The following is a 56,308-nucleotide window of genomic DNA, read 5'->3' on the forward strand; positions in this document are numbered from 1 at the left end:
AGGCCATTGACTGGTTCAGGACCCGACTGCAGGCAGCGGGGGAGTCCAGCCCATGGTGACCCTCGCCTGTGCCGTGCTCCTGCTGGGGGCCGCAACCTGGCTATGGCCGGCCCCCGGACATCGCCGCAGCGGGCCGATTGGCGCTATCGCCCGCCCTGAAAGAAAGCGTCGGCGGCGGGCCAACCTCGCCACCGACGCCGAGGGCTATGCCAAGCTGGTCCGCCAGCTCGCTGCCATGCTGCGCGCCGGCACCAGCCCCGCCTCCGCCTTCGGGCTGCTGCAAACCATCTGGGTCGTGGACTCCACCCGGACCGCCACCGACATCCACGCCGGCTGCACCCGGGCCCTGGCCCAATGGCACACCGGCGGGACCCTTCAAGACGGACTGGCGGCCCACGCGGCGGCATACCCCGGCCACGGACGGCTCTGGACACGTCTGGCCTGGTGCTTTGCCATCAGCGAGGAATCGGGGGCGGCGCTCGCCGACCTCCTTGACACCCTGGCCGAGGAAGCGGAGACCGCCGCTGACATGCACCGCGCCCTCGAGGCGGCTCTCGCCGGACCACGGGCCACTAGCCGGCTGCTGACCTACCTGCCCGGGATCGGGCTGGGACTGGGACAACTGCTCGGCATCAACCCGCTGGCGGTGCTCACGACCCATTCGGTGGGCCGGGTGGCGCTGGTCTGTGGTGCGGCATTGTGGCTGGGCAACCGGATCTGGTGCGCACGGATGCTGCGCTCCATCACCAACAAGGTGCCCTCGTGATCGGGTCCCTGGCCGCCGTGCTCCTGGCCGGGGCGGCGGTGTGGATGGCGATTTCAGCACCCGGCGGTTTCCGTGTCGCGGGCGGCGGCGGCAAGGCCGCCACTGTCCGCGGCCGGCCGACGCCCCCGTCCGAACCTGTGCCGCTGGTGCTGGAAATGTGTGCCACGCTGCTGGAATCGGGGCTGCCGGTCCGGGCCGTGCTGCGGATCATCGGCGCCAACGTCCCGGGGTACGGGTCCCTGTTGCGGGTCTCGCGCGCGATGGACCTGAACGTCGGATGGGACAGGGCTTGGAGCCAGGGCACCGGACCGGCCGGGGAACTCGAGCAGACGCTGCGCTTCACCCAGCTTTCCGGCGCGCCGGCGGCCGCCCTGCTGCGTTCGTCCGCAGCCGCCGCGCGCAAGCGTGCCGTCAGGGAAGCCGAGGCACGGGGAGCGGAATTCGGCATCAAGCTGGTGATCCCGCTGGGGGTGTGCGCACTGCCGGCCTTCATTGCCCTGGGCGTGGTGCCCGTCGTGATTTCCCTGATGCCGCACTTCTAACGTCAGGTGCTTCCCCGCACCCGGTCCGGACCTGTCCGGGTGCCGAGACCCGGCCGCGGTTATCCCCAGCAAGTGCCCGGCCCGTCCCCGTGCCGTCAGCCAAGGCACAGACTCTAATCGGGAGCCGCCCATCGCCCGCCATCAGGGCCACCGGCCAGCCCCATCCCCTTCCAGGAGCAACCGATCAACAAGCACAAGCAAAGGACAAGACCATGGACAACAACAACAACAACGCCCCGGGCCACATCGACCTGCACGATCGCACCGAGCCGTCCGCCGGCCTGCTGAACGACGAGGAAGGCAGCACCACCGCTGAATTCGCCATCGTCACGCTGGCCGCGGTGGCCTTCGCCGGCCTGCTGGTGAGCATTCTCTCCAGCGGCGACGTACGCGGACTGCTGATGGGCCTGATTCGCCAGGCCCTGTCCTTCTAGGGAAAAGGGAGCAGGCGCCATGGCCAGGCAATCAGAGACCGGCAGCAGCACAGCCGAAGTGGCAGTGCTGCTGCCCGCCGTGGCCATCTTGCTGGCCGTGGTCGCGGGGGCAGGAGCCGTGGGAGGTGAGCAGGTGCGCATCCAGCAGGCCGCCAGTGCCGCGGCCAGGGAACTGGCTCGCGGCTCCGACTCCGGGACGGCCACGGGCACCGCGCACCGCATTGCCGGTGGCCAGATTAACGTGAGCTGTGGCCAATCCGGCGGATACGGCCATGTCGTGGTTCGGTCCGGGGTTCACTTGCCACTGCTTGGCGAGGTCGAACTCCGGGCCGAGGCCAGCGCGCGCACGGAGCAGCAGTCATGAGCCAGGCGACGAACCAAGCGCAACGCGGCAGCGGAACCGTTCTCATGCTGTCCGTGGTGTGCCTGGCCGCGCTCGGGCTGGTGGTGGTGCTGATGTTCACCGCGGTGGCCCAAGCCGGGGCCAAGGCGGGCACAGCGGCCGATCTGGCGGCCCTGGCCGCAGCGGACGCCGCCCGCCGCCTGCTTCCGGGTGATCCGTGCGGGGTCGCCGCCAGCACAGCCGCTGCCAATGCGGCCACCCTGACCAGCTGCAACCGTCAGGGAAAGGGTGGGGAAGTGGTGACGGTGGAAGTCCACGTGTCGGTCTCGCCGGTTGGCTGGCTGCCGCCGGTGACCCGCGCCACCTCGGTGGCACGGGCGGGACCGCCGCCGCAACCCTGGCGCGGTCCCTGACCGCGCGTCGGTGAAACCCCGCGGGCGGTACGGGCCTATCCTTTCGGGACTGGCCCGGCCGCCCGTTGGGCTTCCTGCAGGAGGGCGGTGAGCAGGCGCACGGCACCTGCCTTGTCCAGCGGGTTGTTCTTGTTGCCGCACTTGGGGGATTGCACGCACGAAGGGCATCCGGTGGCGCATTCGCAGGCGGCGATCGCGTCGCGGGTGGCGCGGATCCAGGTGCGCGCCTTGTCGAATCCGCGCTCGGCGAATCCGGCGCCGCCGGGGTGCCCGTCGTACACGAAAATCGTTGGCATGCCGGTGTCCATGTGCAACGCCGTTGACACGCCGCCGATGTCCCACCTGTCGCTCGATGCCACCAGTGGGAGCAACCCGATGGCGGCATGTTCGGCCGCATGCAGGGAGCCGGGGAATTCCTCCGGGCTGATCCCGGCCGCCAACAACCTTTTCTCCGGGATGGTGAACCACACCGACTTGGTGTGCAGGTCCCGCGCCTCCAATTCAAGTGGTTCCTCGGAGAGGATTTCGTTGCTCATGACCGACTTGCGTTGGAAGGAAACCACCTGGGTGGTCACCACCACGTCGCCGAAGTTCGCGGTGATTGGGCCCCACGCCTCGGAACGGTCGGTCTCGATGACCTCGACCGTGGTGATGTCCCGGGCCTGGGTGTAGAAGTCCGGGTTGGCGCGGGTGACCATGACGCAATGGTCGGTTTCGTTGAGCTCGTCAACCACATAGGTGGCTCCCTGGTGCACGTAGATGGCACCGTTGTGCGCCTGGTAGTGGGTCTGCGGCGAGTCCATGGTTCCCAGCAGGGCACCGGTGTCCGACTCGATGATGCTCACCGGCCCGCCGCCATCGGCGCGCAGATTCACCATGGAAGCTGCATGTTCGGGGTGCGTCCAGAACCAGCCGGCCGGGCGACGGCGCAGGAAGCCGCGCTGCACCAGGGATTCGAGCAGGCCCTGCGCGGAGGGCCCGAAGGCGGCAAGGTCCTCGACCCGCAGCGGGAGTTCCTCTGCTGCGGCGCACAGATGTCCGGATAGGACATAGGGATTCTCCGGGTCGAAGACCGTGGCTTCCACGCCGGCCTCAAAAATGGCTTCGGGGTGGTTGACCAAATATGTGTCCAGCGGGTCGTCGCTGGCCACCAGGACAGCAAGCGAATCTTGCCCGGCGCGTCCGGCCCGGCCGATCTGTTGGAAGAACGAGGCCCTGGTCCCTGGCCAGCCGGCCACCAGCACTGCGTCGAGTCCCGCGACGTCGATGCCCAGTTCGAGGGCGGATGTCGAGGCAACGCCGAGCAGGGTCCCGTTGCGGAGCGCGTTTTCGAGCTCCCTGCGCTCGGCGGGCAGGTACCCGGATCGGTAGGCGGCCACCCGGTCCGGAAGGGAAGGATGGACCTGGTCCACCATGGAGCGGGTAATGGTGGCAATGGTTTCCGCGCCGCGTCGGGACTTGATGAACGCCAGTGTCCGCACCTGGGAACAGACAAGGTTGGCCAGCAAGTTTGATGTTTCGGCAATCACCGTGCGGCGGGTTGGTGCTCCGTTTTCCCCATGTAGCTCGGTCAGGGGCGGCTCCCACAGGGCAATGGTGACCGAGCCCTTGGGGGAGAAGTCGTTGGTGACCTCCCTGGCTGGGGCGCCGATGAGCCGGGAGAAGGACTCGGCCGGATCCGCGCTGGTTGCGGAGGCACCGATGAACACGGGGTCGGCCCCGTAGTGCGCGCAGATCCTGCGCAGTCGGCGCAGCAAGTTTGCGATGTTGGAACCGAAGACACCCCGGTAGGAATGTGCCTCGTCGATGACGACGAATTTGAGCCGGCGCAACACCCGTGCCCACCAGGTGTGGTTGGGAAGGATTCCGAAGTGCAGCATGTCGGGGTTGGAGAGAATGAAGTTCGAGTGGTCACGGATCCAGCGACGGGCCGATATTTCGGTGTCTCCGTCATAACCGGCGGCCCGCACCGTGGGCAGCCGGTAGCCCTCGATGGCCTTGAGCTGGTCGGCGGCCAGCGCCTTCGTGGGTGCCAGATAGAGCACGGTGGCATCGTTCGGCACCAGGCTGGCCTGGTTTTCCAAGGACGAGGTGTGGATCGCATTGAGGGCGGGAAGCTGGTAGGCCAACGATTTGCCCGAGGCGGTGCCCGTCGCAACGATAGTGTGATGGCCTTCTTGGGCGAGGGTCGCGGCCTGTACCTGGTGCAGCCATGGGGATGACACGCCGGTGCGTTCAAAGGCGGTCCTGACGTCCGGGTGTACCCACTCCGGCCATGGGCCGGGCAAAGCCTCCCTGGCCTCGATGATTCGGGAATGGAGCAGTGCCTGGGGTGTTGGCCCGTGGCCGAGCTGGGCGATCTGTTCCGAGTAAGCATTCACTGATTCATTGTGGCATCGCTGGGAAGCTCCGGCAGCCAGGCCACAAAAAAGTGGCGGGCCTCGCATCAGCGAGACCCACCACTTCCAGGCACCCGAGCAGGTTAGGCTTCCTGGGTTCCTTCAAAGAGTACGACGTTGCCCAGATCGGTCCAGCCGAGGGACTTGTAGAGCTGCTGCCCGTCGATGCTGGCGATCAGCAGACCCTCCTCGACATCGTGCTCCAGCGCCAGGGAGACCAATGCGCGCATCGTCAGGCTGCCCAGGCCGCGACGGCGGAAATCCGGCGCCGTGATGATGCGGTCAAAGATCGCGTAGCCGTTCACGGCCGACACGTGGCCACTGGCGGCCACCACCTCGGGGTCTTCGTCAGGGTGGATGGAGACGTAGGCGTGGGCCTGGTCGCGTTCGATCTGGAACGAGAAGCCGTCGTAGGGACGGGGCTCCTCGACATCGTGGCCGCCCATTTCCGTGACCATCAGGACCTCATCGGCATTGAGTACCTTGAGTCCGGCCGCCCGGGCAGCGTCAACCAGTGTGGTGGTCTCGTTGGCGAACGCAGTCAGCCGACGCTTGGGGTGCTTGTGCAGCGTCTCGGCAACAGCCACCAATTCCTCATTGGATGGCTCGAAAATGACGTACTCCCAGTCGCCCGAGGTGTCGTGGCGCAGGGCGGCATGGACGCGGCCCTCGTGCCTGCTCTCGTAGCCTCGTGCACCAGCCCAGCCCGTAACCCATGTGCCGATTAATTCATCGCTTGCAGAAGATCCCATATTCAGACCCTACCCCGTGAACTGCCTACATGCCGTGCATTTAGGCGAACTGTTGCAACCTTGAAACACAGCGTTCACCCGGTGATGGTTGCCACTTCACGTGCGCCACGTGGATTCTAGGCCATACCCTTAATAGCGTGTCGCAGAACCGAATTGTCTTGTATTACGCCTTTACCCCGCTAGCCGACCCCGAGGCCGTGCGCCTTTGGCAGCGAGCCCTGCTTGAGAGGTGGGGCCTGCGAGGCCGCATCATCATTTCCAGCCACGGCATCAATGGAACTGTCGGCGGTGAGATCAAGAACGTCAAGGCCTACGTCAAGGCCACCCGGGAGTATCCGGCCTTCAAGAAAATGGACATCAAGTGGTCGGAAGGCTCGGCTGAGGACTTCCCCCGGATTTCCGTAAAGGTCCGCGACGAAGTAGTTTCCTTTGGTGCCCCGGGTGAATTGGAAGTCGACGAAAACGGTGTGGTGGGCGGCGGAATCCACCTGAAGCCCGAGGCCCTGCACGAACTTGTTGAAACCAAGAAGGCCGCGGGCCAGGACGTGCTCTTCTTTGACGGACGCAACGCCTTCGAAGCACAGATCGGCAAGTTCAAGAACGCCATTGTGCCCGACGTCGATACGACCCATGACTTCATTGCCGAGATCGAATCGGGCAAGTACGACGACATGAAGGACCAGCCGATCGTCACCTATTGCACCGGCGGCATCCGCTGCGAGGTGTTGTCCTCGCTCATGGTCAAGCGCGGCTTCACGGAGGTCTACCAGATGCAGGGCGGCATCGTGCGCTACGGGGAGACCTACGGCGACAAGGGCCTATGGGAAGGATCACTGTACGTGTTCGACAAGCGCATGCACATGGAGTTCAGTGAGGACGCAGTGACCATTGGGCAGTGCGTGGGCTGTTCGGCCCCCACGAACAAATTCGAGAACTGCTCCAACTTGTCCTGCCGCAACCTACGGCTGTTCTGCGCCGACTGCGCTGCCGATGAGAAGCTGCGCCAGTGTCCGGAATGTGTCGCGGAAGCCAAGGACCGCATCGAGGTGTAGTAAACGGTTTGCGAATTCCGGGATCACGCGGTGACAGGTCCCGAACTCCTCGGCTCCTCATGGGGCGGCTCGCTTCCAGCCAGTGCTGGGCGAGTCGTCCTTTTTCATGCCCGAATCCCGGCTCTCGGTCCTGCTGAAAACGGCTCCGTCGATGGGCCACAATTCAGGGAACCGAATCCTAGAACAGCGGCGGGGTGGGGCTGTTGCTTCGCCAGTAGTTGTTGCGCCGGGGCTTCTGTTCGGGGTCCATGAACTTGGGCAGGATGACGCTGAAGAGTCCGTCGGTGTCGCGGACGACTGTCATGAGTCCGGTGTGGAAGCCGTGATGGGCCGAGGTGCATGCCGGGACGCCCGAATTGACCTCAGTCTTCCCGCCCGTGGCGAATGGTTGGAAATGGTGGATTTCACAATGCTCGGGAGGCACGGTGCAGCCTGGCACGATGCATCCGCCGTAGATGCCGAGGATGATTTCGCGCATGTAGTCGGGGAAGAAGCGTTGCTCCTGCCCGAGATCCAGGATCTGGCTGTCACCGCCCATGACCGCGGGGATGGCTCCGCCGTTGCATAGGGCCTGGCGCAATTCCGCGGGGGAAAGTTGTTGGCCGTGGTTGGTGAGGCCGTGGGTGTCGGCCAGGCCTTGGAGTTCGGCAAGGGTTGCAATGATGAGGGTCTTGGGTGAGGGCAGACCTGTGGTCTTCTTCCCGTTGCTCGGTTTGCCGGCGGTCTTGATGAGGTTCATCAGGCCTTGAAGATGTCGTTGGGGCGGCGTCAGTCCGTCTGTTCCCAAGGACGTCGAGTTCATGGTGACCGGATCACCGGCCCCCAAGCCGTTTCCCTTGGTTCGGGTGGCTCCATCTGGGTTGCCGGAGAACAGATTGTTCGGGTTGATCTCGAGGGAGTCCAAGGAAAGGGAGTTGACGATCGCCTGGTCGGTCAATGGCTGGCCGGTGGCGGCGTCGACGAGAAAGTCCGGGAACCTCGCACCGGCACCGGCACCGGCGCCAGCGTTCGTCGACTGGTCGGCGGATTCACTGGAAGTGCCGCCATGGCCATTGGCGTCTTCGGCCGTGGCGAGGGCTTGTTGGAGCAGCCCGTCGCGGTCCCCGGCCTTGGTCCGGGGATTGTCGGTTTGTGCGCAGAGGGCCAGAAGGGTAGCGGTGTCGGCCGGGAGGGTACGGAGCAGGAATTCGCCGATACCGCCGGTGGTCCCACGGTAGAAGAGCCCGACCTTGGTGCGCAGGATTTCCGCGGGGACGTCCTTGATGCCGTGTTCGAGCGCGGTCCGGATGCCGGCGAGAAGCTTGGCGGTGGTGCGGGGATCCTCGCGGCGGACGGATTCGGCGACCTGTGCCTCCAGCTGCCCGGACAGCACGGCAGGGTCTGGTTGCTGGTTGATGTGGGGCGTGAGTTTTTCGAGCCTGCGGGCGGCGGCGCCAATTTCCTTCGGGTCGGCGGTGCCGTTGGCGAAGTCTTCCGCCAGGAGCGGGAAGCGGGGTGGCTGCTCAATGCCGTGGATGTCGGTGCCCGGCAGCAGGAGGTCGATGCTGTTGACACGCTCGCGGGCCTGGAAATATCCCACGTTCAGGGTCCCGGCGAGCAGTTCGGCGGTGTCCCGGAAGACGAGGCGCCCGGTGGGTACGGTGGCCGGGTCCGCCGGCAATTCCAGGGTGCCGTCGTTGTATGCTGCCGGGTCGCGGTGGATGGCGGCGATGGCGTCGAAAGTGGCCTCGGGCAGTTCGTGGGCCAGGGTGCGCCTGGCGGTGTCGGCGGCCAGCAGTTGCGCGTGTGCGGCTGCGCGGTGTCCGTCCTCGGCGGCGTGGGCGAAGAGCAACGCGGCGGTGGGGGAGGTGGTGCTGGCGGCAACGCGTCGGGACAGGTCCCGGATGATGCGCTGGGCCTCCAGCAGGGCGCGCAGCTCATCGTCCGGGGCCAAGGAGTGCCCCGGATTGCCACGGGTGCCCGTGGCCAGTGCGATGAACCGGTCGGTGTCCATGTCCACCAGCATGCACCCCGCTGGCGATTGGCGGGCGCGGGATTCAGAAACTGTGGACAACTACGCAGCAGGGATGCAGGTGAGGCGCAGCCCCCCTGGCGCGCCGCTTAAGAGGCCAGTGATTCCCCCGGCCACAGCCCGGCCGCCCCGTCGCCGGGCTCGACCAGCTCGGTTTCCGTGTGGAAGATCCGCAGCCCGCGGGCCTTGTAATTGGCCAGGGCCGCCGGTCCATCCAGCGAACAGGTGTGCACCCAGACCCGGCTCACCGGCGGGAAGCCCCCGACCCGGGCGTCGAGGTCCCAGGCCCGCGATAGACCCTCCGTCAACAGGGCCCCGCCCAGGCCGCGCCCGATGCACTGCGGGAAAAGGCCGAAGTACATGATCTCGACCTCGGTGCCGGAATCCTCGATCCGTCCGCTCAATTCGACGTATCCGCCGGGTGCCCCGTCGATGTAAAGCACGTGGGTCTCGGATCCCGGGGCGCGAAGAAGCGACTCCCAGGCGCTGCGGGTGAGGGAGAGCCTGTCGGACCAATTCCAGCCGCTGCCCACGCCCTGGTACAGGAATTTGCTGAACTCCGGGGTGATCTCCGCGACCCGCTCGATCCGGGCATCGGCCGGGAGGGCACGGGACGAGGGGCGAAGCTCCCCGGCAGAGAGCTGCTGCAGGTGTGTGGTGGTGATCTCGATCATGGATTCCATCATAGGCAGGACGGAGCCCCGTTTTCCCCGGATCGCTAGACTGTGGGACGTGACTTCCACCGAAAACTTTTCCCAGGTTCCCGATGCGCCGCGCAGCGACGACGTCCGTCTTCTTGAACAACTCGCCGCGGATCTGCGGCGGGCGGAATACGCGCACGAAGCCATCACGGAGTTCCTGGGGGACAGCGCCCACGAGGCGCTCATGCGCGACCAGCTCATCCCCGCACTGCGCCGCATCGCGGCCCAGCCCGAGCCAACGGCGCTGGGAACCATCCTCGGGATGTTCATGCTGGGCACCGATGTCGGGGACGACGAGGTCGCCGCCGCCTTCCCCGCCACCGGGATCGCGGGGTTGCGCGCGCTGGGCCTGATCGAGGATGCCGACGGCAGCCGGAACCGCCGGGCCCGGATCGACCTGCGTCCGCACGCCTCGGATGCCGACGCGGAGATCTGGGTGGCCAGCGACCTGGGTGCCCACCAGCGGCCCGGCGTGCTGCGCCACGACCACGTGCTGGGCATCGGGCAGGCCTCCCTGACACTCGCCCAGACCACGGTCCGCCCGCAGGTCGACAGCGCCCTGGACTTGGGCACCGGCTGCGGCATCCAGGCCTTCCACCTGCTTTCCCACGCACGCCGCGTCGTCGCCACCGACATCTCGGTCCGCGCGCTGGGGTTCACGCGCTTCAACCTGCTGCTAAACCACCAGGCCCTGGACATCGACCCCGGGGACCTTTCGGCCCGTGTGGACCTGCGCCTGGGTTCCCTGCTCGAACCGGTGGCGGGGGAGCACTTTGACCTGGTGGTTTCCAACCCGCCCTTCGTCATCACCCCGCGCACCGCCGGCCAGGACGATTCCGAGCGCTTCACCTACCGCGACGGCGGGATGCCGGGGGATTCCCTGGTGGCCACCCTCGTGCGCACCCTGCCCGGGGTCCTGAAACCCGGGGGCTGTGCGCAGATGCTGGCCAACTGGGAAATCACCGCCGCGGAGAACCCCGAGGAGGAACCCGACTGGAGCGCCGGGCCGCGCTCCTGGCTTACCGGCGACACCGAGGCCTGGTTCATCCAGCGCGAGGTCGTCAGCCCCACCGGGTACGCCGAGACCTGGCTGCGCGATGCCTCGCAGGGGCGGGACCCGGAGGCCTTCGCCGCGCAGTACGGTGCCTACCTCGATGACTTCGCCTCCCGGAACGTCACCGCCATCGGCTTCGGCATGGTGTGGCTGCGGCGCCCGGCAGCGGAGCACCCGGGCATCGGCAGGCTCTTCGAATCGATCAGCTACCCCATCGAACAGCCCATCGGCCCGTACCTGTCTCGGGACATCGCCGTGGCCGACGAGCTGGATTCCCGGGATGCGGGCCAGCTGCACCTGGTGGTGGCCGAGGATGTCACCGAGGAACGGCACCAGCGCCCGGGCGCGGAGCACCCCGGGGTGATCTTGTTACGGCAAGGTGCCGGTTTGCGGCGAACCGAAATTCTGGACACCGCGCTCGCCGGTTTCGTCTCCGCCTGCGACGGCGATTTGAGCGTATCGTCCCTAGTCGGTGCCCTCGAATCGCTGGTGGGAGGCGACGATCCTGACTTTTCCAACCGGCTTCACGAGGGGGTTCTCAGGCTTATTAAGCGTGGCTTCCTTTTGGAGATGCGAAACAACCGCTAAAGTTTTTTCATATGAGCCAGAACACTTCCTCGGGACCCGGCGCCAAGAGCGCCGGGCTGTCGCCGATGCCCGTCACTTCGGTGTCGATCAGCGACCCGCAAGCCATTCGCGCGCTCGCCCACGAGGCGCGCCTGACGGTCCTCGAGGAACTCTTCGCCTCGCAGTCCACGCGCACGGCCACCGAGCTCGCCACGCGCTGTGAACTGACGCCCAGCGCCATGAGCTACCACCTGCGCGCCCTGGAAAAATACGGCTACGTGGTCCGCGCCGCCAGCGAGGGCGACGGGCGCGAGCGTCGCTGGAAGGCCGCCGGCGGACAGCTCGTCCTGGGCTCGCTCTCGGATTCGACCAGCGCGAAGAATGCCTACCTCAACGTCCAGCTCAATGCCTTCCGCGATCGGCTCTCGGCTGAAATCGCGCGCCGTGACAAAGAACGCAAGGCCGGCAAGGAACCGGAACCCGACAGGGCCCCGGTGCTGACCACGGGCGTGGTGTTCCTCTCCGAGTCCCAGCGCAAGGAGTTCATCGCCAAGGTCTACGGACTGCTCTACGAATACGAGGCCCTGGCCGAACCCGAGCAGCGCGGCGTCGACGGCGATCGACTGTACTACATGCTTTCCTTCCTGCCCGAAATCCGCGGCGAGCAAGGCCCCTGAGGCCCCGCAGCGGGTAGCGCAAAACGGCGTCTTGGACCCGCTGCTTGCCGCGGCGCGTAAAAATGCGGCTAACCTAGAGCAGGGAATGTGCTGTGCGCCCACTTTGGTGCACCACTGGTTGCTAATAGGAGTGTTGTGCCCGCCAAGGCCAAGGAAAAGACCGGAATGAAGCTCGTGATCGTGGAGTCCCCGGCAAAGAGCAAGTCCATCGCCAAGTACCTGGGCGAGGGTTTTGAAGTCGACGCCTCGGTGGGGCATATCCGCGATTTGGCGCAACCCGCCGATCTTCCGGCGGAAATGAAGAAGGGTCCCTACGGCAAGTTCGCCGTGGACGTCGAGAACGACTTCGACCCCTACTACGTCGTGTACCCGGACAAGAAGAAGCGGGTGGCCGAACTCAAGGCCAAGCTCAAGGGCGCCGATGCGCTCTATCTCGCAACCGATGCGGACCGCGAAGGCGAAGCCATCGCGTGGCACCTGCTCGAGGTGCTCAAGCCCAAGGTCCCGGTCTACCGCATGGCCTTCACCGAGATCACCCAAGAGGGCATCAACCGCGCGATGGAGAACATCCGCGAGCTGGACACCGACTTGGTCAACGCCCAGGAAACCCGCCGGGTGCTGGATCGCCTCTACGGTTACGAGATCTCCCCGGTGCTCTGGCGCAAGGTGGCCCGCGGCCTGTCCGCCGGCCGCGTGCAGTCGGTGGCCACGCGCCTGGTCGTCGAGCGCGAACGCGAACGCATGGCCTTCCGCACCGCCTCCTACTGGGACCTGACCGGAACCTTCGCCACCGCAGCGGGCGAAAGCTTCGGCGCCAAGCTCTCTTCGGTCGACGGGGCACGCGTTGCCACCGGCCGCGACTTCACCGACCGCGGCGAGTTGAAGACCCCGAAGTCCGGTGCAGTGGCGCACCTGGACGAGGCCAAGGCCGCAGCCCTGGCCGATGGCCTGAAGGACGCCGACTTCGCCGTCACCTCGGTCGACGAGAAGCCCTACACCCGCCGCCCGGCCGCGCCGTTCACCACCTCGACGCTGCAGCAGGAAGCTTCCCGCAAGCTGCGCTGGAGCTCGAAGTCCACCATGCAGGTCGCCCAGCGACTGTATGAAAACGGCTACATCACCTACATGCGTACCGACTCGGTGTTCCTCTCCAACGAGGCCGTGAACGCCGCCCGCAAGCAGGCCGCCGAACTCTACGGCGCCGACTCGGTGCCCGCGAAGATGCGCGCCTACAAGGGCAAGAGCGACAACGCGCAGGAGGCCCACGAGGCCATCCGCCCGGCCGGGGACTCCTTCCGCCGCCCGGCCACCGTCCGCGCCCAGCTTTCGGCCGACGAGTTCAAGCTCTACGAGCTGATCTGGAAGCGCACCGTGGCCTCGCAGATGGCCGACGCCAAGGGCTTCACCGCGACCATCAAGCTCGCCGGCGAGTCCGCCACCGGGCAGGTAGCCGAGTTCTCCGCTTCCGGCACCGTGATCACCTTCCGCGGCTTCATGGCCGCCTACGAGGAGGGCCGCGACGCAGCCCGCGAGGCAGAGGCAGCCGAGGCCGCCGAGGAGGCGCGCCTGCCGCAGCTGAAGGTTTCCGACCCGCTGGCAGGCGCCGGCATCGACGCGATTCCGCACACCACCTCCCCGCCGGCACGCTACACCGAGGCCTCGATCGTCGCCGAGCTGGAGGCCCGCGAAATCGGGCGCCCCTCGACCTTCGCACCGACCATCTCCACCATCATGGACCGCGGCTACGTCACCAAGCGCGGAGGCGCCCTGGTGCCCAGCTGGATCGCGTTCTCCGTGGTGCGCCTGCTGGAGGAGCACTTCGGCAAGTACGTGGACTACGACTTCACCGCACGCCTGGAGGACGACCTCGACGAGATCGCCCACGGGCAGAAGGGCCGCACCGCCTGGCTCAAGGACTTCTACTTCGGGTCCAAGGACAGCGGCGAGGCCGGCCTGGAATCGGTGGTCAACAACCTGGGCGACATCGACGCCCGCGCCATCAACTCCATCGACATCGCCCCGGGCATCGTGCTGCGCGTGGGCAAGTTCGGCCCGTACCTGGAAAAGCCGCTGCCTGCAGACGCCCCAGAGGGCACCGACCCGCAGCGCGCCAATGTCCCCGAGGACCTGGCACCGGACGAGCTCACCGCCGAGAAGGCCATCGAGCTCATGGAACACCAGGGCCCGAGCGAGAACGTGCTGGGCGTGGACCCGGAGACCGGACGCACCATCGTGGCCAGGGACGGGCGCTACGGCGCCTACGTCACCGAGGTCATCGTGGAGCCCACTGCCGAGGAACTGGCCGCCATGCCGGTGGAGTACTACAAGAACGGCAAGCCGAAGCCGCCGAAGAAGCCGGTCAAGGCCAAGCCGCGCACCGGTTCGCTGTTCAAGTCGATGACGGTGGAGTCCGTCACGCTGGAAGAGGCCCTGCGGCTGATTTCGCTGCCGCGCGTGCTCGGAGTTGACGCCGAGGGCGTGGAGATCACCGTGCAGAACGGCCGCTTCGGGCCCTACCTGAAGAAGGGCACCGACTCGCGCTCGATCGGCTCCGAGGAGGAGATCTTCACGATCACCCTCGAGCAGGCGCTGGAGATCTACTCGCAGCCCAAGGTCCGCGGCGCCCGCGCAGCGGTGCCGCCGCTGGCCGAATTCGGCCCGGACCCGGTCTCGGAGAAGAACATCGTGGTCAAGGAGGGACGCTTCGGTGCCTACATCACCGACGGGGTCACCAACATCACGATCCCGCGCGACACCACGCTCGAGGAACTGACCCGCGAGAAGGCCATCGAGTTGCTGGCCGACAAGCGGGCCCGCGGCCCGGTCAAGCGCAAGACAGCTGCCAAGGCCCCTGCCAAGAAGGCACCCGCGAAAAAGGCACCTGCCAAGAAGACCGGCAACTAGCCGCACGCGGCAAGAAGGCCACACACATGAGGATGACACCATGAGGCTGGGCGTACTGGATATCGGGTCGAACACTGTTCACCTGTTGCTGGTCGACGCATATCCGGGCGCCCGCCCGGTGCCCTTTGCATCGCACAAGCGGGCGCTCTCGCTCGTCGCATACCTGGACGAGCACGGGGCCATCAACGAAGCCGGGCAGGCGGAGTTGCTGGACTTCGTGCACGAGGCCGCGCAATTCGCCATCAACCACCATGCCGAGGACCTTTTGGCCTTCTGCACCTCGGCGATCCGCGAATCGGCCAACGGCGCCGAGGTCCTGGCCAGGGTCGTGGCGGAAACCGGCGTCCACCTCACGGAGCTGACCGGCGAGCAGGAAGCCGGGATGACCTACTACGCGGTGCGCCGCTGGTTCGGCTGGAGCTCGGATAGGATCCTGAACCTGGACATGGGCGGCGGCTCCTTCGAGCTCGCCCTGGGCGTGGACGAGTTCCCCACCACCGCGCACTCGGTGCCGCTGGGCGCCGGGCGGCTGACGCGCGAATGGCTGCCGGAGGACCCGCCCTCGATCAAGCAGGTCAAGGCGCTGCGCCACCACGTGCGCGAGGTGCTCGCCGAGCCGGTGGCCGAGCTGGCCGAGTTCGGGCGGCCCACCGTGGTCACCGGCACCTCCAAGACCTTCCGCTCGCTGGCAAGGATCACCGGCGCCGCACCCAGCGCCGAGGGTCCCTACGTCAAGCGGGTGCTGCGTGCCGAGTCGCTCAAGCTCTGGACCAACCGGCTCACCGCGATGAACTGGGAGGAGCGTGCCGAGCTTCCGGGGGTCTCGGCGATCCGCGCCCCGCAGCTGCTGGCCGGCGCCATCGTGGCACTGGAGGCCATGAGCGCGCTGAAGGTCAAGTCCCTGCGCATCTGCCCATGGGCGCTGCGCGAGGGCCTGATGCTGCGCCGTTTTGACCACGTACTTTTTGACTCGACCGCCCCGCTCAGTAGTAGCGTGGGTGTCGGAGAGGTAGCCTTGGGCCGTTCCTCGGTAATGTCGATGTCCCAGGGCAGCATCGTTCTGTAGCGAAAAGACAAGGGGCACGTTCCATGGTCGAGTCTTCACCGGGCGGCAACGCCCCGATCCCCGTCGCGCTGTCCAGCGCCTCGGTCTACCCGCTGAACGTCCATGACGCCTTTGCGGTGTCCCACGACCTGGGCTACGACGGGGTCGAGGTGCTGGTCACCGGCAACCAGATCTCCCAGGATGCGCGGCAGCTGAACCGGCTGGCCGAACGCTATGAACAGCCCATCATGGCCATTCACGCGCCCACGCTGCTGCTGACCCAGCAGGTCTGGGGAACCGCCTGGAACAAGATCGAATCCGCCGCCGCGATGGCGGTGGACGTGGGGTGCGACGTGGTGGTTGCACACCCGCCGTTCCGCTGGCAGGGCACCTATGCCACCGAGTTCGCCACCGGCATCCGCCGCATCATGGAGGAATACGGGGTGAAGATCGCGGTGGAGAACATGTACCCGTGGCGTGCGCGGGGACGCGAGGCAAAGATGTACCTGCCGCACTGGAACCCCGTCCCCGAACCCTACGAGTTCGTGACCTGGGACTTCTCGCATTCGGCGATCGCCGACATGGACTCGGCGGTGGCCTTCCGCGACCTGGGGACGCGGCTGAGCCATGTGCACCTGTGCGACGGGATGAACAACGGCAAGGACGAGCACCTGGTGCCGGGCCGCGGCACCCAGCCGGTGATCGAGGCCATCGAGTACCTGCGGGACTCTGCCTGGGACGGCGTGGTGGCGGTGGAGGTCTCCACGCGCAAGGCCCGCGGCGCGGGGGAGCGCGAGGCATGGCTGGGCGAGACCCTTGAGTTCGCCCGGCGGTACCTGGCCCCGGTGAACGAGGATGCGGAAGCCGGAAGCCACTCGATCTAGCCGCACCCGTGCACGTCCCGGCCCGCGAAGGGAGCGGCGTGGAAGAATGGTGCACATGACTTCAGTGCTTTCGACTTCGTCCCTTGCCGAGAACAGACTTGCCTTCCTGGGAACCGGTTCCATGAACGGGGCGGTGCTGCGCGGCATCATCGCCGCCGGCTACGACCCGGCGGCGATCGTCGCTACCCTGCGCAGCGACGCGAAGGCGCACGACCTGCGCGCCGAGACCGGTGTCACGGTGCTCATCGGCGAGCACGACCCCGAATCCAACCTCAAGGCGGCCAAGGACGCGGACATCGTCTTCCTGGGCGTCAAGCCCGTGGGCATCACGGCCCTGTGCGACGAGATCAAGGACGTGCTCAAGCCCTCCGCCGTGGTGGTCTCGGTGGCGGCGGCCATCACCATCGACATGATTGCGGCACACCTGAACCCGGGCCAGCCGGTGGTGCGCTCCATGCCCAACACCCCGCTGAAGGTCGGCGCCGGCGCTGTGGGTCTCAGCGCCGGTGAAACGGTCTCCCCGGCGGCGCTGGCAGCCGTCGTGGACCTGTTCGCCGGTTCCGGCGTGGTGCACGTCGTCCCCGAATCCCAGCAGGATGCCGTCTCGGCGGTCAGCGGCTCCGGACCCGCCTACGTGTTCTACCTGGTCGAGGCCATGGCCGCTGCCGGGGTTGAGCTGGGCCTGGATCCGGCGCTGGCCACCGATCTGGCCCGTGCCACCGTGGCCGGGGCGGGCAAGATGCTTGCCGACCCGCAGGTTGATCCCTCGGCGCTGCGCCAGGGCGTGACCAGCCCCAACGGCACCACCGAACAGGCCATTGCCACCTTCGATGCCGAAGGCCTTCCGCAGGTCATCGCCCGCGGGGCCGCGGCCGCAGCGGCCCGTGCCGCGCAGATCACCCGGGAACTGGCCTAGCAAACGCAAGGGGCGGGGTCCCTCGGGCCGCGGCGTCACGCTGCGGGTGTGGGACCCCCCTTGCGTGCGTACCCGGGCGGGCCCTAGGGCCTGGCGGCGAAGCGTTCGAGCAGATCCACATGCCCGGAGACGATCAGTACGTCGCGCCGGGTGACCTTGGTGTCGGGCTGGGCATAGGTAAAGTCCTCGCCGGGGGACTTCACGCCCACCACCGTGATCCCGTACTTGGAACGGACCTGGGACTCGGCCAGGGTGAAGCCCTGGGTCTCCTTGGGCGGGTACATCTTCACGATGGCGAACCCGTCGTCGAATTCGATGAAGTCAAGCATGCGCCCGCCGACCAGGTGCGCGGCGCGCACCCCGGCATCTGCCTCCGGGTAGATCACGTGGTTGGCGCCGATGCGCGTGAGGATCTTGCCGTGCGAGGGCGTGATCGCCTTGACCCACAGGTGCTCGATGCCCAGGTCCACCAGGTTCACGGTGATCAGCACCGAGGATTCGATGGAGGTTCCGACCCCGACCACCGCCGAGGTGAAGTCCTGGGCGCCGAGCTGGCGCAGCGCATCGATGTTGGTGGCGTCGGCCTCCACCACGTGGGTGAGGACCGAGGCCCACTTCTGCACCAGTTCCTGGTTGCGCTCGATGGCCAGCACCTCGCGGCCCTGCTTCACCAGTTGCTCGGCCACGGAGGCGCCGAAGCGGCCCAGGCCGATGACCAGCACCGCGGCGTTGTGGTCAATGTTCTTGTCAGCCAATGATCGGCCTCTCTTCGGGGAAGTGGTAGAGCTGGTTGCGTTGGCGCAAGGTCAATGCCGCGGCAAGGGTAATCGTACCGATTCGGCCGGCAAACATCAGTGCGGAGAGCACGTACTTGCCCGCCGGCGGCAATTCGCCCGACAGGTTGGTGCTCAACCCCACGGTGGCGAAGGCGGAGATCGACTCGAACAGCGCACGGGAGAGCGAGGTGCCGCTGATCACCAGCAGTGCGGCCGTGGCCAGCATCACCAGGGTGGCTCCCAGGACGATGACCGAGATGGCCACCCGCATGGTGCCCTCGGGGATGCGGCGGCCGAAGGCGCGCACATCGGTGTCGCCGCGGGCCTCGGCGAAGATCGCCAGGAACATCACCGCGATGGTGGTGACCTTGATGCCTCCGGCCGTGGAGGCCGAGCCGCCGCCGGCGAACATCAGCGCGTTGGAGAGCAGCATTGTCACCTGGTTCATCTCGCCCTGCTCCACCAGGTTGAAGCCGCCCGAGCGGGTCATCACCGAGGCGAAGACCGAGTGGATGACCTTGTCCGAGTTGTTCATGGTGCCGATGGTTTCGGGGTTGGACCACTCCGCCACCGCCCACAGCAGCGCGCCCGCCACCAGCAGGATGGCGGTGACCAGCAACGTGAGCTTGGCGTGCAGCGTCCACTTCTTGGTGTTGAAGCGCTGCGCCAGCAACACCATCAGCACCGGGAACCCCAGCGAGCCCAGGAACACCCCGAGCATCAGCGGCACCAGGATCCACAGGTCGGTCTCGTAGGGGACCAGCCCGTCGGAGTGCGGGGTGAACCCGGCGTTGTTGAAGGAGGAGATCGAGTAGAAGATGCCGTGCCAGATGGCCTCGTTGACCGGTTCGCCCAGGATCAGGAAGCGCGGGATGAGCATCAGCGCCAGGGCCACCTCGATCGCCACCGAGGTGGTGATCACGATGCGCAGCAGCGAACCCACCTCGCCCAGGGTGGAGGCGGCCGAGGTGTTCATGGAGCTTTGCGCCAGGAGCTTGCCGCGCACGCCCAGGCGCTTGGACACCGCCAGCGAGAGCAGCGATGCCAGCGTCAGGATGCCCAGTCCGCCGACGAACACCGCGACGATCATCACCAGTTGCCCGAAGAAGGACCAGTGGGTGGCGGTGGAGACAACCGTCAGGCCCGTGACGCACACCGCGGAGACGGCGGTGAACAGCGCGTCGTAAAAGGCCGTGGGTTCGCCGCTGGCCGATGACACCGGAAGCGCCAGCACGGACGTGAACAAGGAGATCACCAGGGCGAAGGTGACCAGCGCCAGACGCGCGGGGGAGCGGACGGTGAAGTCGGAGACGATCCGGCGCCACAGTCCCAGGCGTGTGCGCCATCGGGCCGGGGCGCCGCTATCGGTGCCCGGCCGTCGCACAGACTCTGCAGAGGGGGACGATCCCATGTGTTTTGCTCGGCTCCAAGACGTGGAAAAGTTCGGTGCGGAAGCCCTGCCCCGCAAGCTCCCACAATAAACCATGCCACCTCGGGATTCGCCGGTGGCCCGCCGACGCGCGGCCGTGCGGGCATGCGTTGCCGGTTTCCGCGGGCGTTGGCCCGGGCCGCCGGTGGTGTCTTGGCACACAGTGTAGGTGCCGATCGCGTAGCCTGAAGGGGTGTTTGCCGTAAATGAGCCCCTGCCCACGACCCAGGTGATCTGGAGCGAGCAGATGATGGAGTACCGCTTCAGCGAGACCCATCCGATGCATCCGATCCGGCTGGAGCTTACCGCCCGCCTCTGCAAGGACCTGGCCCTTTTTGAGCGTGCCAATCTCACCCTGGCAGCCCCGCCGGTGGCCACCGACGCGGAGCTGGCCGCAGTCCACGAGCCCCGGTACATCGCCGCCGTCCGGGAAGTCAGTGCCAACCCCGATATCCCCGATGAGGCGCGCGGCCTGGGCACCGAGGACAACCCCGCCTATGCAGGGATGCACGAGGCCAGCGCACGGCTGGCCGGAGGATCCCTGCTGGCCGCCGATGCCATTCTGGGCGAGCGCGCCCTGCACGTGGTCAACTTCGGCGGGGGCATGCACCATGCCTCCGCATCCAAGGCCAGCGGCTTCTGCATCTACAACGACGCGGCCCTGGCGATCCGGCGATTGCTGGACGGGGGAGTGAAGAAGGTCCTGTACATCGACGTGGACGCGCACCACGGCGACGGGACCGAGTCGATCTTCTGGGACGACCCGCGGGTGATGACCATCTCCATCCACGAAACGGGCATGTCGCTGTTCCCCGGCACCGGATTCGCCAACGAGATCGGCGGGCCCAACGCGTTGGGCACCGCGGTGAACATCGCGGTGCCCCCGCGCACGGGGGACGCCGCCTGGCTGCGGGCCTTCCACGCTGTGGTCCCGCAGTTGGCGGAGGCCTTCGAACCGGAGGTGATCGTCTCCCAGCACGGTTGCGACGGGCACCGGGACGACGACCTGTCCAACCTGCGGCTGACCGTCGATGCACTGCGCCAGAATGCGCTGGACATCGCCGAGCTGGCGCGCAGGCTCTGCGGCGGCCGGTGGATCGCCACCGGCGGGGGCGGCTACAACACCGCCTCGGTGGTGCCGCGCACGTGGAGCCATCTGGTGGCAGTGGCCTCGGGCAAGCCGGTCCCGCTGGCGACTCCCGTTCCCCGCAGCTGGCGCGACTACGTGCTCGAGCGCTACGGCATCCGCACCCCCGAGTCCATGGGCGACAACGCAGAATTGTGGTGGCGCAGCTGGGAGGTCGGCTACGACCCGGCGGACCCGGTGGACCGCACGGTCATGGCCACCCGCAAGGAAATATTCCCCCTATTCGGACTCGATCCCTGGTTCGACTAGCCGGGCAAAGATGCCAATGCGCGTATATGCGGATAGGGTTATGCGGTGGCTCATGATGATATCTTTTCCGCCCTGGCCGACCCCACCCGACGCAGGTTGCTCGACTCCCTGCGTGAGGAGCCGTGTTCGGTCGGTTCCCTGGTCGAGGCGCTGGGCGTTTCCCAGCCGACCGTTTCCAAGCACCTCAAGGTCCTGCGCGAGGCCGGCATGGTCTCCATGCGCGCCGACGGACAGCGCCGTTACTATGCCCTGGAATCCGCAACGTTCCTGAACCTGCAGACCTGGGTGCACGGCTTCGTTCCCCCGGCCCCGGCATTCGACCTGGTCGCGGAACCGTACGCCGATCCGCAGTTGGCATCGCACGAGGGGACCAGCCAGGCCACGGTGGCCGCCGCGCAACTGGGCCGCACCGTGGGTCGCGGACTGGAACAGGTGACCGGCCGCGCCCATGACTTCCTGGATCGCCTGCCCAAGCCGAAATTCGGCAGGAAACGGTAGCCGTACCCAGCCGTTCCACCCGCAGAAAGTGCGGCGCAAAAGCATACACGGCAGCACAAAAAGATTACGCGTCCGTGCCCGATTGATGACGCCCGGTTGGGTCGGCGGTGCCCGGCCGTGACATTCTCGACGTCTGGGGCAGTGTCGCCAGACATGGCGGCAGCGTGCCCTCGTGCCTGCCCCAAGTGATGAGGAGATAAGACTTGGACCAGCATCTAGCGACCATTCGCGACGAAGTGTTCCGTCGCAACCCCGGTGAAGCAGAATTCCACCAGGCGGTGACCGAGGTTTTCGAAAGCCTCGAAGCGGTCTCGCGCAAGCATCCTGAATATGCCGAAGCTGCGATCCTGCAGCGTATGTGTGAGCCCGAACGCCAAATCATCTTCCGCGTCCCGTGGATGGATGACGAAGGCCGGGTACAGATCAACCGCGGTTTCCGCGTTGAATTCAACTCCGCCCTGGGCCCGTTCAAGGGCGGGCTGCGCTTCCACCCCTCGGTGTACCTGGGCATCGTCAAGTTCCTGGGCTTCGAGCAGATCTTCAAGAACTCGCTCACCGGCATGCCCATCGGTGGCGGCAAGGGCGGTTCGGACTTTGATCCGCGCGGCAAGTCCGATGCCGAGGTCATGCGCTTCTGCCAGTCGTTCATGACGGAGCTCTACCGCCACATCGGCGAATACACCGATGTGCCGGCCGGCGACATCGGCGTGGGCGGCCGTGAAATCGGCTACCTCTTTGGCCAGTACAAGCGCATCACCAACCGCTACGAGTCCGGTGTGCTCACCGGCAAGGGCATCAGCTGGGGCGGATCCCTGGTGCGCCCCGAGGCCACCGGCTACGGCGCAGTGATTTTCACCGACGAAATGCTCAAGACCCGTGGCGCCAGCTTCGACGGCCAGCGCGTCTCGGTGTCCGGCTCGGGCAACGTGGCCATCAACGCCATCGAGAAGGCCCAGGCTCTCGGTGCCCGCGTGGTGACCGCCTCGGATTCCTCCGGCTACATCGTTGACGAGCGCGGCATCGACGTTGAACTGCTGCGCCAGATCAAGGAAGTCGAACGCGGACGCATCAACGAGTACGCCGAGCGTGCCAATTCCAAGAAGGTGCACTTCGTCGAAGGCGGCAACGTCTGGGACGTGGAGGCCACCGTGGCGCTGCCGTGCGCCACGCAGAACGAGCTGGATGCCAAGGACGCAAAGAAGTTGATTTCCTCCGGTGTCGTCGCAGTGGCCGAAGGCGCCAACATGCCGTGCACCGCCGCAGCGACCTCGCTGTTCCAGGATGCAGGGGTGCTCTTTGCCCCGGGCAAGGCCGCGAACGCCGGTGGCGTTGCCACCTCGGCGCTGGAAATGCAGCAGAACGCCAGCCGTGACTCGTGGACCTTCGCCCACACCGAGGAGCGCCTGACCGAGATCATGGTCGGCATCCACGACCGTTGCGCCTCCACCGCCGACGAATACGGTGTGCCGGGCAACTACGTGGCCGGTGCCAACATCGCCGGCTTCGTGAAGGTTGCCGACGCCATGCTGGCCCAGGGCCTCATCTAGGCAGACAGGCCTCCAGCCGAATTACGCCTCAAGAGGGCGGGCAGGGACAGACGGGAACAATTATGGACCCGCCTGGCCCGGCCCGCCCTTTGCCGTGCTTCATGACGTACTGTGTCGCCCGGGAATGGAAACACATTTGTGATTCGCGTGGCGCGGCTGTAGATTCTCAACCATGACTAATCGTTGGTATGCGTATTTTGTGTCGGCTCTGGAGGGGCCTAAGACGCGATAATTTCGCTTACCCACCTTCAGAGCCGACAAGGGCCGCAAGCTATGCTTGCCGGCCCTTCGCTATTTCCAAGATAGCGGCCCTGGAGGAATACGCAGCGTGATCGCCGGGGCCGCATTGAAACCATGAGGCCCCCCACTGCACGGCGCGGGGCCGAAACCGAAAGGCCCCAAACCATGAGCACCGCCATCGCCGCCGAGACACAGGCCCGCGTCAACACCAATGAACGGGTGCTGGCAATCACCGAGCTGCCCACCCCCGCGGAACTGACTGCCGAATTGCCAGTGGGCGATGCCCAGGGCTACCGGATCATGCGGGCCCGCCAGGAAGTCCGTGCCGTGCTCTCCGGGCTTGACGAGCGTCTGCTGGTCATCGTGGGCCCTTGCTCTATCCACGACCCTGCAGCCGGGCTGGAATACGCCACCAGGCTCGCCGCGGCCGCGAAGCAGCACGAGGGCGAACTGCTCGTGGTCATGCGCAGCTACTTCGAGAAGCCACGCACCACCGTGGGCTGGAAGGGCCTGGTCAACGATCCGCACCTGGACGGCAGCCATGACATGTCCGCCGGGCTGCGAGCCGCACGCGAATTCATGTTGGCGGCCAGCAACCTGGGCCTGCCACTGGCCACCGAATTCCTCGAGCCGCTCAGCGCCCAGTACCTCTCGGACCTGGTCACCTGGGGCGCCATCGGGGCGCGCACCACCGAAAGCCAGACGCACCGGCAGCTGGTATCCGGGCTATCCATGCCCGTTGGATTCAAAAACGGGACCGACGGCTCGGTGCAGGTGGCGATCGATGCCTGCCAAGCGGCTTCCGCACCACAGTCCTTCCTGGGCATTAGCGAGGATGGTCGTACGGCAGTAGTCAGGACCGCAGGAAACGACGACGCCCACCTGATCCTGCGTGGCGGCACCGACGGACCGAACTTCGCGGCCGAGCCTGTTGGCGCGGCATCGGCCTCCATGGGCAACGCCGGCATGAACCCGCGGGTGATCGTCGATGCCTCACATGCGAACTCGGGCAAGTCCCACGTGCGCCAGCGGGAGGTCATCGCCGAGCTGGCCGCCCGCATAGCGGACGGGGACCAAATGATTGCCGGAATCATGGCTGAAAGTTTCTTGGTGGCCGGTGCGCAGAAACATGACCCTGATGCCGTCGCGCAAGGATCCGACGTCCTGGCGGGGTTGACCTACGGGCAGTCCGTCACCGACGCGTGCATGGACTGGGACACGAGTGCCGAAATGCTAGCGACCCTGGCCGAAGCGGTACGGACCGCGCGCTAAGCCCCCCAGCCCCGTGTCGGCGGCGAGATATGGCAGCCCACGACGCCGGCTTTCGTTCACATTGGCCCCACGAGCCACTAAAGTGAATCACAAGGGCATAGGGTATCTTGAGGTGTTGGTGCGGACCGGGTACGTTCCTCGGTCAGCGCCACGGCACGATTGCTATGTGAAATTGTCAGGAGAAACAGGGAATGGTCGAATCGCAAAACTTTGCCAGCGCGCGTTTCATGACGGTCGCCGAGGTCGCCGATGTGATGCGTGTGTCAAAGATGACGGTTTACCGACTCGTCCATTCCGGCGAATTGCCGGCCGTGAGGTTCGGCCGCTCCTACCGTGTACCCGAAAACGCCGTACAGGAGTACTTGCGGGCTGCCGGGTTCGGGCGCGACTTCAACACCGGCTAACGCCGCCGATTTTCACGAGTGGTCAGAATCTGCTCTAGAAGCAGGTAATCTGTTAAGGAACGTTTAACGTCCAGTTGGCTATTCTGGTGCTTTGGTGCCGAAGAAATAGTAGTCGGCAATCGAATCAGTTTGTGAGGAACCATTATGGGCTCTGTTATTAAGAAGCGCCGCAAGCGTATGGCCAAGAAGAAGCACCGTAAATTGCTTCGTAAGACCCGCCACCAGCGTCGTAATAAGAAGTAAATACCAGTTCCGGGGTTGCCCGGAATTGAGTATGTAAAAAGGTGCGTTTCCCGCAATGGGGAACGCACCTTTTTGCATGTTTGCGGCGGGCGTGCCGGACGTTGCCCGGAGTCAGGGACGGCGGCGCAATGCACCGAAGCTGCGCCACAGGCCCCAGAGGACTCCCGAGACGCCGGCTGCCTTCAGGCCGAAGGCAGCCGCCCTGCGCCCGGTTCGGAAGTCGTAGACCGGCCAGTTGCGGTCCTTGGCGTGGCGTCGCAATCTGCGGTCGGGATTAATTGCCACGGGATGACCCACGGCCTCAAGCATCGGAATGTCGTTGTGGGAATCGCTGTACCCCCAGCATTCGGCAAGATCCAGCCCTTGGTCCCGGGCCAAGATCCGGACAGCTCCGGCCTTCGCCGATCCGTGGAGGATTTCGCCGACCAGTTGGCCGGTGTAGAGGCCTTCGATGTGCTCCACGGTCGTCCCGAGCGCTCCACTGAGCCCGAGCCGCCTTGACATAACCGCGGCAACCTCCAGCGGCGTGGCGGTGACTAGCCACACCCGACGCCCGGCGTGAAGGTGCTGTTCGGCGATCGCGCGGGTGCCTGGCCAGATTTTCGACTCAATGAATTCGTCATAAATTTCATCCCCGAGCGCAACCATGTCGGCCACGGAGAAGCCTGCGGACAGCAATAGCGCACGGTCACGGATGGCGTGGATGTCACCGAGGTTCTCTCCCCGGGCGACGAACCGCAACTGTCGAACGGCAAACCACGCCACCTCACGCAGCGTAAATGCCCGCCTTTGATACATTTTTCGGGCCACTGCAAAGAGCGAAGCACCGCGCATCATGGTGTTGTCTACATCGAAGAAGGCGGCAGATGTGCCCGATGGCGCCGACTCGTGCCCAGCAAATGTCACGGGGGAAAGGTTGGAGGGCATCCAACCAGTCTATTGCAATCTTTTTTCGCCGGAGCTGTAGCGTTGGGTCATGAGCAGTGTGCAGACCCCGCGGGAAATTACTTTGTTGGTTCGTTCCGGATGCCACCTTTGCAAGGCCGCGGCCGAAACACTCGACGAGGTCACCAGCAGGTTGGATTACACCTGGCAAAGCGTTGACATCGATCAGGACCCGGAACTCTTGGCGCGACATTCGGAAGAAGTCCCGGTGCTGTTGGTAGACGGACGGGTACGGGATTTTTGGGTGATTGATGCCCAGCGCCTTGAGGCATTGTTGAGCAGCTAGGGGCAACGAAGCCGCCGCCTGTCCGCGACACCAAGGGTGATGCGGTGGCATCGGAAGAACTGGTTGGAAAGACATGAAGGTATCCAAGGAATTGAGTCAAAGCAGAATGCCCACCGAACACCAACCAGCAAGCAACGAAGCGAAGCTCCCTGCTGCCGAAATTCCGATTGAGCACGACCTGGATCCCGGCGCATCGGTGGAGCAAACACCCGCGGGTTCACTGGGCAGGATTCTCCCTGAAGCGACCCTGGCGCGATTGACCCAGTACCTGCGTGCGCTCGGTGCCATGCAGGCGCGCGGTGAAGCGCGAACCTCGTCTGGCGTGCTGGCCACCGAGGCAGGGGTCAATCCTGCGATCCTTCGCAAGGACCTGTCTTTGCTTGGGTCCTATGGAACCCGTGGGGTGGGATACGCGGTGACCGACCTGGTCGAACAGATCTCCAAGGCCATGGGGCTTTTGAGGCAGTGGCGCGTGGCGATCATCGGTGCCGGTAACCTGGGTCGCGCACTTTCCGGATACGGCGGATTCCGAAGCCGGGGATTTGAAGTTGTCGCGCTGCTGGATTCATCGCCAGATGTGGTTGGCACGACGGTGGGGGACCTGCAGGTCCAAGACATTTCCGACTTGGACGAAATCGTTGCGGCCACGAATGCCAATATTGCCGTCCTATCCGTGCCTGGGGCAGCGGCGCAAGATTTGTGCGACATGCTGGTTCAATGTGGTGTTCGAAGCATATTGAGCTTCGCACCCGTGGTGTTGCAAGTCCCGGCAGGGGTCGTGCTGCGGAAGGTTGATTTGGCCACCGAACTGCAAATCCTTGCCTACCACGCACAAAACCTCGACTCCTAGAAATCGCCCACGGGAACCGGTCTTAAACTCAAATGGTCCGTGGGATTCCACCGGCAACGGCTGAATCCCACGGACCACTTCTTAGCGTTTTGATGATTAGCGGTATCCGGCTTTACGTGCTGCCCGACGAGCGGCAATGTACTGGCTGGAGGGACGCAACCAGGCAAACACGACGCCAACCACTCCCAGGACGACGGAAAGGGCCGTCAGGACCCCGCTGGCAATGCTGAACAACGACAGGACAGCCAGAATCGTCGCGAAGATGCGTGCAACGCCGCTTCCCTTGCGGATCATGAACGCGATCAGAACGTAAATCAACAAGCCGATCACGGCGAACACGATTGCGGTGGTCTGGATCATGGGAATTGCGTCGGAGACGCTCATGCCAGCAGCCGAAAGCTGTTCCTCCAATTCGGGGACTGCCCGAAGCTGCTCCATGATCGCGGTGGTGCTCAAACCGAACACCGAGCTCAGCAGGAATGCGACGCCGGCCGCGATGATTGCCCAGAAGGAGGTGTCCAGTTCCTTGGGTCGATGGGTCGGCATCTGGGGCGGAGCAAAGTTGCCTTGCGGCGGAACGGGGAAGCCGCCGTATGGCTGCTGGCCGTAGGGCGTCTGCGGCGGCTGCTGACCGTATGGGTTGTTTGCTGGGGCGGGCTGGCCGTACGGGTTGGGGTGCTGGCCGTACGGATTAGTTGGCGGAGTCCCGTTCTGTGGAGGTTGGCCGTAGGGAGGTTGTCCGGCGGCATTCGGATCCTGCGGTGCGCGCTGTCCGTACTGCGGGGGTGCCGGTTCCTGCGATGGCTTCTCTGGGTTCACGGGATCATTCTCAGGGGTTGACATGACCTGCTCCTTTAGTTTGACGAACTACGGCTTACCCTCACGATATCGGTTGAAGATTGCTTTTCACCCCTCCGAAAGGATGGTTTTCCGATTGGATCGGGACACTCGCCGAAGTCCTTCCTCGGGACAGGGATCGCACGCCGCCGACGAGGACGCGATGTCGTTTCCGGTTCAGCAATTGCGCTTTCGGTGCTCGCCATGAGCCTCGTGCGTGGGCAAAATCAAGTGTCCGGTTTAGGTAACGGTACAAAGATTTGAGACACTTAAACTATGTCGACTGCCACCGTTCACCTGCTTCGTCACGGCGAAGTGTATAACCCGGACAGGGTCCTCTACGGTCGACTACCGGAATTTCACCTTTCCGATCTAGGCAACCAAATGGCCGAGCGCGCCGCGGAATACTTCACGGAGCAACGGAACGCGGGTGCCAATATCACCTACTTGGTGTCGTCTCCGCTCGTTCGGGCTCAGGAAACGGCAATGCCGACGTCGCAGGCTTTGGGCCTGGAAATCATGACAGATGATCGCATTATCGAAGCGGAGAACCGCTTCCAAGGACTTTCCCAGATCAAGAATCGACTGAGGGAACCAAAATATTGGTCCTATGTCGTCAATCCATTTCGTCCATCCTGGGGGGAACCCTACCGGGACCAGGTGGAACGAATGATGACCGCCATTGTTGAACACCGTGATCGCGCGGTCGAACTTGGCGGACGGGGGGCGCAAGCCATTTTGGTCAGCCATCAGCTGCCCATCTGGGTGACACGCCGCTCCGCCGAGGGCAGAGCCCTATGGCACGACCCGCGGAAACGCGAGTGCACTCTCACCTCCGTGACTAGCCTGGACTTTGATGGTGAAAGTCTGGTCGCAGTCCGATATGCAGAACCTAGCGTGGACCTTCTGGCGAACGCTGCGAACATCCCTGGAGCTTGAGATCATGATCGATCCCATCTCGTCCCGAGCACAGCGCTTGGGACGACGTACATTCTTGCGCGCAGCACTGCTTGGTGCCGCCGTGCTGCCGCTGGCAGCGTGTGTGGGGGACGAAGATCCCCTAGCCAAGCAGGCAAGGGAAGGCAACAACAAGAATTACATTGCCGGTGACGGTTCTGTGGAGGAATACGGTCCAGCTTCACGCACCGAAACCGTAAAGATCAACGCGGTGGCCTATGACGGAACCACTATCGATTCGGCCACTTGGGCCGGGCAGGCTACTGTCTTGAATTTTTGGTATGCGGCTTGTGCTCCATGCCGGATCGAAGCCCCGCACATGGTCGAACTCAATGAGGAGTTCAAGGGCAAAGCGGAATTCATCGGCATCAACGTGCGGGATGAGAAGGAAGCGGCAGAAGCCTTTGAGCGCACCTTCGGAATCAAATACCCCTCTGTGCAGGACACTCAGGGGACGATCCAACTCGCCATGACCAAATACGTTCCGCTTAAGGCCGTACCGACCACGTTGGTGCTGGACAAGCAGGGGCGCGTTTCTGCCCGCATTCTTGGTGTTGCCGACAAACCCACACTCAAGGCCCTGATAACCACGGCTCTCACCGAGTCGTTGTGATCGACTCCGTGCTGGCCGGCGCCTTGACGCTACCGGCCCAAGGCAACCAATTTGCTGAGATCATCCAGGACGGTTCACTGATTCTCGCGGTTCCCGTTGCCATCCTTGCAGGGCTCGTCTCCTTTCTGTCGCCTTGCGTGTTGCCTTTGGTTCCCGGCTATTTGGGGTACGTCACTGGCCTGTCCGGTGCCGACCTCGCAGATCAAAAGCGCGGCCGTATGGTCACAGGCATCGGCCTGTTTATCCTGGGCTTCACTGCCGTCTTTGTCCTGGCGGGCGTGGTCTTTTCGCAAATCGCTGCGTGGATGCAATTCGAGGGTGCCTGGATCATCCAGGTCTTGGGCGCGGTAGTGATTCTCATGGGTGTCGTTTTCATGGGTGGCTTTTCCTTCATGCAACGCGATGCGAAGATCCATCGGAAACCACCTGCCGGCCTTTGGGGTGCTCCGGTTCTGGGAGTCACTTTCGGCCTGGGATGGGCGCCATGTATCGGCCCTACGTTGGCTGCGGTGCTGGCCATGAGCACAGGAATCGACCCAAACCCCGCCAAGGGTGCCTTGTTGACGTTCTTCTACTGCATGGGTCTGGGGCTCCCGTTTCTCTTCATCGCCACGGCGCTTCGGCGTGGCATGGGGGCCATGAAGTTCTTCCGTCGGCACCAGTTGGCGATCATGCGCTTCGGCGGCGGCATGTTGATACTTCTGGGAATCTTGATGGCCACCGGCCTATGGGGTTCCTGGGTTACGCAATTACAGGATTGGTTCACCAATGAGGTCAGGTTGCCCATCTAATGGCAAAAAGAGATTCTAAAAAAGATGTAGCGGTCCCGGCCCTCGGTTTCAAGGGCATGCTCCGATGGGGCTGGACCCAGCTCACCAGCATGCGCACGGCGCTCTTCCTGCTTCTGCTTTTGGCCGTGGCAGCAGTACCCGGGTCGCTTTTCCCCCAGCGCTCCATCAACCCGGAGCAGGTGACAACCTACCTGACCAATAAGCCGACGACCGGGGAATGGCTCGACCGTTTCCAGCTCTTCGACGTCTATTCTTCGGTGTGGTTCTCGGCGATCTACCTATTGCTGTTCATCTCCCTGGTCGGGTGCATCCTGCCGCGCGTAAAAAAGCACGCGCAGGCGCTTCGCACACCGCCACCCAGAACCCCGTCGCGACTTAACCGGTTGCCCCAGAACGGCACCATCGAGATCCAGACTGCTGACGAGTCGGGAATCAGCGACGAACAAGTCGTACGGGATATCACCGGGCTTCTCAAGAAGCGTGGGTACCGCTCCGAAGCCAGGCCAGAGGGTGCCAGCCCATCAGTAGGCGCGGAACGTGGATACAGTCGTGAAATCGGCAACCTGCTCTTTCACATCTCCCTCGTTGGCCTATTGGCCTCGGTTGGAGTCGGTGGCGCCTTCGGGTACAACGGACAGCGGGTACTTGTCGAGGGGGAGACCTTCGTGAATTCCTTGGTGTCCTACGATTCCTTCAAGCCCGGAACCTGGTTCCAGGAAGACTCCCTGGATCCATATTCGGTCAAGCTCGACAAGTTCAATATCACCTTTGACCGCGAATCCACGACGCACTTCGGCCAGCCAATCGATTTCACGGCCGAGGTCGAGACCCGGCGCAGTCCGGATGCCGAACCTGAGAAGGAAAAACTTCGGGTCAACCATCCGTTGCGCATCGATGGCGCTGACATGTACCTGGTTGGCAACGGCTACGCCCCCGTGGTTACAGTACGTGACGGCAACGGAGACATCTCCTTCAGCGGTCCCGTGGTCTCGGTGCCCCAGGATGGCATGTACACCTCGTTGATGGTCGTCAAGGTCCCCGACGCGAATCCCGAGCAACTTGGATTCCAGGGATTCCTTCTGCCCACGGCCATGACCGATGAGACTGGGTTTGCAATATCCGGCGACCCGAACGCGATCAATCCGCAGCTGCAGCTGAACTCCTACTACGGGAACCTGGGACTGGATGACGGTACGCCACAGAATGTGTACGTGCTTGAAACTGACGAGCTCACCGAACTCAACAGTAGAAACCTTGATGCAGGCGGAATTGTCTTGGGTGCCGGGCAGACGTACGAATTGCCCGATGGAAAGGGCAGCATTTCCTTTGATGGGCTCAAGCGTTTCATTGGCGTGGATATCGCCTACGACCCCAGCAAGCGCCCGGTGGCAATCTTTGCTGCGCTTGCCTTGTTGGGATTGGCCATCTCGCTCTTTACCCCGCGCCGCCGTGCCTGGGTGAAAATCAAGAACTCCGTTGACGGCTCGGGCCGCGAAGAGCGGATAATCGAATACGGATTGCTGGCCCGTGGTGAAGACCACCGACTTGAATCCGAAGCCAAGGAGCTGCGTAAGCTTCTTGAGCAGCAGTGGCCCGCGAATGCGCGAGCCGGAGTCTAGGAGACCCTTTGGAAAACGACATGCCCACGATCAATGTGGCCCTGGGACAGTACAGCGACTTGTTCATGTTGCTGGCGGCAATTGTCTACGCCTCGGCTTTTATCGCCTTCGCATGGGACCTTGCCAAGTCCAGCAAGATAATCCAAGAGATCGATGCAGCAACGCTCGCATCGGAACAGAAGACCTTGGTTGCGGCCGGTGTCCGGGATGCCCCTCCGGCGGACGGTTCGTCGAACCCGTTGGTCAATGAATCCATGGACTACACAACAGCCTCCGCAAAGCGCATGGCAGCGAAGGTTGCCGTTTCCCTGACTTGGCTGGGCGTGCTGTTGCAGGGCTTCGCCGTGGTTGCCCGTGGCATTGCGGCCGCTCGCGTGCCCTGGGGCAACATGTACGAGTTCCTCTCCACAGGATCCTTCCTGGTGGCCCTCGTATTTTCGATCGTGTTGCTGAAAAAGGACCTTCGCTTCATGGGCACCTTCGTCATCGGCCTGGTCACCGTGATGCTGTGCGGCGCCACCATGGGCTTCCCGACTCCCGTGGCCCACTTGGTGCCCGCTCTGCAGAGCTACTGGTTGATCATTCACGTCTCCATCGCGGTACTTGCCTCGGCCCTGTTCACGATCACCTTCGCCATGAACGTGCTCCAACTCGTGCAACATGCCCGAATGGATGCACTTGCCGCAGGCAAGAAGGACAAGATGCCGTTCATGCGGTTGGTCCCCGGCGCAGCACCTCTGGAAAACTTTGCTTACCGCATCAATGCGGTTGCCTTCGTGATGTGGACCTTCACAGTCATGGCCGGAGCGATCTGGGCCGAGGCAGCCTGGGGCCGTTACTGGGGCTGGGACACCAAGGAAGTCTGGAGCTTCGTCATCTGGGTTGTCTACGCAGGCTACCTGCACGCCCGGGCAACGGGCGGTTGGACAGGTGCCCGTTCGGCCTGGCTAAGCATCATTGGTTACCTCTGCATCGTCTTCAACTTCACCATCGTGAACATTTACTTCAACGGCCTGCACTCCTACGCCGGCATCTAAGGCCAGCCCTTGGAGCCCGGTGGCCCCGTACGCGTCAAATGACGGGTACGGGGCCACCGGCGTTAATGCGCCGGGGGAGCGGCCTCGCGGGCGGATGCAGCAGCCCCAAGCCGCCGGAGGGGCGGGGCTCGGCAACACCGGTGCGAATCTGCCGAAGGGGAGACTGCCGGAAGCGCCCACTCCATGGCGAAGGTGACCGAGTTCACTGTGCAATATTCTGTGTTCGCCGGTTTTTAGGCAATGAAAATGGCTGAACGTGACCGTCGATGGCCTGAATATGCCGCAATTCTAGGTAAATTCACCTAATTGACCGCTCGATTAGGTGGCTGGGTCATCCACTGTTATTGTTGTATCTACCGACGCGGGGTGGAGCAGTTCGGTAGCTCGCCGGGCTCATAACCCGGAGGTCACAGGTTCAAATCCTGTCCCCGCCACAAAGAAACAGCCTTTGTTCCCGAATGGGAGCAGAGGCTGTTTGCTTTAACGAGGAACTCGCCCCGACCAAAATTGTAGGGGCCGCTTGGTCACCGGGCGCCGCTTCGTACGTCATCGCGGGCAAGGAGAATGACCCTGACCTTGGAATCCCCACCACAAGGTGCCGGACCCACATGCTCGAGTTCGCCACCGCGCAGGGTCACCAGCCGCTAGCAGTTGCGTGAAGTGAAGTAATGGGCCGATTGTCGCGACATCAATACCGTCATTAATGAAACTCCAGGAGCAGGCATGCCCTCTGTGCGGACAATGGAAGGCACGGCGCGATGGGCGAGTGTGCTGCACAAGCTGGGCTGGATCATCACCGTCAGGGGAAAATAAGCAAATGGTCGGATGGCCCACGAAATTCGTGGGCCATCCGACCATGGGGTGATGCCGATGGAATATTCCCTACGGCGTGTGTCGCGGGGTGTCTTCCGTGGGATTGCCGCCTTCATCGCGCGGCTTGCCGTTTTCGTCGCCGGGCTTGCCGTCTTCGCGCAATTTGCTTTCGAGCGCTTTCAATTCGGCTTCCTTGCGGCGCATTTCCTCCTCGCGGGCCTTGTTGCGCCGCTGGATTTCCAGGTTGCGAAGGAACTCGGGATCATCGTCGGGCGCTCCGGTTGCGCCCCTGCGTGTCTGTGCCGGCCGTTCGTCGGAAACCGACTTGGGTCGTCCCAGCCAGAACCACAGCCCCGCCCCGATCAGCGGCAGCAAAATGATGGCAGCGAACCAGCCACTCTTGGGCAGTGAACGGACCTCGCTCGAGGGAGTGCGCACGCATTCGATCAAGGCATAGATGGTTATCGCGAGTGCAACCAATGCCATAAAAATAAAGTTCCGGACCATAGATACAGTCTAGTGAATTTATCTGTGTTCTGGCTGCGTCTAGACTGTACGGGTGCAGTTCTTCAAGTACACCGTGATTCGGTTGGCCCTCTTTTTCGCAGTATTCCTACCACTGGCTTATCTCCTGATGTGGCCCATATTCACCGCGGGCCTAGTCGCGCTGGTGATCGCGTTTGCCCTGAGCTACCTGTTCCTGAACAAGTTGCGCGTGGCGGCCAACGCCGACGTGCAAAAAATGTTCAACTCCAAGGGGCCCAAGAAGTCCCGGCAAGACCTTGACGACGAAGCAGCCGAAGACCGGTTCCTGGACGGCGAGCAGTAACCCAACGGATTCGTGTCTCCGCGGTGGGCTGGCGGATGCAACTGGACCAGGTGCCACCGCCAGCCCCCAATGATGTTTACAGGCCTGTCGACGGACCGTGGAGCGGCGTCCCATCGCAGGTGTGTTCTTGGCCGGAACACCATGAGGCCTGAGGAAGCCTTGGTAGTCGTACCTATCTGTAACACCCAGGGGCCAGGTCATGGAGATGGCCGGGCCTCTGGGCACGAATTTTTCCGACGCGATGGTCGCGGACGGAAGCGCTAGGCCAGAGCCAGCTCCATCACGATTGCCACTGTGAAAAGCGCCGCGTAGACGAGGTTGATGATGCCCGTCTGCTTGAGCACCGGGATCAGTGCGCCGGGCTCGTGATTGCGCAACACCGTCCAGCTTGGCAGCACACACAACGGCACCGTCAGCAGGACGAGCCACATCCATGCGTGCGTGGACACCATGACCAGCGGCAACAGGATGGCCAGGGTCAGCATCATGACGTAGCTGATGCGCGCGGCAGGGTCTCCCAGCCGCACTGCCAGAGTCATCTTTCCGACTTCCTTGTCGGTGGGGATGTCACGGATGTTGTTGGCCATCAATAGTGCGGTGGCGATGAGGCCGGTTCCCACGGCTCCGATGTAGGCAGGCAGCGTCAACTGGTGTGCCTGGGTGTACGCCGTCCCCAGCGTGGCCACGAGGCCGAAGAAGATGAACACGAATACCTCGCCCAGCCCCCGATAGCCATAGGGGTTCTTGCCGCCGGTGTAACCCCACGCGGCGAAGATGGCCGCCAGGCCGACCAATAGCAGCGGCCAGGATGCCGTGGACACCACCAGGAACGCTCCCACGATCCCGGCGAGCCCGAAACAGGCAAAGGCAGCGTTTCGGACCGTGGTGGGTTTTGCCAGGCCGGATCCGGTCAGTCGCAACGGCCCCACGCGGACATCGTCGGTGCCGCGGATGCCGTCGGAGTAGTCGTTGGCATAGTTCACCCCGACCTGGAGCAGCAGCCCGACCACCAGGGCCAGGATGGCTTCGAGCAAGGCAAGTTTTCCGGTGGTGTCCACGGCGGCCGCCGTGCCAATAATCACCGGCGCAATCACAATGGGCAGGGTCCGCAAGCGTGCGCCCTCAACCCATTGGGCAATCGTAGCCACCATCAATCCTCTCGCTGCCGGGAAAAACATGCAGCTACCATTCTCTCCCGCGCGGTGGCAGGGGAGAAATTCCGGCGGCGCCCGGGACGTACCTAGAACGAGACGATCAGCAAGGTCGCGGCAAAAACAATCCCGGAGGCGACCAGCACAATCGTGGTGTATCCCAGGATGTCACGCATCTTCAACCCGGCAATTGCCAGCAGTGGCAGGGCCCAGAACGGCTGGATCATGTTGGTCCACTGGTCGCCGTAGGCCACAGCCATGATCGGGATGGCCGGGTCCACGCCCAGTTCCGCCGCCGCGGTGAGCATGATCGGCGCCTGCACGGCAAACTGCCCGCCGCCGGAGGGAACAAAGAAGTTCACCAACCCGGCCGAGAGAAACGCCAGCACGCCGAAGGTCTGCGGCGTGGAGATCGACACGAACACATCCGAGAGCACCTGGATCAGCCCGGTCCCGGTCATGATGCCCAGGATTCCGGCGTAGAGCGGGAACTGCAGCAGGATCTCCCCGACATTCGATGCCGCGTGCTTGGTCAGCGCCATCAGCTCGAACGGGCTGCGCACCAGCACCAGGATCAGGGCCAGGAAGGACCAGTTGACGATGTCCAGGGTCAGCGTGCCGCCGGTGGAGAAGTGGATGACGAGGTAGGCCAGCAGCATCGCCCCGAGCAGCAGCGTGGGCAGGCGGCTGGCGTCCAGCCTGTCGGCGGGCGTGGTGACCTCGTCGTCGACGGCCACGAGTTCCTCACGGGCGTCCTGGACCAGTTCCACGATCTTGTCGTTCCCGCGCGGGGCCACCAGGTACAGGGACAGGGCAACCATGACGATGGCGGCAACGGCGGCGATCATGTTCCAGGAGGAGAAAGTGGTCTCGGAAATCGACAGCGGGCCGCCGAGCTGCTTGGCGATGAACGAGTCGGGCGTCGCCGCGGTCAGCGGACCGGAACCCGAATAGCCCATGTGCCAGACGACAAAACCGGCAAACCCGGAGGCAACCAGCATCGGGAAATGGAAGGCGATGCCGCGTTCGCGGCCCTGGGCAGCGACCTCCCGGGCCAGTAGCCCGCCGACCACCAGGCCCAGCCCCCAGGTGATCAGCGAAGCCACGGCGGCCACCAGGAAGACAAACACGTAGCCGGCCAGGGCGGTCTGCGGGACGCGTCCCAAAAAGCGCAGGAGCCTTCGCACCGGCCGGGTGTTGGCGAGGATGAATCCCAGCATCAGCACCAGGGCCATCTGGGTGATGAAGGCCAACAGGCCCGCCAGCCCGTCGCCCCAGCTTTGGACGATGAGCAGCGGGCTGGAACGGGTGACGACCAGCGCCAGCAGCGCCACGATGAAGGTGAGGGCAATGGCGAAGACCAGGGCCGAGGGGATGAATCGTTCGACAAGGTTGTTGACGGGCCGCATGGCCCGGGAAATAGCTGTTCCACCTTGCGGTGCGGCTGTTTTGCTCATGAAATAACACCTCTTTGTGCTGATCCGACAGTTGGCCTGGGCAGCAAAAGCGAAGCTGGCCAGTGATAATGCCCACCATACGTCAGGATCACCCGCGTCAGGCCAAGTCCGGCGCGTATCGACGGTTCGGCGCGCTGCCAGGATCCGCGGCCGGCAGGTCAGCGTGGTGTTTCAGCCAGCCAGGCGGCGAGCGACATCCTGTCGACCTTGCCATTGGGCAGCAGCGGCAGCGCCTCGAGCGCCTGCAGTCGGCGCGGCACCGCGGCGGCACCGAGCGATGCGCGCACGGCCGCGGACAGGGCCTCGGGGGCGGCGCTTCCCACATAGGCGGCGGCGATCTGCTGGCCCCATTGCGCATCCGGCACGGGAACCACCGCCGCCGCCGAGACACCGGGCAGGGCCTCGAGGACGCGCTGGACCTGGGCGGCCGAGACCTTGACACCGCCGGTGATGATGACGTCGTCGGCCCGCCCGGACACCGAAAGCATGCCGTCGGCGTAGCTTCCCAGATCGTCGGTCGCGTACCAGCGCACCCCCGACCCGTCTACGCTGAAGTGCCTGGCGGTCAGGCCGGCGTTCCCGAGGTAGCCGGAGGCGATGGTTGGCCCGCCCAGCATGATCCGCCCGTCGACGACCTTGACCTGCACTCCGGGCAGGGCCCGGGCATCGTAGACGCAGCCACCGGCGGTCTCGCTGGAACCGTAGGTGAGGTGCAGCTTAAGCGAATGCCTTGCTGCCTCCTTCAGGACCGCGCGCGGGGCACGTGCCCCGCCCAGCAGGATGGCGTCGAAGCGTTGCAGCGTGGAAATGGTCTCCGCGTCCGGATCTTCCAACAGTCGCTGCAGCTGGGTGGGGACCAGGGAGACCAGGCGTTTGCGGTCGGTCAGGGCCGAGGCGGCCTCATTGAAGCCCCGGGCGGTAAAGCTCTGCTCCAGGTTCATCGCCCACGGCCGGGTTCCGGCATACAGGCTGCGGGTCAACACGGCCAGGCCTGCCACGAAATGGATCGGCAACGGGAGCAGCCACTGGCCCTCGAATCCGAGGTATTCGGCCGTGGCCATCGAAGAGGAGGCCAGTGCATCGATCGACAGCGCGGTGCGCTTCGGGGTCCCCGTGGACCCCGAGGTGCGCACCACCGCCGCGATTCCCTCGAGTCCCTCCAGCTCCGCCCGGGCCACCGGGTTCACCACGTACTCGTTGTTCGTGGTGCCCGGGAGGATCTCCACGGCCGGCCCTTCCTCGTTCAGGGATGCTGAAAGGGCAACGAGCGCGGAATCTGGATTCATGGGTGCCGGGGTTCCTTGGGCCTAGAAGTAGTACGGGTGGGCTGACCAGTCGGGGTCGCGTTTTTGGAGGAAGGCGTCGCGGCCCTCCACGGCCTCGTCGGTCATGTAGGCCATGCGGGTGGCTTCGCCGGCGAAGACCTGCTGCCCGGCCAGCCCGTCGTCGGCCAGGTTGAAGGCGAACTTGAGCATGCGGATGGCCTGGGGGGATTGCTTGGCGATGTCCGCTGCATATTCCAGGGCGACTTCCTCGAGGCGCGCGTGGTCCACGGCCTCGTTGACCGCGCCCATGGCCACCATGTCCTCTGCGGAGTGCTCGCGGGCCAGGAAGAAGATCGAGCGGGCGTTCTTTTGCCCGACCTGGCGGGCCAGGAGCGCCGAACCGTAGCCTGCGTCGAAGGAGCCGACGGTGGCGTCGGTCTGCTTGAACTTGCCGTGCTCGCGGGAGGCGATGGTGAGGTCCGAGACCACGTGCAGCGAGTGCCCGCCTCCGGCGGCCCAGCCGTTGACCACTGCAATGACGACCTTGGGCATGGTGCGCATCAGGCGCTGGACCTCAAGGATGTGCAGGCGTCCGGCGCGGGCGGGGTCGATCGAGTCGGCGGTCTCTCCCTCGGCGTAGCGGTAGCCGTCGCGGCCGCGGATGCGCTGGTCCCCGCCGGAGCAGAAGGAATGCCCGCCGTCCTTGGGGGAGGGGCCGTTGCCGGTCAGCAGCACCGTTGCCACGTCCGAGCTCATGCGGGCGTGGTCCATGATGCGGTACAGCTCGTCCACGGTGCCGGGGCGGAATGCGTTGCGGACCTCCGGGCGGTTGAAGGCGATCCGCACGGTTGGCAGGTCGCGAACGACCGTGCCGGCGGAATCACGTTCGACCTGGCGGTGGTAGGTCATGTCCTCGAGGTCGAAGCCCTCGACCACGCGCCACTGCATGGGGTCGAAAATGTCGGAAACCTTGGCTGGCAATTGTTCGGTGGAATCATGGGTGCTCACAACCATGAATGCTATAGGTTCGGCAGCCGCGGGGGCGAAAGCGGCTCGGGCCCCCGGCTTTGTGGATCGGCGGAAACCCATGGCCATCAGTTCTGGCGCAACTGTTGAACAATTAATAATTGCTCTTTGCCTGGGCTTGTGATCCACGTCAAATATTCATCTCACTAGGGTGATTGCAAAACGCATGGTGTCCAGGATCACAGTTGAGCGGCGTTTTGGCTGGTTGCCCAACTTCATGTTGGATGGCAAAGTGCGGTAGGTTTGCCGTTTGCACCCCCACTGAATGTGTGAGCGGGCACCCCTGAAAAGGGCCTGGCCTGGTGCCCTCCCCGTTGCATCGATGCGGGTAGATTGAGTCACCAAAGGAGCTACGCGGTGGAACCCCACAACGTCCGAGAACACCAGCCCGATACCTCCACCAGAGACGCCGACGTGACGGCCGAGGGCTACAAGAAGACCCTCACCCGCAGGCACGTCCAGATGATCGCCATGGGTGGCGCCATCGGCGTGGGCCTGTTCATGGGCGCAGGTGGCCGCTTGGCCACGACCGGGCCCGCCTTGATCTTCTCCTACGCCATTGCCGGTGTGATTGCCTACTTCCTGATGCGTGCGCTGGGCGAACTCATCATGTACCGCCAGTCCTCGGGGTCCTTCGTTTCCTATGCCGGTGAGCTTTTCGGGGCCAAGGGCGCCTTCCTTTCGGGCTGGATGTACGTGCTGAACTGGGCCATGACGGGCATTGCCGAGCTCATCGCCATCGGGCTGTACTTCACCTACTTCTTCCCGGGCGTCCCGGTGGAGGCCGCAGCGCTGTGCGCGCTGGGCCTGTTGATCGCCGTGAACCTCTTCAGCGCCAAGGCGTTTGCCGAGTTCGAGTTCTGGGCATCGTTCCTGAAGGTCGCTGCCATCGTGCTCTTCCTGTGCATCGGCACCTACCTCGTGGTGACCAACGCGCAGGTGGGGGACGGGCACGCCTCGGTCTCCAACTTGTTCGCCGGCGAGGGCGGCATGTTCCCGCGCGGATTCATGATCACCATCCTGGTCCTCAACGCCGTCATCTTCGCCTACAACGCCATCGAACTGGTCGGCATCACCGCCGGCGAGATGGAAGACCCTGCCAGGGAAGTCCCCGCAGCCATCCGCGCCGTCGTGGTGCGCATCGTCGTCTTCTACGTCGGCTCGGTGACGCTGCTGGCCATGATCGTGCCGTGGAACCAGTACAAGGCCGGGGAAAGCCCGTTCGTCACCGTCTTTGACCAGTTGGGCTGGGGCTGGATCGGCGGCGTCATGAACTTCGTGGTCATCACCGCGGCGCTGAGCTCCTGCAACTCGGGGCTGTACTCCATCGGCCGCGTCTTCCGCGCGATGGCGAACAACGGCCACGCCCCGCAGTGGTTGACCAAGATGAACAAGCGCTACGTCCCCTATGCCGGCATCCTGGCCATCGGCGGCGTGTACTTCGTGGGCATCATCCTCAACGTCTGGCTTGGCGGAACCTACGCCTTCGACCTGGCCCTGAACACCGCATCGATCGGTGTCCTGTTCACCTGGGGCTCGATCTTCGCCTGCCAGCTGATGCTGCGCAAGAAGCGCGGCAAGGTCTCTTCCCTGCCGATGCCGGGGGCGCCCTACACCAGCTGGGCGGGCCTGATCGCCCTGGCAATCATCACGGTGCTGATCGGCTTTGACACGCTCACCGGACCGGGCGGCGAAGTCTTCCCGCTCGGCCTGTACACCATTGCCTGCATCCCGCTGATTGCAGTCGGCCTCTGGATCGGCTGGCAGAAGGCCAAGCACAACACGGCCAAGAGCGAGCTCTACTCCTAGGGCTTCATTCGGGTCGGGCGTTGCGAACGACAAAACGGTGGGTGGGTGGTTCCCAAGATTTCCTTGGGAACCACCCACCCACCGTCGTTTGCAGGCCTTCGCCTCATGCGGGGCTGCTCTCGGGCCGTACTAGGATCGGGGTACGAGAGCCTCGGCGTCCGTTTCCGGGTCGGTGCCGGCCAGGATGCCGGTCTCGTGGGCGTCCGGAATCTCGGTTCCGCGCAACGATGCCCCGGCGGTCTCGGGCAGGTACCGTGTGGCCACCAGGCCGATGGCGCAGGCTGCCATCATGTAGATGGCCGGGAACAACAGGAAATCGGTCTCGTTGATGACGGCCTCGTTGACCATGGCCGCGGTACCGCCGAAGATCGCTGTCGCCACGTTGTAGGTCACTGCAAAACCGGCGAACCTGACGTGGGACGGGAACATGGCCGGGAAGGTGGCCGTGATCGTGGCTAGCTGCGGGATGTAGAGCAGGCCCAGGATGGCGAACCCGAGGATCGCGAGCGGGAAACTCTTGCCCATGAGCCAGAACAGCGGCAGGGCCAGCACGAAGAGGCCGATCAGCGACGCGAACCACAGGGGTTTTCTTCCCACCTTGTCCGAAAGTGATCCGGCAAAGGGGATGACGGCCATCATCGCGACCTCGCCGACCAGGATCACCATCAGGGACGCCTTCGGATCCAGGCCCAGCTGGCCCTCGAGATAGGTCGGCATGTAGCTCAGCAACGTGTAGTTCACGACGTTCAGGGCGATCACCAGGCCGCTCATGATGAGCATCGGGCGCCAGTAGCCGCGGATAAGCGTGCGCAGCGAGCTCGATTCCTGGACCTCGCCCCGCTCCTCGAGTTCCTGGAAGACCGGGGTGTCTTCCAGCTTGTTTCGCAGGTAGAGGCCAATCAGGCCCATGGGCAGGGCCATCATGAACGGCACGCGCCAGCCCCAGTCCATCATTGCCTCGTCGCTCAGCGCGACCTGGAAGCCCAGCATCACGGCCGTGCCCAGGGCGAAGCCGCCGAGGGTCCCGAACTCCAGGAACGACCCAAAGAAGCCGCGCTTCTTGTCGGGGGAGTATTCGGCCATGAACGTTGCGGCGCCGCCGTACTCGCCGCCGGTGGAGAAGCCCTGGATCATCCGCAGGAGCACCAGCAGGACCGGTGCCAAGACGCCGACCTGCTCAAAGGTCGGCAGGATGCCGATGAAGAATGTAGCCAGGGACATCATCAGGATGGTGAGGGCCAGGATGTGCTTGCGGCCCAACTTGTCGCCCAGCGGTCCCCAGACCAGGCCGCCGAGCGGCCTGACCAGGAAGGAGAGTGCGAAGGTCCCCAACGCCATGAGGGTTCCGCCCTCGGTGGGGAAAAAGTGGAACGTAATGTAGGTGACTGCCACGGCGTAGACGCCGTAATCAAACCATTCGGTGAGGTTGCCCATGGCCGAGGCGGCAGTTGCCTTGCGGATTTCGCTGCGGCCGGCGGTGGTGGATAGATCCGGGCCGATGTCTTCGCCAAAATCCACGGGGTCGGTGGCCTGGGATGCCACCGGTGCGGGGTTGTTTAGTTGGTTGGGTTGGCTGTTTTCCGGCTGCATTACTGCTCCGTTTGCTATTCAGCTTTCCGTCGACCGGATGCCCGTCCAAATCCATGTTGACGGCCTTGGACGGTGACGGTCCACGATCCGGACAGGGTCCGGAGTCGGTCAAGTGGAAGACGATACGGCAGTGATTGGGGTCGGTCAAACCGGAGAGTTTGCCGACCATGAGGTTGACCGCGCTTATGGCATGATGGGATTGTATTAGTGAACGAATGGTCGGTAATTCTTCCGCGCTCCGCCCGGAGCCGGTCGCCGAAGCCAAACCACGGAGCAATGCAGGTCTTTCCCGCCGGGTTTCCGGTGTGAACCATCCAGGCGTGTGCCCCATGACAAAGGAGTTGTTATGACCGAGGCTTTCTTGGTGGGCGGAGCCCGCACCCCGGTAGGACGTTACGGCGGGGCATTGAGCAGCGTGCGCCCGGACGATTTGGCCGCACTGGCTATCCGTGCCGCCGTGGAGCGAGCCGGAATCGACCCGGCAGACGTCGACGAGGTCATCTTCGGCAACGCCAATGGCGCCGGCGAGGAAAACCGCAACGTCGCACGCATGGCCTGGCTGCTTGCAGGCTTCGAGGACAGCGTTCCGGGCATCACCGTCAACCGCCTCTGCGCCTCGGGCATGAGCGCCATCACCATGGCCAGCCACATGATCAAGGCAGGTGCCGCCGACATCGTCGTCGCCGGTGGCGTGGAGTCCATGTCGCGCGCCCCGTGGGTGATGGAAAAGCCGGACAAGGCCTTCGCCAAGCCGGGAGCCACCTTCGACACCTCGATCGGCTGGCGTTTCCCGAACCCCGAATTCCTCTCCGGTGAGCTTTCCCGCGAGGGCAAGGCCACCTTCTCCATGCCGGAAACGGCCGAGGAAGTCGCCCGTGTTTACAACACCTCCCGCGAGGACTGCGACGCCTTCGCCGTGCGCTCGCACGAACGCGCCATCGCCGCCATCGAGGCCGGACGCTTCAAGGACGAAATCGTCCCGGTCACCGTCAAGTCCCGCAAGGGCGAAACCATTGTCGACACCGACGAGGGACCGCGCCCCGGCACCTCCTTCGAGGTGCTCTCCAAGCTGCGTCCGGTCGTCAAGGGCGGCACCGTGGTCACCGCGGGCAACGCCTCCACGCTCAACGACGGTGCCTCGGCGATCATCGTGGCCTCCGAAGCGGCCATCAAGAAATACGGGCTGACCCCGCGCGCCCGCATCATCGACGGCGCCTCCGCCGGCCTGGCCCCGGAAATCATGGGCATGGGCCCGGTTCCGGCCAGCCGCAAGGTCCTGGAACGCTCTGGTTACTCGGTCGATGACCTGGCCGCCGTGGAACTCAACGAGGCCTTCGCCTCGCAGTCGCTGGCTTCCATGCGCGAGCTCGGAATCGACCCGGAGATCGTGAACCGGGATGGCGGCGCCATCGCCCTGGGCCACCCGCTGGGCTCCTCGGGATCACGCATCGTCATCACCCTGCTCGGACGCCTGGAACGCGAGGCGAAGGCCGGCGGATCCAAGCTGGGCCTGGCCACCATGTGCGTGGGCGTCGGCCAGGGCGCGGCCCTGCTCATCGAGGGTGTCTAGGGGGATGGGGGAGACGCTGAACGCCTCCGCATTCCAGACCCTGAAGGTCTCCGAGTCCGCCGCCCGGCTGAACGTGCAGCTTGACCGCCCCCAGGTCAAGAATGCCATCGACCAGCTGATGGTCGACGAGCTGCACGCGGTCTGCGCCTACCTGGAGCGCACGCCGAAGACCATGGTGCTCTCCGGCACCCCCGCGGACCCGGAAACCGGTGCCAAGGGAGTCTTCGCCTCCGGTGCCGACATCGCCCAGTTGCGCGAGCGCCGCCGGGATGACGCGCTGGCCGGCATCAACTCCGGCATTTTCGACAGGATCGCCAAGCTGCCGATGCCCGTCATCGCGGCCCTCGATGGCTTCGCCCTGGGCGGCGGCGCCGAGCTGGCCTACGCGGCCGACTTCCGCATCGGCACCCCCGAATTGCGCATGGGCAACCCGGAAACCGGGCTGGGCATCATGGCCGCTGCGGGTGCCACCTGGCGCCTGAAGGAACTTGTGGGCGAACCGGTTGCCAAGGAGATCCTGTTGGCGGGCAAGGTGCTCAAGGGCGAGGAGGCCCTGCGCGTCGGGCTCATCACCGAGCTGGTCGAGGGACCCGACTTGATGGCAGCCGCCTCGGCCTTGGCCGACCGCATCGGCAACCAAGACGCCCTTGCCGTGCGCATCACCAAGTCCGTGTTCCACACCCCGCGCGAGGCACACCCCGTCATCGACACCCTTGCCCAGGGGATGCTCTTTGAATCCCAGGCAAAATTCGACCGCATGCAAGCCTTCTTGGACAGAAAGAAAAAGTAAATGAGCGAAACACCCAACACCCTTCCGGCCAAGATCGGCGTCCTCGGCGGCGGCCGCATGGGCGCGGGCATTGCCCACGCCTTCCTGGTCAAAGGCTGCGACGTGGTGGTTGTCGAGCGCGACGAGGATTCCGCCCAGGGCGCCTACGAGCGCGTTGCCGGCTCCGCGGCGAAGTCCATCGAACGCGGAGGGTTGGACGAAACCTATGAGCAGGTCACCGCACGCCTGAGCGTCTCGGTTGACTACGCGGCCTTCGCGGACCGCGAGCTGGTGGTCGAGGCGGTCCCGGAAATCTGGGACCTGAAGGTCTCCTCGCTCAAGAAGGTCGAGGAAAACCTCGCGCAGGACGCGATCCTGGCCTCGAACACCTCCTCGCTGTCCATGAGCGGCCTGGCCGCAGAGCTGCAGCGCCCGGAGAACTTCCTAGGCCTGCACTTCTTCAACCCGGTCCCGGCCTCCACGCTCATCGAGGTCGTCATTGCCAAGCAGAGCGCGCCGGAGCTCATCGAGAAGGCCCGCGGCTGGGTTGCGGCCCTGGGCAAGACCGCCGTCGTGGTCAACGACGCCCCGGGCTTCGCCTCCTCGCGCCTGGGCGTGGCCATCGCGCTGGAAGCCATGCGCATGGTCGAGGAGGGCGTGGCCAGCGCCGAGGACATCGACAACGCCATGGTGCTGGGTTACAAGCACCCCACCGGCCCGCTGAAGACCACCGACATTGTGGGCCTTGACGTGCGCCTGGGCATTGCCGAGTACCTGCACGAGACCCTGGGCGACCGCTTTGCCCCGCCGCAGATCCTGCGCGACCTGGTTGAGCAGGGCCACCTAGGCCGCAAGACCGGCAAGGGCTTCTACGACTGGGCCGCTTCCAAGTAGTCCGGCTGTAACCGAAGCCGGTGGTGCCGGGGCTTATTGATCCGTGGCACTACCGGCTTTCGTGTCTCCACATTGCCGGGACACAATGGGCAGCGGCGGAGTTCTTGGGTAGGTTGGAAACCGAGCCGTCCAGGCACACTGGCGGCCACCGTGGGAAGGAATACAACCATGTACGTCGTCACCAACCGCATTGATGTTCCGGCGGAACGGGCAGCAGCCTTCGAGGAACGATTCATCGGCAACATGCGCAACAACCTGCCCAAGGTTGCCGGCCTGTCCCGCGCCACGCTTGACCGCCCGGTGGATGAAAACACCCCGTACAAGGTCACCATGGAATTCGACTCCGAGTCGGACTTCGAAACCTGGCGCGACTCCGAAGCATTCCGCTCCGCGCATGGCCGGCCCGCGTCGGCGGCCCCCGGAAACGGCGGCCCGGCAACCGAGGCGCCGAAGGCCGAGGCACCCGGAACCGCGGATCCCCAGGCCGCTGCGCCGCGTGCTGCGACGGGTCCGGAGCACCACATCCGCATAGAAACGTTTGAGGGCGGCCGGGCGTAGGGGGGGAGCGGAAAAGCGCGATGGTGGAATCCATGGACCAGCCGCAGTGGGAAGGTGCAGTCAACGCCAGGGTCGTGCTGGGCAGCATTTACCGCATGGGCAGGCGCGAGTGGCTGACCGGTGCCGGATGGCAGCAGGCCCACGCCGACGGCGTGCGCACGGTCATTGACCTGCGCAACCCCGATGAGGTGCGCCGGCGCCCCACGGACCCCCAAGTGGACGAGGCGGCCACGGCCGGAATCACCATCGTGAACGCCCCCACCGAGGAACCGGGGCATCCGGAATTCACGCAGCTCGCGGTGCCGTACATGAACCATCCGCGGATGTATCCGCGAAACGTCGAGTTCTTCCCGGACCGCATCGCCGATGTGTTCCACCAGATTGCCGCGGCCCGCGGAAAGGTCGTGCTGCATTGCTCGGCCGGGCGCGACCGCACCGGGTTGATCGTCTCGATGTTGCTCAAGTTGGCCGGCCGGGCCGACCTGCTCGAATCCCAATACGAGGCCTCGCTCCGGGGGATCAACGACTGGCACAAGGTCAGTCCCGTGAAGCACCCGCACGAGTCCTACATCGAGGAACGGGACCTGGTGGGGCCGCTGAACGAGAGGTTGGAGGCGCTGGGCCAATTCGTTGATTCCCTGGGCGTCGAATCGTTCCTGCTCGAACACGGGCTGAGCACCGCCGAGCTCGAAACGATCAGGGAGAAGATGGCGTCCGGCCCGGCGGGCGGGGACACCGGGCCGCACCCCCGGATGGACCCTTGACAAGGATCGAGCCCCTGACGTTGCGCGGGCCCCTGGTAACGCTCGAACCCCTGCGCCACGGGCACCACGACGAGCTGCTCGATGCGGTTCGCGACGGCGAACCCTGGAAGCTTTGGTACACGGCGGTTCCGGAACCGCGGCAGATGCGCGCCGAGATCGATCGCCGGCTTCAATTGCAGGGGCAGGGAGCGATGCTGCCGTTCGTCGCCCGGCGCAATGCCGATTCCGTGGTGCTGGGCATGACCACCTACATGGACATCGACCCGACAATGCCCAGGCTCGAGATCGGGTCGACCTGGAACCGGGCCTCGGTGAGTGGGACCGGCACAAACGTCGACTCCAAGCTCCTGCTGCTAAGACATGCCTTCGAGGTCCTTGGCTGCCCCGCCGTCGAGTTCCGCACGCATTGGATGAACATGCCCTCCCGCGCCGCCATCGAGCGCCTGGGCGCAAAGCTGGACGGGGTGCTGCGCTCGCATCGACGCATGGCCGACGGGTCGTTGCGCGACACCTGTGTCTATTCGATCATCGCCTCCGAATGGCCCCAGGTCCGGGCGGGGCTTGAGCACCGGCTATCGAGGCACTTGGGATCCGCCGGGAAGCCCTCCCGGTAGTTCACCCGGTGCCCTGTTCCGAGGAAATCACCGTGAGGTCGTATTCCACGTTCGGACCGGTCCACACCTGAACGAAGGTGGAGGTGCCGTCCTCGGCACCCCCGCCGCCCTCGGCAATCCCACAGGGCTCCAGGTCATAGCGGACCACGGCGATGCCGCGCAGGTCGAAGGACTGCACGGTCAGCGGCGAGGGGCTCTCGCAATGCACCAGCAGCCACAGCAGCGCGCCGGATCGTTGGTGCGGCAGCACGATCCTGGCATCGCCCTTGCCGTGGAAATGCATCAGGACCTTTTCGCTGCCCGGCCGGGCGCCGGGCAGCGGGCTTTTGCCCTGTTCAAGGAGGTCGGCATGGGTTGGCGGCCTTGGGCCGGATTCCTCCCCGCGCGGCGCGGGATCGATGCGGAAGACCTTGACCTCGGGTATCAGGGAAGGTCCGGAATCCGGTGCGGTTGCCGTGGGTGCGGGCAGGGGTTCGTCCACCAGCGGGGTGCAGCCGGCAAGCAGGAACATCAGGCAAAGCCCGGCAGGCAACGCGGCACGTGGATGCAGCATGCCTTGAGGATACCGCGGGCGCCGGGGACAGCATAGGTGTGTTTGCCCCGGGCGCCCCGCGGTCAGCTAGGCGCCGCGCCCGGCCAACGGGTTGGCCAGGGTGCCGGCGTAGATCAGCCCGCCGGACTGGTCGGTGAGGTCCAGCATCTGCGCGTTGTTGCGCAACTGCAGCCGGTTCAGGCAGGAGAGCTCGAACGATTCGGCAAAGAGCTCCAGGGCGTCGAACGCTTCGGCCGTTTCCGGGTGGCGTTCCCGGTAGGCCAGCAGCCGCTGCGCCGCGGTGGCCCAGAACGCGCCCTCGGTGCAAACCCCTTCGCGGGCCAGCGCCGGGGCAAGGAAGCGCAGGAAGCAGTCGACGATGTCGGTGAAGACCACCAGTCTGCGCTCGGACTCGGGGACGGTCGCGCGGATCCGCTCGACCTCCGGCGGCAGCGGTTGCCTGTCCCCGAGGATGGCGATCTCCTCGGCCAGGTCCTTGTGCAGCACGCGGACGGGCACGGAGTCCTGAAGCACCAGGATGACGTTTTCCCCGTGCGGCATGAACGCCAGGTCGTAGCGGCACAGGCAATGCACCAGCGGGATGAGGTAGGCGTCGAAGTAGCGGGCGAGCCAGTCGGTGGCTTCGAGTCCCGAGCGGCGGACGTGGGCCGCAGCCAGCGACGCGCCGGCGGAATCCAGGTGCAGCAGCGAAGCCATGGTGGCCAGCTGCTGGCCGGGCTCGATGAGTCCGGCGGGCGATTCGCGCCAGAGGGCGGCAAGCATCTTTCGCTGCGGTGTATCCTTCCCTGCCGCCTCGAAGAGCGGGTTGGAATAGCCGACGGCGGCGATCTCGCGCAGCAGCCCTACGTTGCCGTGGCGCAGCTCCTCGTCGTTTTCGAAGAGCGAGGTGAGCCAGGCGTTGATGGCCGGGGTCGCCTCCATGTAGGCCGCCGAGAGCCCGCGCATGAAGCCCATGTTCAGCACCGACAGCGCTGTCTTCACGTAGTGGCGTGCCGGTGCACTGCGGTTGAAGAAGGTGCGGATCGACTGCTGCGGCTGGTAGAGGTCATCCCCGGCACCCAGGTGCACCAGGTGCCCGCTGGCGACGTCGGCGGCGAAGCTGATCGCGAGCTTGTGTTCCCACTGCCAGGGGTGGATCGGCAACAACAGGAAGTCGGCCGGATCCAGCCCGCTGCCGGCACAGGACTCGGCGATCCGCGCCCGGAAGCGGGCCAGCTGCCGCGCCCCGAGCTCGGAGAGCAGCAGGGACTCGGCGTCCAGTCCCGGCAGGGAGCTGTAGCTGGCGCGGGAAGTGTGCGCGGCCAGCCACTGCAGCGCGAGCGCGCCCCCGGTCTCCGGGGCGTAGGACAGGAAGTCGTTGGCCCCCAGGCCCAGGCGGCCGTTGTTGGCCACGAAGCAGGGGTGCCCCTCGGTCATCGCCGCCTCGGTCCGCTGGAAGTCGCCCACCGCGTCCCCGGTCCCGGCGGCCAGCTCGGCGGCGCTGGCGGTGGAGTGCAGCTGCTTGTAGCAGTGCGAAGCCAGCGTGCTGCCGATCTCCTCGAGGTACACCGGAAGCTGCGCCGCGGACAGGCCCAGGGTGTCGCTAAAGGCCAGCACAAAGCCGGCGGCGTCGGGGGCGGAGGGTTCCCCGTTGATGGACACGTGCAGCGAGTCGGGGTCGATCACCCAGTGCTCGAGCCCGTGCACCGTGGCGGTGAAGCCGTACTCGTGGTTGCCGGCGGCCACCGTCCAGCCTGCGTCCCCGGGCACCGGTTCGAGCAGTCTTTCGTGGGTGAACTCGGCGATGGCCTTGGCCAGCAGGTGCCGGTTTGCCGTCTCCCAGCGTCCGGGGGACAGGTGCGCCGCTGCGGTGGAGGGCCGCCCGGTGGCTGCGGCAAAGTCGGCCCGCGTGCAGTGGGACAGCAGGGCGGTCTTGGCCGGGGCCCCGGCACCGGCGGGCAGCTGGATCCGGGCTGCCGGACGGAAGCCGAGCCGGGAGTTCAGCGAGTGGACGGCGGTGTTCGCGGCGTCGGGCTCCACCACCACGCGCAGCACCGCGGGGTCGGCGAAGAGGTGGGCGAGCGCCGCCTCCATGGCAGCGGCGCTGAAGCCCGGCAGCGACCTGCCGTCGCCGGGTCCGGCGAGCAGCAGGTGCATGCCCGCATCCCCGTGCCGGTGCGCGTAGCGGCCGGCGAGCACCGAGTGCTCCGGGGCGTAGTGCTCCAGCAGGAACACCGGTTCGAGTGCCGCTGACAGGTCCCCGGCGGGCAGCAGGCCCAGCAGCACGTGGTGGTGGGGATCGGCGTCGAGTTCCCGGTAGGCGCTGCCGACCTCCTGGACGGTGGAGCCGAGCATGCCCCAGTAGCCGGCGCGTTCGGTGTTGACCCAGCCGTGCAGCAGCTCGGCGTCGGCGGCGGGGTCGAAGCGGCGGAAGCTGAATTCGGTGGCCTCCGGTGCGGTGCGGCGGGCCGCGGGCAGGACAATGGCCGGGGTGGACATCATGCGTGGGCTCCTTCGAGTGTGGGGGTGAGGGGTGCCGGGGAACCGGGGGCGGGGCTGCCGAAGGACTGGAAGCCGATGCGTTTTTCGACGGCGTAGTGCTCGTGGCCCAGGATCCGGTTGATGATCACGGAGTTGCGGTAGGCGCCCATGCCCAGGTCCGGGGCGGTGAAGCCGTGGGTATGCAGTTCGGCGTTTTGCACCAACACGTCGGCATCGTCGCTGACGGCGTACCCGCGGTCCACGTCGAGCCGTCCGTCGGGCAGCCGGTTGATGCGTGCCCCGAGGTCGGCCAGGAACGCCGGCTCGCGGTAGGCGTAGCCGGTGGCCAGCACCAGGGTGTCCGCAACGGTGTCGAAGCCGCCGGCATCGTCCTGGTTGCGCAGGTGCAAGTGCAGGGCACCGTCCCGGTGCCCAAGGCCTTCGAGCGAGGTCGCCGCGCGCAGGGTGACAGGGGTGTGGCCGGAGACCTGGCGACGGTAGAGCATTTCGTGGATCTCATCGATCAAATCCGCGTTGATGCCCTTGTAGAGGCCCTTCTGGCGGGCAGAGAGCGCATCGCGGGTGCCTTGTGGCAGCCCATGGAAGTGGTCGATGTACTCGGGCGAGGTCATCTCCAGGGTCAGCTTGGTGTATTCGAGCGGGAAGAAGCGCGGGGAGCGGGTCACCCATTCAAGGTGCTGGTCCGGGCGCAGCGAACCGAGCAGGTCGGCGAAGACCTCCGCGGCGCTTTGTCCGCTGCCCACCACCGCGATGCGGGATCCGGAGGCGATGGCCTCGCGGGCGGAGCGGTAGCCGCTGGTGTGCACCGCGGCCCCGGAGGCCAGCACGCATTCGGGCACGGATGCGGGCACGTAGGGGACGGTCCCGGTGCCGAGAACCAGGCGCCGGGTGCGCACGGTGTGCACCCCCTCGGCGGTGTGCACGTCGAGTTCGTACACGCCGTTCGCGTGGCGGGCGGCGGCGACGTGGGCGCCGAAACGCACCGAGGGCAGGCGAGCGGCCGCCCAGCGCAGGTAGTTGTTGTACTCCTCGCGCAGCGGGTAGAAGTTCTCGCGGATGTAGAACGGGTAGAGGCGTCCGGTGTCCTTGAGGTGGTTCAGGAAGGAGAGCGGGTGGGAGGGGTCGGCCATGGTGACCAGGTCGGCCATGAAGGGCACCTGCAGGTGGGTGCCCTCGAGCATCATGCCCGGGTGCCAGGCGAACTCCTCGGAGCTCTCGAGCACCAACACGTCGAGTCCGGGCACGGGGTCGGCCAGCGCGGCGAAGCCGAGGTTGAAGGGCCCGGCGCCGATGCCGACGGCGTCGTAAATGCGGGTGGTGTCGAAGAGTTCGTTACTCATGCCTGCACCTGGCCCAAGGCGCGCTCGCCGGAGATCCGGCGGCCGTGGGCGACGATGGCCTCCAGGATGGCGGCGACGTCTCCGATGCCGGTCTGCGGGTTCAGCAGCGTGAGCTTGAGGTGGCGGACCCCTTCGATGGTGGTGGCAGCGACCATGGCCTCCCCGGATTCGTAGAGCGCCCTGCGGATTTCGTTGGCCAGCGGTTCGAGGTCCCCGTCGGGCACGGGAAGGGCAGGAACATAGCGGAAGACGACGGTGCTGAGCTGGACCTCTGCGGCGAGCTCGAGTTCGGGGTGCTCCTTCACCAGGGTGCCGGCCGCTGCGGCCAGGTCCATCACGGTGTCGAACATCGTCCCGAGGGCCTCGGCGCCGATCGCGCGCAGGGTGACCCAGAGCTTCAGCGCGTCGAAGCGCCTCGTGGTGGCCAGGGACTTGTCGACCTGGTTGGGTGCGCGCCCGGCCTCGGCGGCAGGGTTCAGGTACTCGGCGTGGTGCGATACCAGGGCGAGCCTGGCACGGTCGCGGACGAGGATCGCGCTGGAGCCGATGGGCTGGAAGAAGGACTTGTGGAAATCCACTGTCACCGAGTCGGCGGCCTCGATTCCGGCGAGCAGTCCGCGGTGGCGCGGGGATCCGAGCAACCCGCAGCCGTAGGCGGCATCTACGTGGAACCAGGCCCCGTATTCGGCGGCCAGGTCCCCAATGCCCTGCAGCGGGTCGATGGCCCCGAAATCGGTGGTGCCCGCGGTGGCCACGATGGCCAGCGCATGCAACCCTGCTGCGCGGTCGGCGGCCAGGGCGGCCTGAAGCGCCACGGCATCCATCCGGTGGCGGCCATCGACGGGAACTGCAACAACTGCCTCGGCGCCCAGCCCCAACAGGGACGCGGAGGTGGAGATGCTGAAGTGGCTGTCCGCAGAGGCGTAGATGCGCAGCCCGGCAAGGCGTTCGGGCAGGCTTCCGGGTTTGCCGGCAACCGCCGTGTTGCGGGCCAGCAGCATCGCCTGCAGGTTCGAGGCGGTGCCGCCGCTGGTGAAGACCCCGTCGGCGTCCGGGCCGAGCCCGGCAAGATCCGCGGCCCAATCGATGAGCCGCTGTTCAATGAGCGTGGCGCCGGCGCTTTGGTCCCAGGTGTCCATCGAGGTGTTCACCGTGGTGACCAGGGCCTCGGCGGCGATGGCGGGCAGCGCCACGGGGCAATTCAGGTGCGCGGCGTAGCGCGGGTGGTGGAAATAGACCGCGTCGCGCAGGTACAGCTCGGTGGCTTCCTCCAGTGCGGCGGCGGTGTTGCCCAGCGGGGTGCGCAGGTCCACCGCGTCGAGCCGGGCGCGCAGCGCGGCCGGGCCGGGGCCGGTGGTCGGCCCCGCGGCGGCGGCGATGGATCGGGCCGCGAGCCTTGCGGCGGCGCCGAATTCCTCGGCCATGCGTTCGGCTGTGTCAGTGCCGAGCAGATGGTCGGCGGCGGTGCCCGCAAGGGATCGCATGGGGGTGGACAGGGTTTGCGCCAGGGGACGTTGGGGCGTCATGGGGCTCCTTTGATATCGGGGGAATGCCACGAGATGGCAAGCAAAGGTTATGCTTGCCTAACTCGTACCGAGATATTAAAGGCATGGGCGAGGGCTCTAATACAAGTTAAGTTCAATAAACAACCAATAAAGACCTAGTCGGACGGACAATAGTGCCCGTCCCACCAAGTCGTACCCGCAATGGACCGCGGGGAAGGTTTGGGTGCGCGTCACACTTCGCAAAGTCGGTCTTGTGCCGGTAGCCGTTCTGGCCCTGGCCGGGCATGGAGTGTGTGTACGCGGGCGGATTTCCCGGACGCGGGACGGTCCGTTCGTCCCAAGCCGCGAACCTCAGCTCCCGGCCGGTGAATCCTGCTCCGACGACGTGAGTTCGGCACCGGGGCACGCCTGAGATGACAATATGGGGATGCGGGGGATCGCGCGCGTTCTCCTACGCCGACTGAGAATTCACTTGTGCCTGCGGACCAGTGGGTCGTTGACTCGAAGAATGACTAATATTTTGCTGCTGGGTGGCACTGGTTGGCTGGGAAAAACGCTCAGTGGTCTCGCCTTGGACAGGGGTCACCAAGTCACGGCGCTCGCACGCGGGACCGACCCCTTTGTCGAGGGTGTCGACGCGGTCTTTTCCGACCGCGCCATGTCCGAAGCCTATGCCCGGGTGGAGCACCACGACTGGGATCTGGTGGTTGAGCTGACTTCTTCGCCGCGGTTTGCGCGCGCTGCAATCAAGCGGCTTGGCGGCAAGGCACGCAACTGGGTTTTCGTTTCCTCGTGCTCGGTGTACGCCGAGCAATCCGAGGCCGGTGCCGACGAGAGTGCCGATGTTCTCAAGCCCCTCGATGCCGACGACGAGGAAGCCGAATCGGATTATGGCCGGGCCAAGTCTGCGTGCGAGAGCTTGAGCCTGCAAACCCGCGCAGGCCGGACGCTCGTGGTCCGTCCGGGCTTGATCGGCGGTCCGGGAGACCCGAGCGGCCGCAGCAGCTATTGGCCGCTGCGTTTTGCCGAGTCGCGGGATCCCGTGCTGGTCCCGGCCGACCCGGACGGGCTGCAATGGGTGCAGGTCATCGACGTGCGCGACCTGGCGGCATTCATTCTTGACGCCGGATTGGCCGGGCACCATGGATACGTCAATGCCGTGGGAGCACAATACCAGCTGGTCCAGGTCCTGCAGCTGGCCCGGGACGCCGCCGCGTCCGCCGGCGCAGCCGGGACAACCAAGGACGGGCACACGCTCCACGGATACGACCTGGCACGGATGGCCACGGATCGGGTGAATCCCTGGGCAGGTCCCAAGTCGTTGCCGTTGGTGCTGCCGCCGGGAACCGAACACGAGGGCTTTGCGCGACGATCGGACGCCCGTGCACTGGCCATGGGCCTTCACCGACGCAGCCTGCGCGAGAGCTTTGAGGACATTGTACGCGCGGACGATGGCGGTGGGATCCGATCGCTGCGCTTGGGCCTGAGCGCGGAGGAAGAGTCGGCGCTCATCGCCGGCCGATGACCCCCGGGGCGCACACTTGATCGCCAGCAGGGCATTTGACAGCCGGCGATGCCGGGCCGCACGATTGAAGTGTCCCATTGTCGACGTCAGGACCACGACGTGTTGCCAGTTCTCGCCTTCGCCTAAACGCGCCAAGGAAACGCCATAACCTCCACTGCCCAACGGGGAAGTCTGAGGAAATGGTGAAGTTTCGGCGCTTCCTTCGTCGAATCGAGAACCACCATGCAGCACCCAACCCCCATCGTCATTGACCGCCTCGGCTTTTCCTGGCCAAATGGCGGAACAGTTTTCGACGATGTCTCAACGACATTCATGCGAGGGACCACGGGCCTGATCGGACCCAACGGCTCAGGCAAGTCCACGCTGCTGCGGCTGATCGCCGGGGAGCTCGAACCCACCCGCGGCACCATCCACACGGACGCACGGTTGTCCTACCTTGCGCAGGACATTGTGCTGGACACCAAGCGCAGTGTCGCAAGCCTGATGGGCATCACCGACACCCTGGCTGCGCTGCACCGCATCCTGGACAACACCAGCGAAGACCTGGCCCGGGACATGGACCTGGTCGGCAACGACTGGGATCTTGAGGAACGGT

General features: G+C 65.1%; 54 protein-coding genes and 1 tRNA gene (2 of these 55 only partly in view). 37 read left to right on the top strand and 18 right to left on the bottom strand.

Annotated features, from left to right (window positions below; genetic code table 11):
- The 6 genes from OIU93_RS12525 to OIU93_RS12550 all read left to right on the top strand — a co-directional run.
- Positions 1–59, top strand: partial view of a TadA family conjugal transfer-associated ATPase gene (locus OIU93_RS12525; protein WP_264270415.1) — the 3' portion only. The gene continues 1,198 nt to the left of window position 1, outside the view; only the last 59 of its 1,257 coding nucleotides appear in the window; its start codon lies beyond the left edge, outside the window; its stop codon occupies positions 57–59.
- The gene (locus OIU93_RS12530) at positions 53–766 is read left to right on the top strand and encodes a type II secretion system F family protein (RefSeq protein WP_264270416.1); all 714 of its coding nucleotides are present in this window, start codon (positions 53–55) and stop codon (positions 764–766) included. Before OIU93_RS12525 ends, OIU93_RS12530 begins: the two co-directional genes overlap by 7 nt.
- Positions 763–1,308, top strand: coding sequence for a hypothetical protein (locus OIU93_RS12535; RefSeq protein WP_264270417.1), 546 nt, complete (start codon positions 763–765; stop codon positions 1,306–1,308). Before OIU93_RS12530 ends, OIU93_RS12535 begins: the two co-directional genes overlap by 4 nt.
- A gap of 212 nt (positions 1,309–1,520) precedes the next feature.
- Entirely contained in the window at positions 1,521–1,742 is a 222-nt protein-coding gene (locus OIU93_RS12540; RefSeq protein WP_264270418.1) for a DUF4244 domain-containing protein, read from the top strand.
- A 19-nt stretch (positions 1,743–1,761) separates the two neighbouring features.
- Positions 1,762–2,106 carry a TadE family type IV pilus minor pilin gene (locus OIU93_RS12545; protein ID WP_264270419.1) on the top strand — a complete coding sequence of 115 codons (345 nt, stop codon included), beginning with the start codon at positions 1,762–1,764 and terminating at the stop codon, positions 2,104–2,106.
- The gene (locus OIU93_RS12550; RefSeq protein ID WP_264270420.1) at positions 2,103–2,498 is read left to right on the top strand and encodes an Rv3654c family TadE-like protein; all 396 of its coding nucleotides are present in this window, start codon (positions 2,103–2,105) and stop codon (positions 2,496–2,498) included. Before OIU93_RS12545 ends, OIU93_RS12550 begins: the two co-directional genes overlap by 4 nt.
- Positions 2,499–2,533: 35 nt before the next feature.
- Here the strand turns inward: OIU93_RS12550 and OIU93_RS12555 are convergent, their stop codons facing one another.
- Together OIU93_RS12555 and OIU93_RS12560 are read right to left on the bottom strand one after the other, a co-directional pair.
- Positions 2,534–4,879: a DEAD/DEAH box helicase gene (locus tag OIU93_RS12555; RefSeq protein ID WP_264270421.1), complete on the bottom strand. Its 2,346-nt coding sequence runs from the start codon at positions 4,877–4,879 to the stop codon at positions 2,534–2,536.
- Between the two features lie 101 nt (positions 4,880–4,980).
- Positions 4,981–5,649 (bottom strand): GNAT family N-acetyltransferase, encoded by a 669-nt coding sequence (locus OIU93_RS12560; RefSeq protein WP_264270422.1) that lies wholly within the window; start codon positions 5,647–5,649, stop codon positions 4,981–4,983.
- Between the two features lie 137 nt (positions 5,650–5,786).
- On the opposite strand from OIU93_RS12560, the gene OIU93_RS12565 reads away from it, so the two are divergent.
- Positions 5,787–6,701, top strand: coding sequence for a rhodanese-related sulfurtransferase (locus OIU93_RS12565; RefSeq protein WP_264270423.1), 915 nt, complete (start codon positions 5,787–5,789; stop codon positions 6,699–6,701).
- 178 nt (positions 6,702–6,879) lie between these two features.
- Here the strand turns inward: OIU93_RS12565 and OIU93_RS12570 are convergent, their stop codons facing one another.
- Both OIU93_RS12570 and OIU93_RS12575 read right to left on the bottom strand, forming a co-directional pair.
- Positions 6,880–8,694 carry an HNH endonuclease signature motif containing protein gene (locus OIU93_RS12570; RefSeq protein ID WP_264270424.1) on the bottom strand — a complete coding sequence of 605 codons (1,815 nt, stop codon included), beginning with the start codon at positions 8,692–8,694 and terminating at the stop codon, positions 6,880–6,882.
- A 107-nt stretch (positions 8,695–8,801) separates the two neighbouring features.
- A complete protein-coding gene (locus tag OIU93_RS12575) occupies positions 8,802–9,386 on the bottom strand; it encodes a GNAT family N-acetyltransferase (protein ID WP_264270425.1) in 585 nt (194 codons plus the stop codon).
- Between OIU93_RS12575 and OIU93_RS12580 the strand changes: the two genes are divergently transcribed.
- The 6 genes from OIU93_RS12580 to proC all read left to right on the top strand — a co-directional run bounded on the left by OIU93_RS12580 (position 9,385) and on the right by proC (position 17,460).
- The gene (locus OIU93_RS12580; protein ID WP_264270426.1) at positions 9,385–11,055 is read left to right on the top strand and encodes a methyltransferase; all 1,671 of its coding nucleotides are present in this window, start codon (positions 9,385–9,387) and stop codon (positions 11,053–11,055) included. The two genes, OIU93_RS12575 and OIU93_RS12580, sit on opposite strands and share 2 nt — an antisense overlap.
- An 11-nt stretch (positions 11,056–11,066) precedes the next feature.
- Positions 11,067–11,711 carry a helix-turn-helix transcriptional regulator gene (locus OIU93_RS12585; protein ID WP_264270427.1) on the top strand — a complete coding sequence of 215 codons (645 nt, stop codon included), beginning with the start codon at positions 11,067–11,069 and terminating at the stop codon, positions 11,709–11,711.
- Between the two features lie 135 nt (positions 11,712–11,846).
- On the top strand, positions 11,847–14,615 hold the full coding sequence (topA, locus tag OIU93_RS12590; protein WP_264270428.1) for a type I DNA topoisomerase: 2,769 nt from the start codon (positions 11,847–11,849) through the stop codon (positions 14,613–14,615).
- 40 nt (positions 14,616–14,655) lie between these two features.
- Positions 14,656–15,681: a Ppx/GppA phosphatase family protein gene (locus tag OIU93_RS12595; RefSeq protein ID WP_264270429.1), complete on the top strand. Its 1,026-nt coding sequence runs from the start codon at positions 14,656–14,658 to the stop codon at positions 15,679–15,681.
- Positions 15,682–15,704: 23 nt separating this feature from the next.
- The gene (locus OIU93_RS12600) at positions 15,705–16,544 is read left to right on the top strand and encodes a sugar phosphate isomerase/epimerase (protein ID WP_264270430.1); all 840 of its coding nucleotides are present in this window, start codon (positions 15,705–15,707) and stop codon (positions 16,542–16,544) included.
- A 46-nt stretch (positions 16,545–16,590) separates the two neighbouring features.
- A complete protein-coding gene (gene proC, locus OIU93_RS12605) occupies positions 16,591–17,460 on the top strand; it encodes a pyrroline-5-carboxylate reductase (RefSeq protein WP_264270431.1) in 870 nt (289 codons plus the stop codon).
- Between the two features lie 83 nt (positions 17,461–17,543).
- Here proC and OIU93_RS12610 read toward each other — a convergent pair whose 3' ends face one another.
- Complete coding sequence (locus OIU93_RS12610; RefSeq protein WP_264270476.1) at positions 17,544–18,182, bottom strand: TrkA family potassium uptake protein; 639 nt, start codon at positions 18,180–18,182, stop codon at positions 17,544–17,546.
- A 25-nt stretch (positions 18,183–18,207) separates the two neighbouring features.
- Entirely contained in the window at positions 18,208–19,647 is a 1,440-nt protein-coding gene (locus OIU93_RS12615) for a TrkH family potassium uptake protein (RefSeq protein ID WP_264270432.1), read from the bottom strand.
- A 265-nt stretch (positions 19,648–19,912) separates the two neighbouring features.
- On the opposite strand from OIU93_RS12615, the gene OIU93_RS12620 reads away from it, so the two are divergent.
- The 6 genes from OIU93_RS12620 (at position 19,913) to OIU93_RS12645 (ending at position 25,265) form a co-directional block, all read left to right on the top strand.
- A complete protein-coding gene (locus OIU93_RS12620; RefSeq protein ID WP_264270477.1) occupies positions 19,913–21,061 on the top strand; it encodes an acetoin utilization protein AcuC in 1,149 nt (382 codons plus the stop codon).
- 45 nt (positions 21,062–21,106) lie between these two features.
- The gene (locus tag OIU93_RS12625; protein WP_264270433.1) at positions 21,107–21,559 is read left to right on the top strand and encodes a helix-turn-helix transcriptional regulator; all 453 of its coding nucleotides are present in this window, start codon (positions 21,107–21,109) and stop codon (positions 21,557–21,559) included.
- Positions 21,560–21,762: 203 nt separating this feature from the next.
- Complete coding sequence (gene gdhA / locus OIU93_RS12630; protein WP_264270434.1) at positions 21,763–23,106, top strand: NADP-specific glutamate dehydrogenase; 1,344 nt, start codon at positions 21,763–21,765, stop codon at positions 23,104–23,106.
- Between the two features lie 405 nt (positions 23,107–23,511).
- Positions 23,512–24,618 (top strand): 3-deoxy-7-phosphoheptulonate synthase, encoded by a 1,107-nt coding sequence (locus OIU93_RS12635; protein ID WP_264270435.1) that lies wholly within the window; start codon positions 23,512–23,514, stop codon positions 24,616–24,618.
- A 191-nt stretch (positions 24,619–24,809) separates the two neighbouring features.
- Positions 24,810–25,022 (top strand): helix-turn-helix domain-containing protein, encoded by a 213-nt coding sequence (locus OIU93_RS12640; protein ID WP_264270436.1) that lies wholly within the window; start codon positions 24,810–24,812, stop codon positions 25,020–25,022.
- 144 nt (positions 25,023–25,166) lie between these two features.
- Complete coding sequence (locus OIU93_RS12645; RefSeq protein WP_003792170.1) at positions 25,167–25,265, top strand: 30S ribosomal protein bS22; 99 nt, start codon at positions 25,167–25,169, stop codon at positions 25,263–25,265.
- A 111-nt stretch (positions 25,266–25,376) separates the two neighbouring features.
- Here OIU93_RS12645 and OIU93_RS12650 read toward each other — a convergent pair whose 3' ends face one another.
- The gene (locus OIU93_RS12650) at positions 25,377–26,192 is read right to left on the bottom strand and encodes an HAD family phosphatase (protein WP_264270437.1); all 816 of its coding nucleotides are present in this window, start codon (positions 26,190–26,192) and stop codon (positions 25,377–25,379) included.
- A 49-nt stretch (positions 26,193–26,241) separates the two neighbouring features.
- Here OIU93_RS12650 and OIU93_RS12655 point away from each other — a divergent pair, with 49 nt between their 5' ends.
- Complete coding sequence (locus OIU93_RS12655; RefSeq protein WP_264270438.1) at positions 26,242–26,496, top strand: glutaredoxin family protein; 255 nt, start codon at positions 26,242–26,244, stop codon at positions 26,494–26,496.
- A 106-nt stretch (positions 26,497–26,602) separates the two neighbouring features.
- Positions 26,603–27,346, top strand: coding sequence for a redox-sensing transcriptional repressor Rex (locus tag OIU93_RS12660; RefSeq protein WP_264270439.1), 744 nt, complete (start codon positions 26,603–26,605; stop codon positions 27,344–27,346).
- A gap of 96 nt (positions 27,347–27,442) precedes the next feature.
- On the opposite strand, the gene OIU93_RS12665 is transcribed toward OIU93_RS12660, so the two are convergent.
- Positions 27,443–28,189 carry a hypothetical protein gene (locus OIU93_RS12665; protein WP_264270440.1) on the bottom strand — a complete coding sequence of 249 codons (747 nt, stop codon included), beginning with the start codon at positions 28,187–28,189 and terminating at the stop codon, positions 27,443–27,445.
- Positions 28,190–28,459: 270 nt separating this feature from the next.
- On the opposite strand from OIU93_RS12665, the gene OIU93_RS12670 reads away from it, so the two are divergent.
- The 6 genes from OIU93_RS12670 (at position 28,460) to OIU93_RS12695 (ending at position 33,634) form a co-directional block, all read left to right on the top strand.
- Positions 28,460–29,122, top strand: coding sequence for a histidine phosphatase family protein (locus tag OIU93_RS12670; RefSeq protein ID WP_264270441.1), 663 nt, complete (start codon positions 28,460–28,462; stop codon positions 29,120–29,122).
- A 4-nt stretch (positions 29,123–29,126) separates the two neighbouring features.
- A complete protein-coding gene (locus OIU93_RS12675) occupies positions 29,127–29,753 on the top strand; it encodes a TlpA disulfide reductase family protein (RefSeq protein WP_264270442.1) in 627 nt (208 codons plus the stop codon).
- Positions 29,754–29,761: 8 nt separating this feature from the next.
- Positions 29,762–30,544, top strand: coding sequence for a cytochrome c biogenesis CcdA family protein (locus OIU93_RS12680; RefSeq protein ID WP_372342923.1), 783 nt, complete (start codon positions 29,762–29,764; stop codon positions 30,542–30,544).
- Positions 30,544–32,163, top strand: coding sequence for a cytochrome c biogenesis protein ResB (locus tag OIU93_RS12685; RefSeq protein WP_264270443.1), 1,620 nt, complete (start codon positions 30,544–30,546; stop codon positions 32,161–32,163). The genes OIU93_RS12680 and OIU93_RS12685 overlap by 1 nt, the downstream gene beginning before the upstream one ends.
- A 20-nt stretch (positions 32,164–32,183) precedes the next feature.
- On the top strand, positions 32,184–33,200 hold the full coding sequence (gene ccsB / locus OIU93_RS12690; RefSeq protein WP_264270444.1) for a c-type cytochrome biogenesis protein CcsB: 1,017 nt from the start codon (positions 32,184–32,186) through the stop codon (positions 33,198–33,200).
- 360 nt (positions 33,201–33,560) lie between these two features.
- Positions 33,561–33,634, top strand: a tRNA-Met gene (locus tag OIU93_RS12695).
- A 448-nt stretch (positions 33,635–34,082) separates the two neighbouring features.
- On the opposite strand, the gene OIU93_RS12700 is transcribed toward OIU93_RS12695, so the two are convergent.
- A complete protein-coding gene (locus OIU93_RS12700; RefSeq protein WP_264270445.1) occupies positions 34,083–34,499 on the bottom strand; it encodes a PLD nuclease N-terminal domain-containing protein in 417 nt (138 codons plus the stop codon).
- A gap of 73 nt (positions 34,500–34,572) precedes the next feature.
- Between OIU93_RS12700 and OIU93_RS12705 the strand changes: the two genes are divergently transcribed.
- Positions 34,573–34,842 carry a DUF4229 domain-containing protein gene (locus OIU93_RS12705; protein WP_264270446.1) on the top strand — a complete coding sequence of 90 codons (270 nt, stop codon included), beginning with the start codon at positions 34,573–34,575 and terminating at the stop codon, positions 34,840–34,842.
- A gap of 260 nt (positions 34,843–35,102) precedes the next feature.
- Here the strand turns inward: OIU93_RS12705 and OIU93_RS12710 are convergent, their stop codons facing one another.
- From OIU93_RS12710 to OIU93_RS12725, 4 genes are all read right to left on the bottom strand, one after another.
- Positions 35,103–35,990 (bottom strand): 1,4-dihydroxy-2-naphthoate polyprenyltransferase, encoded by an 888-nt coding sequence (locus tag OIU93_RS12710; RefSeq protein ID WP_264270447.1) that lies wholly within the window; start codon positions 35,988–35,990, stop codon positions 35,103–35,105.
- A 92-nt stretch (positions 35,991–36,082) separates the two neighbouring features.
- Positions 36,083–37,450 (bottom strand): short-chain fatty acid transporter, encoded by a 1,368-nt coding sequence (locus OIU93_RS12715; RefSeq protein ID WP_264270448.1) that lies wholly within the window; start codon positions 37,448–37,450, stop codon positions 36,083–36,085.
- 158 nt (positions 37,451–37,608) lie between these two features.
- Positions 37,609–38,736 carry an AMP-binding protein gene (locus OIU93_RS12720; RefSeq protein ID WP_264270449.1) on the bottom strand — a complete coding sequence of 376 codons (1,128 nt, stop codon included), beginning with the start codon at positions 38,734–38,736 and terminating at the stop codon, positions 37,609–37,611.
- A 21-nt stretch (positions 38,737–38,757) separates the two neighbouring features.
- Positions 38,758–39,723 (bottom strand): 1,4-dihydroxy-2-naphthoyl-CoA synthase, encoded by a 966-nt coding sequence (locus tag OIU93_RS12725; RefSeq protein WP_372342924.1) that lies wholly within the window; start codon positions 39,721–39,723, stop codon positions 38,758–38,760.
- Between the two features lie 375 nt (positions 39,724–40,098).
- Between OIU93_RS12725 and OIU93_RS12730 the strand changes: the two genes are divergently transcribed.
- Positions 40,099–41,550, top strand: a complete 1,452-nt coding sequence (locus OIU93_RS12730; protein WP_264270451.1) for an amino acid permease — start codon at positions 40,099–40,101, stop codon at positions 41,548–41,550.
- 129 nt (positions 41,551–41,679) lie between these two features.
- Here OIU93_RS12730 and OIU93_RS12735 read toward each other — a convergent pair whose 3' ends face one another.
- Positions 41,680–43,140, bottom strand: a complete 1,461-nt coding sequence (locus tag OIU93_RS12735) for an MFS transporter (protein ID WP_264270452.1) — start codon at positions 43,138–43,140, stop codon at positions 41,680–41,682.
- Positions 43,141–43,486: 346 nt separating this feature from the next.
- Here OIU93_RS12735 and OIU93_RS12740 point away from each other — a divergent pair, with 346 nt between their 5' ends.
- From OIU93_RS12740 to OIU93_RS12765, 6 genes are all read left to right on the top strand, one after another.
- A complete protein-coding gene (locus OIU93_RS12740; protein ID WP_264270453.1) occupies positions 43,487–44,710 on the top strand; it encodes an acetyl-CoA C-acyltransferase in 1,224 nt (407 codons plus the stop codon).
- A 4-nt stretch (positions 44,711–44,714) separates the two neighbouring features.
- Positions 44,715–45,500 (top strand): enoyl-CoA hydratase/isomerase family protein, encoded by a 786-nt coding sequence (locus OIU93_RS12745; RefSeq protein WP_264270454.1) that lies wholly within the window; start codon positions 44,715–44,717, stop codon positions 45,498–45,500.
- Positions 45,501–46,373 carry a 3-hydroxyacyl-CoA dehydrogenase family protein gene (locus tag OIU93_RS12750; RefSeq protein ID WP_264270455.1) on the top strand — a complete coding sequence of 291 codons (873 nt, stop codon included), beginning with the start codon at positions 45,501–45,503 and terminating at the stop codon, positions 46,371–46,373.
- A 168-nt stretch (positions 46,374–46,541) separates the two neighbouring features.
- Positions 46,542–46,931 carry an antibiotic biosynthesis monooxygenase gene (locus tag OIU93_RS12755; RefSeq protein WP_264270456.1) on the top strand — a complete coding sequence of 130 codons (390 nt, stop codon included), beginning with the start codon at positions 46,542–46,544 and terminating at the stop codon, positions 46,929–46,931.
- Between the two features lie 32 nt (positions 46,932–46,963).
- Entirely contained in the window at positions 46,964–47,695 is a 732-nt protein-coding gene (locus tag OIU93_RS12760; RefSeq protein WP_264270457.1) for a tyrosine-protein phosphatase, read from the top strand.
- Complete coding sequence (locus OIU93_RS12765) at positions 47,692–48,309, top strand: GNAT family N-acetyltransferase (protein ID WP_264270458.1); 618 nt, start codon at positions 47,692–47,694, stop codon at positions 48,307–48,309. The genes OIU93_RS12760 and OIU93_RS12765 overlap by 4 nt, the downstream gene beginning before the upstream one ends.
- 1 nt (position 48,310) lies before the next feature.
- On the opposite strand, the gene OIU93_RS12770 is transcribed toward OIU93_RS12765, so the two are convergent.
- The 4 genes from OIU93_RS12770 to OIU93_RS12785 all read right to left on the bottom strand — a co-directional run bounded on the left by OIU93_RS12770 (position 48,311) and on the right by OIU93_RS12785 (position 54,209).
- A complete protein-coding gene (locus OIU93_RS12770) occupies positions 48,311–48,862 on the bottom strand; it encodes a hypothetical protein (RefSeq protein WP_264270459.1) in 552 nt (183 codons plus the stop codon).
- A 66-nt stretch (positions 48,863–48,928) separates the two neighbouring features.
- Positions 48,929–51,343, bottom strand: coding sequence for a GNAT family N-acetyltransferase (locus OIU93_RS12775; protein ID WP_372342925.1), 2,415 nt, complete (start codon positions 51,341–51,343; stop codon positions 48,929–48,931).
- The gene (locus tag OIU93_RS12780) at positions 51,340–52,683 is read right to left on the bottom strand and encodes a lysine N(6)-hydroxylase/L-ornithine N(5)-oxygenase family protein (protein ID WP_264270460.1); all 1,344 of its coding nucleotides are present in this window, start codon (positions 52,681–52,683) and stop codon (positions 51,340–51,342) included. Before OIU93_RS12780 ends, OIU93_RS12775 begins: the two co-directional genes overlap by 4 nt.
- Complete coding sequence (locus OIU93_RS12785; protein ID WP_264270461.1) at positions 52,680–54,209, bottom strand: aspartate aminotransferase family protein; 1,530 nt, start codon at positions 54,207–54,209, stop codon at positions 52,680–52,682. Before OIU93_RS12785 ends, OIU93_RS12780 begins: the two co-directional genes overlap by 4 nt.
- A 487-nt stretch (positions 54,210–54,696) precedes the next feature.
- Here OIU93_RS12785 and OIU93_RS12790 point away from each other — a divergent pair, with 487 nt between their 5' ends.
- Together OIU93_RS12790 and OIU93_RS12795 are read left to right on the top strand one after the other, a co-directional pair.
- The gene (locus OIU93_RS12790; protein ID WP_264270462.1) at positions 54,697–55,713 is read left to right on the top strand and encodes an NAD-dependent epimerase/dehydratase family protein; all 1,017 of its coding nucleotides are present in this window, start codon (positions 54,697–54,699) and stop codon (positions 55,711–55,713) included.
- Positions 55,714–55,935: 222 nt separating this feature from the next.
- Positions 55,936–56,308: the 5' portion of an ATP-binding cassette domain-containing protein gene (locus OIU93_RS12795; protein ID WP_264270463.1), read on the top strand. It continues 1,292 nt past the right edge of the window; only the first 373 of its 1,665 coding nucleotides appear in the window; it begins with the start codon at positions 55,936–55,938; its stop codon lies off the right edge, out of view.

It is taken from the genome of Paeniglutamicibacter sp. ZC-3 (genome assembly GCF_025847175.2).
GTDB lineage: Bacteria > Actinomycetota > Actinomycetes > Actinomycetales > Micrococcaceae > Paeniglutamicibacter > Paeniglutamicibacter sulfureus.

What these genes read in the sequence shown, in the direction of transcription:
- OIU93_RS12530 (WP_264270416.1), top strand. Translation starts at nt 53, where the DNA reads ATGGTGACCCTCGCCTGTGCCGTGCTCCTGCTGGGGGCCGCAACCTGG.
- OIU93_RS12540 (WP_264270418.1), top strand. Translation starts at nt 1,521, where the DNA reads ATGGACAACAACAACAACAACGCCCCGGGCCACATCGACCTGCACGAT.
- OIU93_RS12545 (WP_264270419.1), top strand. Translation starts at nt 1,762, where the DNA reads ATGGCCAGGCAATCAGAGACCGGCAGCAGCACAGCCGAAGTGGCAGTG.
- OIU93_RS12550 (WP_264270420.1), top strand. Translation starts at nt 2,103, where the DNA reads ATGAGCCAGGCGACGAACCAAGCGCAACGCGGCAGCGGAACCGTTCTC.
- OIU93_RS12560 (WP_264270422.1), bottom strand. Translation starts at nt 5,649, where the DNA reads ATGGGATCTTCTGCAAGCGATGAATTAATCGGCACATGGGTTACGGGC.
- OIU93_RS12570 (WP_264270424.1), bottom strand. Translation starts at nt 8,694, where the DNA reads ATGGACACCGACCGGTTCATCGCACTGGCCACGGGCACCCGTGGCAAT.
- OIU93_RS12580 (WP_264270426.1), top strand. Translation starts at nt 9,385, where the DNA reads ATGGATTCCATCATAGGCAGGACGGAGCCCCGTTTTCCCCGGATCGCT.
- OIU93_RS12575 (WP_264270425.1), bottom strand. Translation starts at nt 9,386, where the DNA reads ATGATCGAGATCACCACCACACACCTGCAGCAGCTCTCTGCCGGGGAG.
- OIU93_RS12585 (WP_264270427.1), top strand. Translation starts at nt 11,067, where the DNA reads ATGAGCCAGAACACTTCCTCGGGACCCGGCGCCAAGAGCGCCGGGCTG.
- OIU93_RS12595 (WP_264270429.1), top strand. Translation starts at nt 14,656, where the DNA reads ATGAGGCTGGGCGTACTGGATATCGGGTCGAACACTGTTCACCTGTTG.
- OIU93_RS12600 (WP_264270430.1), top strand. Translation starts at nt 15,705, where the DNA reads ATGGTCGAGTCTTCACCGGGCGGCAACGCCCCGATCCCCGTCGCGCTG.
- proC (WP_264270431.1), top strand. Translation starts at nt 16,591, where the DNA reads ATGGTGCACATGACTTCAGTGCTTTCGACTTCGTCCCTTGCCGAGAAC.
- OIU93_RS12615 (WP_264270432.1), bottom strand. Translation starts at nt 19,647, where the DNA reads ATGGGATCGTCCCCCTCTGCAGAGTCTGTGCGACGGCCGGGCACCGAT.
- OIU93_RS12620 (WP_264270477.1), top strand. Translation starts at nt 19,913, where the DNA reads ATGATGGAGTACCGCTTCAGCGAGACCCATCCGATGCATCCGATCCGG.
- OIU93_RS12635 (WP_264270435.1), top strand. Translation starts at nt 23,512, where the DNA reads ATGAGCACCGCCATCGCCGCCGAGACACAGGCCCGCGTCAACACCAAT.
- OIU93_RS12640 (WP_264270436.1), top strand. Translation starts at nt 24,810, where the DNA reads ATGGTCGAATCGCAAAACTTTGCCAGCGCGCGTTTCATGACGGTCGCC.
- OIU93_RS12645 (WP_003792170.1), top strand. Translation starts at nt 25,167, where the DNA reads ATGGGCTCTGTTATTAAGAAGCGCCGCAAGCGTATGGCCAAGAAGAAG.
- OIU93_RS12650 (WP_264270437.1), bottom strand. Translation starts at nt 26,192, where the DNA reads ATGCCCTCCAACCTTTCCCCCGTGACATTTGCTGGGCACGAGTCGGCG.
- OIU93_RS12655 (WP_264270438.1), top strand. Translation starts at nt 26,242, where the DNA reads ATGAGCAGTGTGCAGACCCCGCGGGAAATTACTTTGTTGGTTCGTTCC.
- OIU93_RS12660 (WP_264270439.1), top strand. Translation starts at nt 26,603, where the DNA reads ATGCCCACCGAACACCAACCAGCAAGCAACGAAGCGAAGCTCCCTGCT.
- OIU93_RS12665 (WP_264270440.1), bottom strand. Translation starts at nt 28,189, where the DNA reads ATGTCAACCCCTGAGAATGATCCCGTGAACCCAGAGAAGCCATCGCAG.
- OIU93_RS12670 (WP_264270441.1), top strand. Translation starts at nt 28,460, where the DNA reads ATGTCGACTGCCACCGTTCACCTGCTTCGTCACGGCGAAGTGTATAAC.
- OIU93_RS12675 (WP_264270442.1), top strand. Translation starts at nt 29,127, where the DNA reads ATGATCGATCCCATCTCGTCCCGAGCACAGCGCTTGGGACGACGTACA.
- OIU93_RS12685 (WP_264270443.1), top strand. Translation starts at nt 30,544, where the DNA reads ATGGCAAAAAGAGATTCTAAAAAAGATGTAGCGGTCCCGGCCCTCGGT.
- ccsB (WP_264270444.1), top strand. Translation starts at nt 32,184, where the DNA reads ATGCCCACGATCAATGTGGCCCTGGGACAGTACAGCGACTTGTTCATG.
- OIU93_RS12700 (WP_264270445.1), bottom strand. Translation starts at nt 34,499, where the DNA reads ATGGCATTGGTTGCACTCGCGATAACCATCTATGCCTTGATCGAATGC.
- OIU93_RS12715 (WP_264270448.1), bottom strand. Translation starts at nt 37,450, where the DNA reads ATGAGCAAAACAGCCGCACCGCAAGGTGGAACAGCTATTTCCCGGGCC.
- OIU93_RS12720 (WP_264270449.1), bottom strand. Translation starts at nt 38,736, where the DNA reads ATGAATCCAGATTCCGCGCTCGTTGCCCTTTCAGCATCCCTGAACGAG.
- OIU93_RS12735 (WP_264270452.1), bottom strand. Translation starts at nt 43,140, where the DNA reads ATGCAGCCGGAAAACAGCCAACCCAACCAACTAAACAACCCCGCACCG.
- OIU93_RS12740 (WP_264270453.1), top strand. Translation starts at nt 43,487, where the DNA reads ATGACCGAGGCTTTCTTGGTGGGCGGAGCCCGCACCCCGGTAGGACGT.
- OIU93_RS12745 (WP_264270454.1), top strand. Translation starts at nt 44,715, where the DNA reads ATGGGGGAGACGCTGAACGCCTCCGCATTCCAGACCCTGAAGGTCTCC.
- OIU93_RS12750 (WP_264270455.1), top strand. Translation starts at nt 45,501, where the DNA reads ATGAGCGAAACACCCAACACCCTTCCGGCCAAGATCGGCGTCCTCGGC.
- OIU93_RS12755 (WP_264270456.1), top strand. Translation starts at nt 46,542, where the DNA reads ATGTACGTCGTCACCAACCGCATTGATGTTCCGGCGGAACGGGCAGCA.
- OIU93_RS12760 (WP_264270457.1), top strand. Translation starts at nt 46,964, where the DNA reads ATGGACCAGCCGCAGTGGGAAGGTGCAGTCAACGCCAGGGTCGTGCTG.
- OIU93_RS12770 (WP_264270459.1), bottom strand. Translation starts at nt 48,862, where the DNA reads ATGCTGCATCCACGTGCCGCGTTGCCTGCCGGGCTTTGCCTGATGTTC.
- OIU93_RS12775 (WP_372342925.1), bottom strand. Translation starts at nt 51,343, where the DNA reads ATGATGTCCACCCCGGCCATTGTCCTGCCCGCGGCCCGCCGCACCGCA.
- OIU93_RS12780 (WP_264270460.1), bottom strand. Translation starts at nt 52,683, where the DNA reads ATGAGTAACGAACTCTTCGACACCACCCGCATTTACGACGCCGTCGGC.
- OIU93_RS12785 (WP_264270461.1), bottom strand. Translation starts at nt 54,209, where the DNA reads ATGACGCCCCAACGTCCCCTGGCGCAAACCCTGTCCACCCCCATGCGA.
- OIU93_RS12790 (WP_264270462.1), top strand. Translation starts at nt 54,697, where the DNA reads ATGACTAATATTTTGCTGCTGGGTGGCACTGGTTGGCTGGGAAAAACG.